This window comes from Pelagerythrobacter marensis (assembly GCF_036700095.1).
Lineage (GTDB): Bacteria > Pseudomonadota > Alphaproteobacteria > Sphingomonadales > Sphingomonadaceae > Pelagerythrobacter > Pelagerythrobacter marensis_A.
Map to the genome: position 1 here is coordinate 1,539,665 of NZ_CP144918.1, position 55,275 is coordinate 1,594,939.

The window sequence follows — 55,275 nt, forward strand, 5'->3', positions numbered from 1 at the left end:
GCGGGCTGCGCTGCGGGCCGTCGTAGACGACCAGCCGCACGGTGTTGGAGCCGATATCGATCACCGCGCGGCGATCGCCGTGCTGCGTGCGCAGGCCAAACGGGCGATAGGCTGTCATCCGGGATCGTCCTCCAGCCTCAGCTTGGGAACCGCACCCGCTTTAAGCGCGGCACCACGACCCGAAAGCGAGGGATTGCTCATGAAATAGTCGTGACAGTTGAAGCCTTCGCCCTCGGCCTCCGGCGCGACACGCATTCGCTCGTACTGTCCGTCGGGGCGCAGTTGCCAGCTTTGCTCGGTGTCGAGGATGTTCGCCAGCATGACCTGTTCGAGCACCTGGTCGTGCACGGTCTTGTTCACCATCGGCACCAGAACCTCGACCCGGCGGTCGAGATTGCGGCTCATCGCATCGGCGGAGGTGAGGAAGACCTCGGTGTGCTTGCTCGGCAGGCGATGCCCGTTGCCGAAAGCCCAGACCCGGCTGTGTTCGAGGAACCGGCCGATGATCGACTTGACCTGGATATTCTCGGACAGGCCCGGCACCCCGGCGCGCAGCGAACATATGCCGCGCACGACGAGCTGGATTTCGACCCCCGCAGCGCTGGCTTCGTAAAGCTTGTCGATCACTTCGCGGTGGGTGATCGAATTGAGCTTGGCCCAGACCCCCGCCGGCTGCCCGGCGCGTGCGTTGGCGATTTCGCGATCGATCAGTTCGAACAGCTTGGCCTTGAGGCCGATCGGCGAGATCGCGATCCGCTCGGTCTCGCGCGGTTCGACGTAGCCGGTGACGAAATTGAACAGCTTGGCCGCATCGCGCCCCAGCGCCGGATCGGCGGTGAAATAGCTGAGATCGGTGTAAATCCGCGCGTTTATCGGGTGATAGTTGCCGGTGCCGAAGTGGCAATAGGTGCGATAGCCTTCCTCCTCGCGGCGGACGACGAGGCTGACTTTGGCGTGGGTCTTCCACTCCATGAAGCCGTAGATCACCTGCACCCCGGCGCGTTCCAGCTCGGTCGCCCAGCGGATGTTGCGTTCTTCGTCGAAGCGCGCCTTCAGCTCGACCACCGCGGTCACCGCCTTGCCCGCTTGCGCCGCGTCGATCAGGGCGGCGATCACCGGCGACTGGTCGCCGGCGCGATAGAGCGTCTGCTTGATCGAGACGACCGCCGGGTCGGTTGCTGCCTGATGCAGGAAATCGACCACCACCTCGAAGCTTTCGTAAGGATGCTGGATCACGATATCCTTCTCGCGGATCGCGGAGAAGCAGTCGCCGTCGTGCGCCAGAATGCGTTCGGGGTAACGGGGGGAGAAGGGCGCGAACTTCAGGTCCGGGCGCGGCTCGGCGCAGATCGCGTCGAGATGGCGCAGGCCCAGCATCCCTTCGGACTTCACGACCATCGCCGGATCGACTTCGAACTGCTCGCGCAGAAGTGCCTCCGCCGCCGGGTCGCAATCGCGGTCGAGCTCGAGCAGGACGGCGCGCCCACGCCGCCGCCGCTGGATCGCGGTGCGGAAATAGCGGACCAGATCTTCCGCCTCTTCCTCCACTTCGATATCGCTGTCGCGCAGGACGCGGAACAGCCCGTCGCCCAGGATCTTGAAGCCGGGGAAAAGCTGCGCGGCATAGCGCCCGATCAGCTTCTCGATCGCGACATAGACCGCCCGTTTGCCCGGCAGGCGCACGAACCGCGGCGCGCCGCTGGGGATCAGGACCATCTCCACCAGGTCGGGCTGGCGGCGCCCGCGCTTGAGGCGGAACAGCACCCCCATGCCGAGGTTGGCGACGAAGGGGAACGGATGCGAGGGGTCGATCGCCTGCGGGGTGATGAGGGGCAGGATGTCGGTGGTGAAATACTCCTCCAGCCAGGCCTGCTGCCGTTCGTCGAGCTGGTCGATCTCGGCGATCAGGATGCCTTCTTCGGCCAGCAGCTCCCGCAGGGTGCCCAGCGCCCGCTGCTGGCGCGACTCGACCGCCAGCAGCAGCTCGCGGATCGCGGCGAGTTGCTGGCGCGGATCGAGCCCGTCGATCGCGGTCGTCTCGATCCCCCGGGTCGCCTGGCCTTCCAGGCCGGCAATGCGGATCATCGTGAATTCGTCGAGATTGCTGGCCGAGATCGAGAGGAAGCGCAGCCGTTCGAGCAGCGGGTAGCGTTCGTTTTCCGACTCGGCGAGCACGCGGCGGTTGAACGAGAGCCAGGAAAGTTCGCGGTTGACGTAGCGCTCGGCCGCTGCCGTTGCGGCACTGCCCCCCTCGGCCGGTTCGGCCGCACCTTGCGTGAATGCGTTCATCCGACGTGCCAAGCTCCGCCGCCCCCTTGCTGACCGCGTGTTACATATGTGTTACATTCGGCAAGATTGCGGCGCCAGCGGCTTGCCGCTATCCGCATCGGCACGATGAAGCGCACGCACCTGCCCCTGAACGCCCTGCGCGTCTACGACGCGGCCGCCCGCCACCTGAGCTTTACCCGCGCAGCCGACGAGCTGGCGGTGACGCCCGCCGCGGTCGGCCAGCAGATTCGCGCGCTCGAGGATCACCTCGGCACGGTCCTGTTCCGGCGCACGTCCAAGGGGCTGGAGCTGACCGAAGAGGGGATGGCGGGGCTCGATTCGCTGCGCGAAGGCTTTCTGAAGTTCGAGGAGTCGGTCCAGTCGATGCAGGCCGGGCAGGCGAGCGACCGCTACACGATCGCCGCCCCGCGCGAATTCTACGCCCAGTGGCTGGCCCCGCGCCTCGCCGCGTTTCGCAAGGCCAATCCCGGCATCCGCTTCCGTTTCGTCGCCGACGAGAACGCCGATTTTACCGAGACCAATCTCGATTTCGCCGTCCGCCTGGTCGACGGGCCGGGCGAGCTGGAAGGGGTCGAGCTGGCCCCCGCGCGCCGCGTGGTCGTGGCGGCGAAGGATGCGCCCGAGGAAGTGCTCGAGAGCTGGATCGACTGGCCCGGCGCGCCGCTGCCCGAAGGGGCAGAGGCGACGGTCGAAGTCGGCAATGCCGGACAGGCGCTGTCGAGCGCGATCGCCGGGCTGGGCAAGGCGATCCTGCCCTACCTGCTGGTGGAAGACGCCCTGGCCGACGGCCGGCTGATGACGCTGGAGGGGCCGGACGAGGGGCGCCGCGCCTACTGGCTGGTCGCGCCGACGCCGCAGTGGCGGCAGAAGAAGGTCAAGGCGCTGGTCGCTTTCCTCACCGCCGACTGACGGCGCACCCGGCGCGGCCCCGACCCCGGCCCACGCGCTCAGCCGAACAGCCGCAGGGCGATCGCCAGAACGGCGAAGGCGACCAGCCCGGCGATGAAGATCGTGCGGTTGCGCCGCTTGCGCAGGATCACCTCGGCCCCGCGCGCGTCCCGCGCATCGATGTGGACAGCCTCGTCCTGTTCGGGTTCGTTCATCGCTCGTCTCCTTGCAGAGCCAACGCCCGACCCCGCGGGCCGGGTCCCGTTCCGCCGGACGGGCGGAAAGCCGCGGGCGGGGAGGGGTGTTGACACGGATGACACGGTTCACCGGCCAAGTGTCACCTTGCGTGTCATGTGTAACCTTGCGCCCCTGCCGAGCCCCCTCCCGCCCCGGCGCGCGGCGCAGCCCGCCCGGCGCCCCGACGACGCGCCGCGCGGCCAACCCCGCGCGCAAAGCGCGCCCGCGCCCATGGCAGCGAACCGGTCCGCGACCAGCGAACCGCAAGGCCGGAGTCGAAGCCGAAGGCGGCGACGGCCGAAGGCCACCCGCACCGCCGCCCGGAGCGCTCCGCGCGCAGCGGGCCGGAGCCGAAGGCGGCGACGGCGCGAAGCGCCAGCCCGGGCAGCGCGAACGCACTCCGCCCGGCGTTCGAGGGCGCAAACACCCAAACCCGGACACGCGCCGCCCCGGCAGGCCCGCCCCTGCCACGGCGCAGCCTGCGGCTCCATCGGCGCTGATTGGGTTTGCGCAAAGGCGCGAAGACAGGAAGGGGCATGCGACTCGGTCGACCATAGCCCGCAAGCAGATTGCAAATTTCCGGCGTGTAGGAAAATGGTTATTTGACGAGCGCGCCTTGGCCGCGCCGGCAAAGCAGCGTTCGGATCAAGGCAATCGCTGCAATACCGATCGCAATCAGCTCCAGTGCCGGCACGATCAACGGCATGATTATCAGGGCGGCAGCGAGTACCGGCAGAATCCACACCGTTCGCCGGGGGAGCAAGAACCTGTCGCGCACCCACCATAACCCGAGCACGTAGATCGCCAGCGGGATAGCGACTGCCAGATCGCCGGTGCGCACGTCGACGTGCGCCTTGCCGGCGAGGATATCGACCAGCACCGCGAAACCGGCACCGACCGCTGCGCCCGAAGCGAAGATGAAGACGTGGCCGTAACCCCATTGCAACGCGCGCCCGAGATCCTGTGTGGGCAGGTGATCTTCATCCGAAAAATAGAGCCACCACATCGAGAATGTGATCGCCAGAGCCGAGATGGCGATGTGAATTTGGCGAACGTCGAACGTCCCTTCGGTGGCAGTGCGGATCGCGATGACGGCGGCCAGCAGTATTTCGCCCAGGACGATGATATTGAGCAGGCCGTAGCGTTCGACGATATGGTGCCGATGCCACGGGGTCTCGCTCGATCGTTCGGCGAAAACGGGTACGGCAAGTTCCAGCAGTATCCCTGCGATCAGCATGGGCGCCAGATAAGACGCAGATCCGCTCGCGATCACGGAAACGATGATCCAGTACGTCTGCGCGACGAGAATCCCGACACAGTATCGCAGGTTGGTTCGGCGGCGCGCAGGGTCGGATCGTGCGGCGCGAAGCCACAGCACCGCCATCGGAACCCGCATTATCACGTAGCCGGCGACGGTGAGGCGAATGTCCAGCGTGGCGAACAGCGGTTCGACCCCCGCTGCCAGAACGAGTGCGCCCCCCATTATCGTCATCGTCAGAAGACGGAAGAGCGTGTCGTTGTTGTCGTAGGCCGAAGCAAACCAGGTATAGTTCATCCAGGCCCACCAGATCGCGAAGAAAGCTGCACCGAAGCGCAGAACGCCGTCGATCGGGTGATTTCCCGCGATCGCGTGATGGAGGCCGGCCGCCGCCGCCGCGATCGCGATCACCGACACGAGATCGAACAGAAGTTCGAGAGGAGTGGCCGCGCGCCCGGGTTCGCCGGGATCGCGCGGGACCATCGGCCGGGCGGCCACCGTCGGACGTCCGATTTCCGCCATGCCTGCCTCCTGATCTACTTGGTCGTATAGCCGCCGTTGACGAGTATCGTCTGGCCGGTCATCCACCAGCCATCGGACACGAGGAACCTGATCCAGGGCGCAATGTCCTCGATGTCGGTGAGACCCGTTTTCGAGTGTGGCGAAAGGGCGGCCGCGGTCTTGTGATAGGCGACAGCGTCGTCGTCTTCGGCCGGATAGAAGAACCCCGTGTCCATCGGGCCGGGGCCGATTGCGGTTACCGATATTCCGCGATCGCCGAGTTCCTTCGACGCCGCGCGAGTATAGTGTTCGACCGGGGCCTTGGTCCCTGCATACGAGGAATAGAACGGCGTGAATGCGCCGAGCAACGAGGTGACCAGGGTGCATATCTTGCCGTGATCCTGGAGCGTGCGTCCGGCTTCCTTGATGAAAAAGAATGCGGCCTTGGAATTTACCGCCGACATCTCGTCGAACTCCGCCTCGGAAATTTCGGCCATCGGTTTCTTGAGGACTTTGCCGACGGTGTTGATCGCGATGTCTATGCCGCCCATCGCCGCGATGGCCTGGTCGAAGAGCTGCCGCATGGCATCGGCGGTCGTCAGGTCGCCATACAATATATGGGCTTCCGACCCTGCGTCGCGGATTGCCTGCAGCGCCTTCTCGCAATCGCCGCTGGCGCTATGCGCATGGATGGTCACGGCCTTCGCCCCCTGTGCGGCGAGGTCGCGCGCCACGAGCGCTCCCAGATTTTTCGCTCCGCCTGCAATGAGGACGTTTTTTCCCTTGATGGTGTTGTCGGGCATGTTGTCTCCTGATCCTGTCTTGGATTCAGACATCTAGCAGGGCGCTTGGCGGCAAACTTTCGCGATTGCGCCAAAATGTCGTATCGTATTCACGCCGCAAGCGGAGGATACGAATGGGCCGGATACTGAAGGAGAGGACATTCTCCGCGCTCGGCTTGGGTATCAGGATGGCGGAAGAGCGGATCGACAGCCCCACCGATTGGGGATTTTACGAGGACCATCCGATATTCATAGTTCATCGTCGGGGAAGGATGACATCGCTCGAATCCGAGTTTTCGCCCGGATATTCGACTTTGCAGCGCCCCCGGAAAGGGGATGTCTGGACCGTGCCTGCGGAGTGCCGCTATGCGGCCCGTGCGGTCGGATCGCGCGTTGAATATTGCGAGATCCACCTGCCCCCCGGAAAGAGCCCGGCTGGATTGGCGCCTCGCGCCGGTATCAACGATCCGTTCCTGGCCCAGGCGGTCGAGCGTCTGAATGAGCTGCTGGGGCGCAGCGACGATTTGTCCGGCCTTCTGCGCGAGAGTATCGTGGAGACGATCGGCCTGCATCTGCAGGATCGGGCAGGTTCGATGCGCGACCTTCCGCGCGATCACGACAGCGCGATGTTCGCGCGACTTGCAGAATATCTTCGCGACACTGTGGAAGCGCGGCATACGGTGAAAGAGATGGCGCAGTTCACCGGCCTTGCGCCGAGCACTTTTCTGCGCCGTTTCAAACTTTACTTTGGCACCACGCCTTACCGCTGGCTGCTCGACGAACGGCTTGCAAGGGCTCGTCAGTTGCTGGCGTCCAGCCAGTTGCCCGTAACTGCGATAGCGCTCGACACCGGCTTTTCCTCGTCGAGCCATTTCACCGAGCGTTTCTCGAGCGAAATCGGCCTGACACCTACCGCCTTCCGGCGGCGGGAGCGGGGCGCCCGGCTGGCCGAGCCTCCCCTTGACCCCACCCCCGAATCCCCCTAAGGGCGCGCTCATCCGAAACGGGGTGCGCTCCGCGTCGGTCAGATAGAGCTGAACATTGCCGGTCATGTCCCGGGGGCCTTGGCGCGCTGGAGAAATCTGGAGCGCTGGAGGCTCTTTTCTATTGAGGGTCCGCCTGCGGCCCGAGGTCCCGGCCTTCGCCGGGACTCGCGCATGGGGATCGTTGGGGCAGCCGTCAAAGTAACCCGGTGTCCGTGGCCCGGGTGGAGTGTTTCAGGCTCGCTACCGAGCTTCCGCGCAGGCGGGAGCCTCAGGCCGCAGGCGCTTCGCCGGCGGCGCGAGGTCCCCGCCTTCGCGGGGACTCAGGGCAGCCCGATCTCTTCACCCTGGCCTCAGTGGCACCTCCATACGGTGAAGAGAGAAAGTCTTAATGCCGACGATCAACCAGCTGGTCCGCAAGGGCCGCGTTCCGCAGAAGGCCAAGAGCAAGGTCCCTGCGATGGAGCAGAACCCGCAGAAGCGCGGCGTCTGCACGCGCGTCTATACGACGACCCCGAAGAAGCCGAACTCGGCGCTGCGCAAGGTGGCCAAGGTTCGCCTGACCAACCAGCGCGAGGTCATCTCCTACATCCCCGGCGAAGGGCATAACCTGCAGGAGCACTCCGTGGTGCTGATCCGCGGCGGCCGTGTGCGCGACCTTCCCGGCGTGCGTTATCACGTCCTGCGCGGCGTGCTCGACACGCAGGGTGTGAAGGACCGCAAGCAGTCGCGCTCCAAGTATGGGGCCAAGCGGCCGAAGTGACGTTCACGGGGTGAACGTCATCCTCGAAAAATCGCCATAGGCGATTTTATCGGGGATCTCGTGCCACCCGGTCGAACGCTGGTGTTTTGCCCTGCTGCCTGAGGTCCCTGCCTTCGCAGGGACTCGTGCGGGGCGGTAAAAAAAGGAATTCGTGCAATGTCACGTCGTCGTCGTCCCGAGAAGCGGGAAATCCTGCCCGATCCCAAGTTCGGGGATCAGGTGCTGTCGAAGTTCATGAACAACCTCATGCTCGACGGCAAGAAGTCGGTTGCCGAGCGGATCGTCTATGGCGCGCTCGACACGGTCGAGGCCAAGGCCAAGGCCGATCCGATCGCGCTGTTCCACGATGCGCTGAACAACATCAAGCCGCAGGTCGAGGTCCGTTCGCGGCGCGTCGGCGGCGCCACCTACCAGGTGCCGGTCGAAGTGCGCCCCGAGCGCGCCCAGGCGCTGGCGATCCGCTGGCTCATCACCGCCGCGCGCGGCCGGGCCGAAACCACGATGGCGGCGCGCCTGTCGGGCGAGCTGCTGGACGCGGCCAACAATCGCGGCAACGCGGTCAAGAAGCGCGAAGACACGCACCGCATGGCGGACGCCAACCGGGCCTTCTCGCACTACCGCTGGTAAGGGCGCGGCCGGTCTTCAACCGGTCACAAAAACAACCATATGGGGGCTGGCCCTTGAACGGGCGCCCCCACACGATCCGAGGAATTCATCATGGCCCGCGACTATCCGCTGGAGCGCTATCGCAATATCGGCATCATGGCCCACATCGATGCCGGCAAGACCACCACGACCGAGCGCATCCTTTACTACACCGGCAAGTCCTACAAGATCGGCGAAGTCCATGACGGCGCCGCGACGATGGACTGGATGGAGCAGGAGCAGGAGCGCGGGATCACCATCACCTCCGCCGCGACGACCACGTTCTGGTCGGCCGAGGACGGCGAAGGGCCCAAGCACCGCATCAACATCATCGACACCCCCGGGCACGTCGACTTCACCATCGAAGTCGAGCGCTCGCTGCGCGTGCTCGACGGCGCGGTCGCGGTGTTCGACGGCGTGGCCGGTGTCGAACCGCAGTCCGAAACCGTGTGGCGCCAGGCGGACAAGTACAAGGTTCCGCGGATGTGCTTCATCAACAAGCTCGACCGCACCGGGGCCGACTTCTATTACTGCGTCCAGTCGATCGTCGACCGCCTGGGTGCGACCCCGCTGGTGCTCTATCTCCCGATCGGCGCGGAAAGCGACCTCAAGGGCGTCGTCGACCTGGTGAACAACCGCGGCATCGTCTGGGAAGACGAGAGCCTGGGCGCGAAGTTCAACTATGTCGACATCCCCGAGGACCTGGCCGACAAGGCTGCCGAGTATCGCGAGAAGCTGATCGAAACGGCCGTCGAGCAGGACGACGAGGTGATGGAAGCTTACCTCGAAGGCAACGAGCCCGATGCGGCGACGCTCAAGCGCCTGATCCGCCAGGGCACGCTGAACCAGTCGTTCGTGCCCGTGCTGTGCGGCTCGGCGTTCAAGAACAAGGGCGTGCAGCCGCTGCTCGACGCGGTCGTGGACTATATGCCCTCGCCGGTGGACGTGCCCGCGATCAAGGGCGTGAAGCCCGACAGCGAGGAAGAGGATACCCGCCCGTCGAGCGACGACGCGCCGTTCGCCGCGCTGGCCTTCAAGATCATGAACGACCCGTTCGTCGGGACGCTCACCTTCACCCGCATCTATTCGGGCAAGCTGTCCAAGGGGCAGGTCCTGAACTCGGTGAAGGACAAGAAGGAAAAGATCGGCCGCATGTTGCTGATGCACTCGAACAACCGCGAGGACATCGAGGAAGCGTTCGCGGGCGACATCGTCGCGATCGCCGGCCTGAAGGAAACCACCACCGGCGACACGCTGTGCGCGCCGAACGCGCCGATCATTCTGGAGCGGATGGAATTTCCCGAGCCGGTCATCGAACTGTCGGTGGAGCCGAAGACCAAGGCCGACCAGGAAAAGATGGGCGTCGCGCTCAACCGCCTGGCCGCCGAGGATCCGAGCTTCCGCGTGTCGACCGACCACGAATCGGGCCAGACGATCATCAAGGGCATGGGCGAGCTGCACCTCGACATCCTCGTCGATCGTATGAAGCGCGAGTTCAAGGTCGAGGCGAACGTCGGCGCGCCGCAGGTCGCCTATCGCGAGGCGCTGGCGAAGGAAGTCGAGGTCACCTACACCCACAAGAAGCAGTCGGGCGGCTCGGGCCAGTTCGGCGAAGCCAAGGTCCGCGTGATCCCCGGCGAACGCGGCCAGGGCATCATCTTCGACGACCAGATCAAGGGCGGCAATATTCCCCGCGAATATATCCCTTCGGTCGAGAAGGGCATGCGCGAGCAGGCGGAAAGCGGCTATCTGGTCGGCTTCCCGATCATCGACTTCACCATCGAGCTGATCGACGGCAAGTACCACGACGTCGACTCGAGCACGGTGGCGTTCGAGATCACCGGGCGCGGCGCGATGCGCGAAGCGGCCGCCAAGGCCGGCATCAAGCTCCTCGAGCCGGTGATGAAGGTCGAGGTCGTGACGCCGGAGGATTACCTCGGCGACGTTATCGGCGACCTCAACAGCCGCCGCGGCCAGATCCAGGGCACCGACACGCGCGGCAATGCCCAGGCCGTGGAGGCATTCGTGCCGCTCGCCAACATGTTCGGCTACGTCAACGAACTGCGTTCGTTCACTCAGGGCCGTGCGCAGTACTCGATGCAGTTCTCGCACTACGACGAAGTGCCGGCGAACGTCGCTCAGGAGGTCAAGGAGAAGCTTGCCTAAGACCGGGCAAGCGTCTAGGGGCGGCGCCTGATTCACCTCGGTGCCGTCCGCGACTTGGTGAAATTCAATCTGACAGACAGAGGTTACAAGCAAATGGCCAAGGAAAAATTCGAGCGGAACAAGCCGCACTGCAACATCGGCACCATCGGTCACGTCGACCACGGCAAGACGACGCTGACCGCTGCCATCACCAAAGTGCAGGGTTCGGCTGTCGATTTCGCGAACATCGACAAGGCGCCGGAAGAGCGCGAGCGCGGCATCACGATTTCGACCGCGCACGTCGAATATGAAACCGACGCGCGCCACTACGCGCACGTCGACTGCCCGGGCCACGCCGACTACGTCAAGAACATGATCACCGGTGCCGCCCAGATGGACGGCGCGATCCTGGTCGTGAACGCCGCCGACGGCCCGATGCCGCAGACCCGCGAGCACATCCTGCTCGCCCGTCAGGTCGGCGTGCCGGCGCTGGTCGTGTACATGAACAAGGTCGACCAGGTCGACGACGAGGAAATCCTCGAGCTGGTCGAGCTGGAAGTGCGCGAGCTGCTTTCGAGCTACGACTTCGACGGCGACAACATTCCGATCATCAAGGGCTCGGCCCTGGCCGCGCTCGAAGGGCGCGACCCGGAAATCGGCGAGAACTCCATCAAGGAACTGATGAAGGCCGTCGACGAGCACATCCCGCAGCCCGACCGTCCGGTCGACAAGGACTTCCTGATGCCGATCGAGGACGTCTTCTCGATCTCGGGCCGTGGCACCGTCGTCACCGGCCGTGTCGAGACCGGCAAGGTCAATGTCGGCGACGAAGTCGAAATCGTCGGTATCCGCGACACGCAGAAGACCACCGTCACCGGGGTCGAGATGTTCCGCAAGCTGCTCGATTCGGGCGAAGCCGGCGACAACATCGGTGCGCTGCTGCGCGGCACCGCGCGTGACGACGTGGAGCGCGGCCAGGTTCTGGCCAAGCCGGGCTCGGTCACGCCGCACACCGAGTTCAGCGCGGAAGTCTACGTGCTGTCGAAGGACGAAGGCGGCCGTCACACGCCGTTCTTCGCCAACTATCGCCCGCAGTTCTACTTCCGCACGACCGACGTGACCGGCGAAGTGATCCTCCCCGAGGGCACCGAGATGGTCATGCCGGGCGACAACGTGACGATCGGCGTCAAGCTGATCGCGCCGATCGCGATGGACGAAGGTCTGCGCTTCGCCATCCGCGAAGGCGGCCGCACCGTCGGTTCGGGGGTTGTCAGCAAGATCACGAAGTAATATAGGCGCGCGACCGGCGGGGGATTCGTTCCCCGCCGGTCGAATTTTCGAAGGGGGCCGCCCCTGACCGGTTTTCCGGGAGGCGGGGCAGGCCTTTCTTTTTTGTTGGGAGCGATGCCGGGCGACGGCAAAGCTCCTCGGCTCTTTCGCATCGGTACAGGTAATGGAAGCTCAGAACATCCGCATCCGCCTCAAGGCGTTCGACCACCGCGTTCTCGACCAGGCGACTGGCGAAATCGCAGACACCGCGCGTCGTACGGGTGCTCTTATTCGCGGCCCCATTCCCATGCCGACGCGTATCGAGAAGTTCACCGTGAACCGCGGCCCGCACATCGACAAGAAGTCGCGCGAGCAGTTCGAGGTGCGCACCTACAAGCGGCTGCTGGACATCGTGCAGCCGAACGCCCAGACGGTCGACGCGCTGATGAAGCTCGATCTGGCCGCGGGCGTGAATGTCGAGATCAAGCTCGCATAAACCGAAGGTTTCTGCGAGCGCAGCCCCCGCGAAAGCGGGGGTCTTACGTCCGCCTGGTCGGACGTTAAAATGACCGGGCGAGTTTGCAGGTCGCTCCAGGCGGCCTGAGGTCCCTGCCTTCGCAGGGACTCTCGACGACATAGGGATACCTCCGGTTCTTACCGGGCAAGCGTCCCCCGTCTCGCCTCCTTCGGGAGGCATTCAGCCCGGGCGGGGCGACGCATCACAATCAGGGCTGGCAAGCACCCGGAATGGGTCCGGGTGCCTCTGTTTTAGGAGTCTTAACGATGCGCACCGGCGTTATCGCAAAGAAAGTCGGGATGACCCGCCTGTTCCAGGAGGATGGACGTCACGTTCCCGTGACCGTCCTCGCGCTGGAAGACTGCCAGGTCGTTTCGCACCGCACCGCCGACCGCGATGGCTATTTCGCGGTCCAGCTCGGCGCGGGCGAGGCCAAGCAGAAGAACGTGAACAAGCCGCAGCGCGAAGCTTTCGCCAAGGCGGAAGTTCCGCTGAAGATGAAAGTCGCCGAATTCCGCGTCGAGAACGAGGAAGGCCTGGTGCCGGTCGGCGCGACGATCAGCGCCGAGCACTTCGTTGCCGGGCAGAAGGTCGACATCACCGGCCACACGCAGGGCAAGGGCTTTGCCGGCGCGATGAAGCGCTGGGGCTTCGGCGGTCTGCGCGCGACGCACGGCGTCTCGCTCAGCCACCGTTCGCACGGTTCGACCGGTAACCGCCAGGATCCGGGCCGCGTCTTCAAGAACAAGAAGATGGCCGGCCACATGGGCGACCGCCAGCGGACGCAGCAGAACCTCGAGATCGTGCGCACCGACGCGACCCGCGGCCTGCTGTTCGTCAAGGGCTCGGTCCCCGGCTCGAAGAACGGCTGGCTGCTGGTGCGCGACGCGGTGAAGCTGCCGCTTCCCGAAGGCGCACCGTTCCCCGGCGCGATCCTCGAGAAGAAGACGACCGCGCCCGAACACGACGAGGCCGATGCCGGCCTGGTCGAGAGCGCGGCCGAGCACGAGGTGAACGAGCAGGTCGATGCCGAGCAGCAGAAGAAGCTGCTCGCCGAACAGGAAGCCGGCGCCGAGAGCGAAGCAACCGAGAACAGCACCGACGGCCAGGCCGCCGGTGAGAGCAAGGAGTCCTGATCGTGAAGGTCAAGGTCCAGAAACTCGACGGCAAGGCGGCCGGCGACGTGGAACTGAACGATGCCGTGTTCGGCGTCGAACCGCGTGCCGACATCCTGCATCGCGTCGTCACCTGGCAGCTCGAGAACCGGCGCGGCACGGCCCGCCCGACTCGCGAGCGTTCGGACGTGGCGCGCACGGGCAAGAAGTTCGGCCGGCAGAAGGGTTCGGGCGGCGCTCGCCACGGCGATCGCGGCGCTCCGATCTTCATCGGCGGCGGCAAGGCGCACGGCGCGCGCAAGCGCGACTTCGACCCCTCGCTGAACAAGAAGATCCGCGCGCTCGGCCTGCGCATGGCGCTTTCGAGCAAGGCGAAGGACGGCTTGGTCGTCGTCGACAGCCTCGATCTGAAAGACGCCAAGACGAAGGCCGTTGCCGAAGCGTTCGGCAAGAACGGCTGGAACGGCAAGGTCCTGGTGATCGACGGCGATGCGGTGAACGAAGGTTTCCGCAAGGCAGCCGGCAATCTCAAGGGCGTCAACGTCCTGCCGGCGGTGGGCGCCAACGTCTACGACATCCTGAAGCACGACACGCTGGTCCTGACCAGGGACGCGGTCGAAAAGCTGGAGGCGCGCTTCAATGGCTAAGAAGCAGGAAATCGATGCGCGTCATTACGACGTGATCCTCGCCCCCCACATCACCGAGAAGTCGACTCTGCTGTCCGAGCAGAACGGCGTCGTCTTCAAGGTGGCGAACGATGCGACCAAGCCGCAGATCAAGGAAGCGGTCGAGGCGCTGTTCGATGTCAAGGTGACGGGCGTGAATACATTGGTCGTCAAAGGCAAGTCGAAGCGCTGGCGGGGCAAGCCCTACAAGCGCAGCGACCTGAAGAAGGCGGTCGTGACGCTCGCGGAAGGTGACTCGATCGACGTCACCGGCGGAATCTGAGGCTAGGGATATGGCACTCAAGAACTACAAACCGACGAGCCCCGCGCGCCGCGGCCTCATTCTTGTCGACAAGTCCGGCCTGTACAAGGGCAAGCCGGTCAAGTCGCTGACCGAAGGCAAGCGCAAGACGGGCGGCCGCAACAACAAGGGTCATGTCACCTCGCGCGGCATGGGCGGCGGCCACAAGCAGAAGTATCGCTACGTCGACTTCAAGCGTCGCAAGTGGAACGTGGCGGGCACGGTCGAGCGGATCGAGTACGATCCCAACCGCACCGCGTTCATCGCGCTGGTCAAGTACGACGATGGCGAGCTGGCCTATATCCTGGCGCCGCAGCGGCTTGCCGTGGGCGACAAGGTGGTGGCGGGCGAGAAGACCGACACCAAGCCGGGCAACGCGATGCTGCTGGGCCAGATGCCGGTCGGCACGATCTGCCACAACGTGGAGATGAAGCCGGGCAAGGGCGGGCAGATCGCCCGTTCCGCCGGCGCCTACGTCCAGCTGGTGGGCCGCGATCGCGGCATGGTGATCGTGCGCCTCAACTCGGGCGAGCAGCGTTACCTGCGGGCCGATTGCATGGGTACGGTCGGCGCGGTGTCGAACCCCGACAACCAGAACCAGAACCTGGGCAAGGCCGGCCGCCGCCGCTGGATGGGCGTCAAGCCGCTCACCCGCGGCGTGGCCAAGAACCCGGTCGATCACCCGCACGGCGGCGGCGAAGGCCGCACCTCGGGCGGCCGCCACCCGGTTACCCCGTGGGGCAAGCCGACCAAGGGCGCCCGGACCCGCAAGAACAAGGCGACGGACAAGATGATTATCCGTTCACGCCACGCGAAGAAGAAGAGGTAATCGTCACATGGCTCGTTCCGTCTGGAAAGGTCCGTTCGTCGAACTCAGCCTTCTGAAGAAGGCCGAGGACGCACAGGAAGCGGGTGGCCGTGCGCCGATCAAGACCTGGTCGCGTCGCAGCACGATCCTTCCGCAATTCGTCGGCCTGACGTTCAACGTCTACAATGGCCACAAGTTCATCCCGGTCTCGGTCTCCGAAGACATGGTCGGTCACAAGCTCGGTGAATTCGCGCCCACGCGCACGTTCCCCGGCCACGCCGCCGACAAGAAGGGCAAGCGCTAATGGGCAAGCAGAAAGCTCCCCGCCGCGTGGGCGAAAACGAGGCTCTGGCCGTCGGCACCACGATCCGTGGTTCGGCGCAGAAGCTGAATCTCGTCGCCGAACTGATCCGCGGCAAGAAGGCCGAGGACGCGCTGAACATTCTCGCGTTCTCGAAGAAGGCGATGGCGAAGGACGCATCGAAAGTGCTCGCCTCGGCGATCGCCAATGCCGAGAACAACCACGACCTGGATGTCGACGCGCTGGTGGTGGCGGAAGCTTCCGTCGGCAAGTCGATTACCATGAAGCGCTTCCACACGCGCGGACGGGGCAAGAGCACCCGCATCCTCAAGCCGTTCAGCCGGCTGCGCATCGTGGTTCGCGAGCAGGAAGAGGCGTAAGATGGGCCAGAAGAGCAATCCGATCGGTCTGCGCCTGCAGATCAACCGCACCTGGGACAGCCGCTGGTACGCCGAAGGGCGCGACTATGCCAAGCTGCTCAAGGAAGACATCGAGATCCGCAAGCACATCATCGAGAGCCTGCCGCAGGCGGCGATCTCGAAGGTCGTGATCGAGCGTCCGGCCAAGCTGTGCCGCATTTCGATCTATGCCGCGCGTCCCGGCGTCATCATCGGCAAGAAGGGCGCGGATATCGAGAAGCTGCGCACCAAGCTTTCGTCGATGACCGAGAGCGAGGTGAAGCTGAACATCGTCGAGATCCGCAAGCCGGAAGTCGATGCCAAGCTCGTCGCGCAGGGCATTGCCGACCAGCTCGTGCGCCGCGTGGCCTTCCGCCGCGCGATGAAGCGCGCGATGCAGTCGGCCATGCGTCTGGGTGCCGAAGGCATCAAGATCGTCTGCGGCGGCCGTCTCGGCGGGGCGGAAATCGCCCGTGTCGAACAGTACCGCGAAGGCCGCGTGCCGCTGCACACGCTGCGCGCCAACATCGACTATGCCGAAGCCGAGGCGCTGACCGCCTATGGCATCATCGGGATCAAGGTGTGGGTCTTCAAAGGCGAGATCCTGGGCCACGATCCGACGGCGCAGGACCGTCTGATGATGGAATCGCAGACCTCCGGCGTCCGTCCGGCGCGCTGAGCATCGAACTTGAGTAGATAACATGCTGCAACCGAAGAAAACCAAGTTCCGCAAGGCCTTCAAGGGCCGGATCAAGGGCGACGCCAAGGGCGGCACGACGCTGAATTTCGGCTCGTACGGCCTCAAGGCGCTCGAACCGGAACGCATCACCGCCCGCCAGATCGAGGCCGCGCGCCGTGCGATCACGCGCCACATCAAGCGCCAGGGCCGCCTGTGGATCCGCATTTTCCCCGACGTGCCGGTGTCGAAGAAGCCGGCCGAGGTCCGCCAGGGCAAGGGCAAGGGTTCGGTCGAATACTGGGCCGCCCGCGTGAAGCCGGGCCGGATCCTGTTCGAGCTGGACGGCGTTGCCGGCCCGCTCGCGGCCGAGGCGTTCGAGCGCGCCGCGATGAAGCTTCCCGTCAAGACCAAGGTTGTTGCCCGTCTCGGCGACAACTCGCACCTGGAGGGTTGATCGTGAGCAAGATGGAAGACCTCCGCACCAAGACCGACGACCAGCTCGACGCCCAGCTCACCGAGCTGAAGCGCGAGCAGTTCAACCTCCGCTTCCAGGCGGCGACCAACCAGTTGGAAGCCCCGGCGCGGATTCGCCAGGTCCGCCGCGAAATCGCGCAGATCAAGACTCTGCAGAACGAGCGCGCGGCCGCGGCCGAAGCCAAGGCTTGAGGAGCTAGACAATGCCGAAGCGTATCCTGATCGGGACTGTCACCTCCGACAAGACCGACAAGACCGTCACCGTGCTGGTCGAGCGCAAGGTGAAACACCCGCTTTACGGGAAGATCATCCGCCGTTCGAAGAAGTACCACGCGCACGACGAAGCGAACGAATACAAGCTGGGCGACACCGTCCGGATCGAAGAGACCAGACCGATCTCCAAGACCAAGACCTGGCGCGTGATCGACACGGTCAAGGCCGGCGGGGTCCAGGCGGTCGAGGCCGATCTCGACGTCGAAGCCACCGGCAATTGAGCGATTTGAAGGAACTGCCGGACACGTTCCGGCAAGCCATTGAGAAGGAACCGCATCGATGATTCAGATGCAATCGAACCTAGACGTCGCGGACAACAGCGGCGCGAAGCGCGTCCAGTGCATCAAGGTGCTGGGCGGGTCGAAGCGCCGCACCGCGAGCGTCGGCGACGTGATCGTCGTCTCCGTCAAGGAGGCGCAGCCGCGCGCCCGCGTCAAGAAGGGCGACGTTCACCGCGCGGTGATCGTGCGCACGAAGAAGGACGTGCGCCGTCCCGATGGCAGCGCGATCCGTTTCGATTCGAACGCCGCCGTCCTCGTCAACAAGAACGAGGAACCGATCGGCACGCGTATCTTCGGCCCGGTGGTGCGCGAACTGCGCGGCCGCGGGTTCATGAAGATCATCTCGCTCGCTCCGGAGGTGCTGTAATGGCCGCCGCGAAGATCAAGAAGGGCGACAGCGTCGTCGTGCTCTCGGGCAAGGACAAGGGCCGCACCGGCACTGTCCAGAAGGTCATGCCGAAGGAAGGCAAGATCGTGGTCGAGGGCATCAACGTCGCCGCCCGTCACCGCAAGCCGAGCCAGGCCAACCCGCAAGGTGGCATCGACCGCTTCGAAGCGCCGATGCCGATCTCCAAGGTGGCCGTGGCCGATCCCAAGGACGGCAAGCCGACCCGCGTCCGTTTCGAAGAGAAGGACGGGAAGAAGGTCCGCATTGCCGTCAAGTCCGGGGAGACTATCGATGGCTGACAAGTACGTTCCGCGCATGCGCGCCCGCTATGACGAGCAGATCGTCAAGGCGATGACCGAGAAGTTCGGTTACAAGAACCGGCTCGAGGTTCCGCGCCTGGAGAAGATCACGCTCAACATGGGCGTGGGCGAGGCGAGCCAGGATAAGAAGAAGGTCCAGGTGGCGGCCGAGGAAATGGCTCTGATCGCCGGCCAGAAGCCGGTTATCACGAAGGCCAAAAAATCGATCGCGCAATTCAAGCTGCGCGAGGGTATGCCGATCGGCTGCAAGGTCACCCTGCGCCGCGAACGCATGTATGAGTTCCTCGACCGCCTGGTGACTATCGCGATGCCGCGCATCCGCGACTTCCGCGGATTGAACCCGAAGAGTTTCGACGGGCGCGGCAACTATGCGATGGGTCTGAAGGAACAGATCATCTTCCCCGAGATCAGCTACGACAAGATCGAGAAGGTCCGGGGCATGGATATCATCGTGACCACGACGGCGAAGACCGACGAGGAAGCCCGCGAACTGTTGCGCCTGTTCGGTTTCCCGTTCCCTGCGGAGCAGGCCGCCGAAAAGAAGGAGGCCGCGTGAGCAGCCCCTTGAACGCAAGGAAAGCAAAGAGAGCTTAAGTCCAATGGCGAAACTGAGTTCCATCAACAAGAACGAGCGTCGTAAGAAGCTCGTCAAGAAGTACGCGGGCAAGTACGCCCGACTGAAGGCGATTGCCAATGACGAGTCGCTCGACGAAAGCGAGCGGCTGATCGCGCGCCTGAAGATGGCGGAAATCCCGCGTAACGGAAATCCGACCCGTGTGCGCAACCGTTGCACCACCACCGGCCGCCCGCGCGGCTATTACCGCAAGTTCGGCCTCAACCGCATCGAACTGCGCGACCTCGGCAACAAGGGCCTGATTCCCGGCCTGACCAAGTCGAGCTGGTGAGGACTGACAAATGGCTATGACCGATCCCCTGGGTGATATGCTCACCCGTATCCGCAACGGCCAGCAGGCGAAGAAGGATTCCGTCCTTTCGCCCGCTTCCAAGCTGCGTGCGAACGTGCTCGAGGTTCTTCAGCGCGAAGGCTACATCCGTGGCTACAGCGAAGATTCGACCGGCAAGCACCCCGCGCTGCGGATCGAACTGAAGTATTTCGAGGGTGAGCCTGCGATCAAGCATGTCGCCCGTGTCTCCAAGCCGGGTCGCCGGATCTATTCGGGTTCGAAGGAACTTCCGACCGTCCGCAACGGCCTCGGCATCACTATCGTCTCGACGCCCAAGGGCGTGCTCTCGGACAACGAGGCGCGCACTCAGAACGTCGGCGGTGAAGTGCTGGCGGAGGTGTTCTGATGAGCCGCATCGGCAAGAAGCCGGTAGCGATCCCGAGCGGGGTCACTGCCACGATCGATAACGGAACGCTGACCGTGAAAGGGCCGAAAGGCACCCTTTCGATGGGGCTTGTGGACGAAGTGGTCTACAAGCTCGAGAACGACGAGATTTCGGTGCAGCCGGCCAACGACAGCCGCCGTTCGCGCGATTTCTGGGGGATGCAGCGCACGCTCGTTTCCAATCTCGTGGAAGGCGTGACCGAAGGCTACACCAAAGTGCTCGAGATTTCGGGCGTCGGTTTCCGCGCGCAGGCTCAGGGGCGTAAGCTCAAGCTGCAGCTCGGCTTCAGTCACGACGTCGATCTCGACGTGCCCGAGGGTATCGAGGTGAAGACCCCCGACCAGACCACGGTCGAGATCAGCGGGATCGACAAACAGTCCGTCGGGCAGTTCGCCGCAGAGATCCGCCGTTGGCGCAAGCCCGAGCCGTACAAGGGCAAGGGCATCAAGTATCGCGGTGAGTACATCTTCCGCAAGGAAGGGAAGAAGAAGTAAGATGGCCAAGCTTTCCCTTTTCGAACGCCGCCGTCGCCGTGTTCGCACGGCTTTGCGCAGTCGTGCCGGCGATCGCCCGCGCCTGTCGGTTCATCGCACCGGCAAGCATATCTATGCCCAGATTATCGACGATACGCAGGGCAGGACCCTGGCTGCTGCGTCGACCCTGGGCGGCAAGGCCTCGGGCGCCAATGTCGATGCTGCAAAGCAGGTCGGCAAGGATATCGCCGCGGCTGCCAAGAAGGCGGGCGTGACCGCTGTCGTGTTCGATCGCGGCGGGTTCCTGTTTCACGGCCGCGTCAAGGCGCTGGCCGACGCCGCCCGCGAAGGCGGGCTGGAGTTTTGATGATGGCTGAAGAAAACAAGACCGAAAACACCGAGACGCCCAAGGTCGAAGAGACCAAGGCGGAAGAAACCAAGGTCGAAACGGTCGAGGCCAAGGCCGAGACCGAACACGCCGTGACCGAAGAGCCGAAGATCGACAATGCGGGCTCCACCCCGATTTCGACCACGGCTCCGACCGAAGCGGGCGAGAACCAGTCCGCTGCCGGCGGCGATCCTTCCCAGCCGCGCGGACGCGGCCGGGGCGGGCGCGACGGCGGCGGCGACCGCGGTGGCGGTCGTGGCCGCGGGCGCGGTCGCGACGATCGCCGCGGCGGCCGCCGCGAGGAAGAAGACGACGGCATCATCGAGAAGCTCGTCCACATCAACCGCGTTTCGAAGACGGTGAAGGGCGGCAAGCGCTTCGGCTTTGCGGCGCTGGTCGTGGTCGGCGACGGTTCGGGCCGGGTCGGTTTCGGCCACGGCAAGGCGCGCGAAGTGCCCGAAGCGATTTCGAAGGCGACCGCTTCGGCGCGCAAGAAGATGATCCGCGTTCCGCTGAAGGAAGGCCGCACGCTGCACCACGACGGCAACGGCCGTTTCGGTGCCGGCAAGGTGACCTTGCGCACCGCGCCTCCGGGCACCGGCATCATTGCCGGCGGTCCGATGCGCGCCGTGTTCGAGAGCCTGGGCGTGGCCGACGTGGTGACCAAGTCGGTCGGCACGTCCAACCCCTACAACATGATCCGCGCCACTTTCGATGCGCTGCAGGAACAGACTTCGCCGAAGTCGGTTGCGCAGCGTCGCGGCAAGAAGGTCGCCGACCTGCTCGGCCGCGGTGGCGCCAGCGAGGCGGAGGCCGAGGCCGACGCCGCGGCTATTGCGGAGTAAGATCGATGGCTGACAAGAAGAAGACCATCAGGATCAAGCAGATCGGTTCGCCGATCCGCCGGCCGGAAAGCCAGCGCAAGATCCTCGTCGGGCTCGGCCTCGACAAGATGCACAAGATCGTCGAGCGCCAGGACACCCCCGAGGTGCGCGGCGCGATCGCCAAGGTGCAGCACCTGGTTGCGATCGTCGATTGACTTGGTACCGCCTCCTCATCCTTGGGAATGACTTTCCCCTGGAGGAGGATGGGGTGCCGGTACTGATGGGCTGGTACACGACCCGATGGGTCGAGGCAGCCGATCCAGAGGAGGCGAGGGCTGTTGCGCTGGAAGCGCTCCGATCCGAGCCACTGCTGGCTGATGTTTCCGCCGGGTGCGGTGCGACGATTAGCTGGGAAGAAGTTGAGCGAGTGGAAGAAAGCGATGTGCCCGATCGTCAGGGCGGGTTCTCATTCTTCCGCATGGAACATCAAGCGCGAACAAAAGCGAAAGCGAGTGCAAGACCATGAAACTGACAGACATCCGTGACAACCCCGGTGCCCGCAAGGGCCGCATCCGCGTCGGGCGCGGCATCGGCTCGGGCAAGGGCAAGACCGGCGGCCGCGGCCAGAAGGGGCAGAAGAGCCGTTCGGGCGTTGCCATCAAGGGCTTCGAAGGCGGCCAGATGCCGCTTCACATGCGCCTGCCGAAGCGCGGCTTCAACAATCCGTTCGGCAAGGACTATGCCGAAGTGAACCTGGGCATGGTCCAGAAGTTCATCGACGCGGGCAAGCTCGATGCCAAGAAGGTCGTCGACCACGAGGCGCTCAAGGCCGCGGGCCTGGCGCGCGGCGGCAAGGACGGCGTGCGCCTGCTGGGCAAGGGCGAGCTGAAGGCGAAAGTCCAGTTCAAGGTCACCGGCGCCAGCAAGGGTGCGATCCAGGCGGTCGAGAAGGCCGGCGGTTCGGTGGAAGTCGCCGAAGCGAAGCCGTCGGAAGACGAGAAGAAGACCGCTCGGCGCGAGGCCAACAAGGCCGCCAAGGCCGAGTAAGCGGCAAAAATAGGGGCGGGGGGTTCGACAACGTGCCCCCCGCACCCTATCTAGCCTTTCCGAGCCGGGAGGGTCCGGCGCCGAGTTAGGGCACAAGCATTTCTCATGGCATCACGCGCGGACAATATCGCGAGCAATCTCAGCCTCGCCAACTTCTCGAAGGCGACCGAGCTCAAGAACCGGATATGGTTCACTATCGGTGCGCTGGTCGTGTTCCGGTTTCTCAGCTTCGTTCCGCTGCCGGGTGTGAACCCGCTGGTGCTGCAGGACCTGTACGATACCGCGCGGGGCGGCATCCTCGATCTCTTCAACACGTTCTCGGGCGGTTCGCTGGAACGGATGAGCCTGATCGCGCTGGGCGTGATGCCGTACATCACCGCCTCGATCGTGGTGCAGCTCGCCGCCGCGCTCCATCCCTCGCTCGCTGCGCTCAAGAAAGAGGGCGCGACCGGGCGGCAGAAGCTCAACCAGTATACCCGATATGGCACGGTGTTCCTGTGCGCGATCCAGGGCTGGTTCCTCGCCTCCGGGCTTGAAGCCTATGCCGCGCAGAGCGGCCTGCAGGCGGTGGTCCAGCCGGGCATGATGTTCCGCGTGGGCGCCGTGGTCAGCCTGGTCGGCGGGACGATGTTCCTGCTGTGGCTGGGCGAGCAGATCACCAGCCGCGGGATCGGCAACGGCGTGTCGCTGATCATCATGGCCGGCATTGTCGCGCAGTTCCCGGGCTTTGCCGCGAACATGTTCGAAGGCGGCCGCAGCGGCTCGATCTCGCCGGTCATCATCGTCGGTTTCGTCGCGATGGTCGTGATCCTGATCCTGTTCATCTGCTTCATGGAGCGCGCGCAGCGGCGTCTGCTGATCCAGTATCCCAAGCGCGCGACCCAGCGCGGCGGAATGCAGGCCGATCGCAGCCACTTGCCGCTCAAGCTGAACACCGCCGGCGTGATCCCGCCGATTTTCGCCAGTTCCCTGCTGCTGCTGCCGCTGACGATCAGCCAGTTCGCGGGCAATCAGGTGGACACCGAAAGCACGTTCGGCAGCGTGATCGTCTGGCTCAACCAGTATCTGGCGCACGGGCAGCCGATCTACATGCTGCTCTATGCGATCGGGATCATCTTCTTCTGCTTTTTCTACACCGCCGTGGTCTTCAACCCGGAAGAGACGAGCGAGAACCTGAAGAAGAACGGCGGCTTCATTCCCGGCATTCGCCCGGGCAAGCGAACGGCCGATTACCTCGACTACGTTCTGACCCGCATTACCGTGATCGGCGCGATCTACCTGACCCTGGTCTGCGTGATCCCCGAATACATGATCGCGCAGACCGGCATTCCGCTGTTCCTTGGCGGCACCAGCCTGCTGATCGTGGTCAACGTCACGGTCGACACGATCAGCCAGATCCAGTCGCACCTGCTGGCACACCAGTACGGCGACCTGATCAAGAAAGCGAAGCTGAAAGGTCGCATGCGCTGATCGAAACCGCGAAGAAAATAGGGGAAGCGGCTTGGATATTATCCTTCTCGGGCCTCCGGGGGCAGGCAAGGGCACGCAGGCACAACGCCTGGAGCAGCGCCGCGGCATGCGGCAACTTTCGACCGGCGACATGCTGCGCGGTGCCGTCAGGGCGGGCACGCCGATCGGGATGAAGGCCAAGGCGGTGATGGACCGCGGCGAGCTGGTTTCCGACGAGATCGTCTCCGAACTGATCGATGCCGAGCTGACCGCGATGGGCGCCGAAGTGGGCGCGATCTTCGACGGCTATCCGCGCACCGCCGCGCAGGCCCGGTCGCTCGACGAGATCCTCGCCCGCCACGACCGGTCGCTCGACCATGTGATCGAGCTGGTGGTGGACGAAGATGCCCTGGTCGAACGGATCACCGGCCGTTTCACCTGCGCCAACTGCGGGGCGGGATACCACGATACGTTCAAGCAGCCGGCCAAGCCCGGCGTTTGCGACGAATGCGGCGGGACCGAGTTCAAGCGGCGCCCGGACGACAACGAGGAAACGGTCCGCACGCGAATGGTCGAATATCGCGCCAAGACCGCCCCGATCCTGCCGATCTACGACGAACGCGGAATCGTGAACCGCATCGACGGCATGGCGAGCATCGACGAGGTTACCGAAGCGATCGACGCCGTTCTCGGCTGACCGGACCGCCGTCGCGTCCGCCGCTGCGGTCGTGCGCCGGGGCTTTGCCTTCCCCGGCGGCTGTGAGATAGCGGCAGGGTGGAGGGAGAACATGCCGATGCCCAGATACTCGTTGCCCGCCATCCGGTGGCCCCGTCCGTCCGGCTGTCTCGCCGCGGTCTTCGGCGGCGTTCTCGCCTGTTCGGCGCCGGCTTCTGCCGAAGTGGTCGAGCGTGGCGACGATTCGTTCGTGGTCCGTGTCACCCGGACGGTCGAGGCCGGCCCGCGCGAGGCGTGGATGGCGCTGATCTCTCCGGCCAAGTGGTGGAGCGACGACCACACCTGGTCGGGCGATGCGGCCAATATGACTCTGACGCCGCAGGCGGGCGGCTGTTTCTGCGAACGGATCCCCGAAGTGGAGACGGCCGAGACCGTCGGTCTCGCCGGCAGCGTTCAGCACATGGAAGTGATCTATGCCGCGCCGGACAGCGCGCTTCGCCTGCGCGGCGCCCTGGGGCCGTTGCAGAGCGAGGCGGCGACCGGCGTTCTCACGATCGCTTTCGACAAAGCCGGGGAAGGCACCGCGATCACTTTCGAATATGTCGTCGGCGGTTATATGCGGTATGATACGGAAACGATCGCCAAGGCCGTCGACGGCGTGATGGCGCAGCAGATCGAGGGGCTGGCCGACCTGCTCGGCCCGCGCGACGGGCCGGCGGCGGACAAGGCCCAGGCAGATAAGGCCGAGACTGGCGAGGCGGATAGGGCAGATACGGCAGAGGAATCGGAAAGCGCCGCCGACACCCCGGGGCGGAAAAGCGTCGAAGACGCGTTCGGCGACATCTCCGGCGATTAGAGCCGTTTTCATTGAGACGGCAGCGGTCCGCCGCGATCCCGGTAAATTCCCGTTAGTCTTTTGACGCGGCCCAAAAGCTGATATACGCTGCGCTTGCATTATGGCCCCCCACCGCCCATATCGGGCGGCGTGTTCGTATGCGCGCGCATAGCGGTTGACGCGCGCGGCGAATCGCCCTAAGCGCGCTCTTCATTCGGCATTTGCGGGGTAGTTCGAGAGGCGGCAGCATGGAAAGCGCGCCATTCGGACTTTTTGCCATTTCCGGCATTCGTCTTTCGCCGATGAACGATAGCGATGAGATAGGGAAGGCCGCACGTTCGCCTGGCGAACCGGCAGGTCCGCCCCTGTGGAGCATGGAGAAGTAAGTGGCTCGTATTGCCGGGGTAAATATCCCCACCAACAAGCGCGTGATCATCGCGCTGACCTACATTCACGGTATCGGCCGCACCACGGCCGTGCAGATTGCCGACAAGCTCGGCATCGATCATTCCCGCCGCGTTCAGGACCTGAGCGATGCGGAGATCCTGCAGATCCGCGAAACGATCGACTCCGATTACCAAGTCGAAGGCGATCTTCGCCGCACCACCGCGATGAACATCAAGCGCCTGATGGACCTGCGTTCGTATCGCGGCCTGCGCCACCGCGCCGGCCTGCCCGTCCGCGGACAGCGCACGCACACCAATGCCCGCACCCGCAAGGGCAAGGCGAAGCCCATCGCGGGCAAGAAGAAGTAAGCGGAGGCTTTTCGCAAAGCTTCGCTTCCAGTCACTTCTTTTCAAGAACAGGATACCGAACCAATGGCACGCGAACCCGGCCGGATCAGGCGGCGCGACAAGAAGAACATTTCGAGCGGCGTCGCGCATATCAACGCCAGCTTCAACAACACCATGATCACCATCACCGACGCGCAGGGCAATGCGATCAGCTGGTCCAGCGCCGGCATGATGGGTTTCAAGGGCAGCCGCAAGTCGACGCCCTATGCCGCCCAGGTCGCTGCCGACGACGCGGGTAAGAAAGCCGCCGAGCACGGCGTGCGCACGCTGGAAGTCGAAGTGAAGGGCCCCGGATCGGGCCGCGAGAGCGCGCTGCGCGGTCTCGCCGCGGTCGGCTTCACGATCACTTCGATCCGCGACGTCACCCCGATCCCGCACAACGGGGTGAGGCCGTCGAAGCGTCGCCGCGTCTGATCCGTACCTGCCCGGCGGCCTGGCGCACGACGCGAGGCCGCCGACCCTGACGGACCGGACGCGCCCACCAGCGCAGCCGGTCCCGCCCGTATTCGAACCCTAGGGGAAATCCATGGCCGTCAACACCAAGAACTGGCAGGAACTCAAGAAGCCCAACAGCCTCGAAATCAAGGCCGTCGGCGACAAATCGCGCAAGGCCACTTTCGTCGCGGAACCCCTGGAGCGCGGCTTCGGCCTGACGCTCGGCAACGCGCTGCGCCGCGTGCTTCTCTCCAGCCTCCAGGGCGCGGCGATCACCTCGATCAAGATCGAGAACGTGCTGCACGAGTTCTCCTCGCTCGCCGGCGTGCGCGAGGACGTGACCGACATCGTGCTCAACGTCAAGCAGATCGCGCTCAAGATGGAAGGCGAAGGCCCCAAGCGGCTGCAGCTGAGCAAGACCGGCCCGGGCGAAGTCACCGCCGGCGATATCGCCGTGTCGGGCGATATCGAGGTGATGAACAAGGATCTGGTGATCTGCCATCTCGACGAAGGCGCGACGCTGAGCATGGAGCTGACCGCCGACACCGGCAAGGGCTATGTCCCCGCGGTGCAGAACCGTCCGGCCGATGCGCCGATCGGCCTGATCCCGGTCGACTCGCTCTATTCGCCGGTTCGCCAGGTCAGCTACAAGGTCGAGGCCGCCCGTGTCGGGCAGGAGCTCGACTTCGACAAGCTGAACCTCACGGTCGAAACCGACGGCACCGTCACCCCGGAAGATGCCGTGGCCTATGCCGCGCGCATCCTGCAGGACCAGCTGACGCTGTTCGTCCACTTCGAGGAAGGCATTCCGCAGCCGAGCTCGACCATGATCGGGCAGGCGGCGCAGCCGGAAGAAAGCGACGCCAACCAGCTCAACCGTTACCTGCTCAAGAAGGTCGACGAGCTCGAGCTGTCGGTGCGTTCGGCCAATTGCCTCAAGAACGACAACATCATCTATATCGGCGACCTGGTCCAGAAGACCGAGGCCGAGATGCTCCGCACGCCGAACTTCGGCCGCAAGTCGCTGAACGAGATCAAGGAAGTGCTCTCGTCGATGGGTCTGCGCCTCGGCATGGACATCCCCGGCTGGCCGCCGGAGAACATCGAGGAAATGGCCAAGAAGCTCGAACAGGAACTGCTTGGCTGATGAATAGCGTGAGCCCCGGCGAAGGCCGGGGCCTCGGGCCACTGGCGCTTCGCCTGCTGCCTGAGGTCCCCGCCTTCGCGGGGACACGCGACCCGAGGGCAAACGGCCGACCCGCAATTCGGCCAGGACCGGGCTACCTCATACGGGCCCCTTACGAACGGAGTAACGAGAAATGCGTCACAAGATTTCCGGCCGCAAGCTGCAGCGCAAGACCGGGCACCGCAAGGCCCTGTTCCGCAACATGGCGGCGGCGCTGATCAAGCACGAGCAGATCCTGACCACGGCCCCCAAGGCCAAGGAACTGCGCCCCTATGTCGAAAAGCTGATCACGCTGGCCAAGCGCGGCGGCCTCAGCAATCGCCGCCTGGCGATGAGCCGCCTGGGCGACGAGACGCAGCTCAGGAAGCTGTTCGACGTTCTCGCCGAACGCTATGCCGACCGCGAGGGCGGCTATACCCGCGTGATCAAGGCCGGCTATCGCGAAAGCGACGCGGCGCAGATGGCGGTGATCGAACTGGTCGACCGCGATGTCGAGGCGAAGGGCCAGGATTCGGGCCCCGTCACGAGCGACGAGGACGATCTCGAAGACGCCTGAGGCAAAAGGTGAGTCCCCGCGAAGGCGGGGACCTCGTGCAACAAGCGCTTCTCGAATTGCCTGAGGTCCCCGCCTGCGCGGGGACTCGCGCGAAGGGCCGCGGGGGAAACTCTGCGGCCCTTTCGTTTGACTGCGCGCAAACGCGTGGCACAAGACGGCGCATGATCCGCCATATCCTCGCCGCAGCCGCGCTTCTCGCCCCCATACCCGCACTCGCGCAGAGCCAGCAGGAGGCGCTCGACGCCCGCTACGACCGCGCGCTGGCCGCCGGGTACAAGGCGCTGTTCCTGTGCAGCGCCATCGCCAATGCGGAGCGCGCGGGGGCGGAGCGGACGCCCGAAAGCGTGACGGAATGGGAACTGGCGGGCATTCAGGCCCCGCTCGATACGATCGTGCCCGATCTGCCATTCGAAGTCGTTCGGGGCCAGGGGGACGGGCAGGTCAGCCACGTCAGGGTCGCGTGGGCCGACGACATGCCCCCGCGCATCGCCGATCACGATTCGCAGCGAGGCTGCCACCTGCTGCCGATCGGGGGCGGGCTACCGCCGATCGACACCGTGCGAACGGCCGAGCCGGCCCCGTCCGCGCCGCTCGTCGCGCCGCCAGGCACGGCTCTGGCGCGGGCGATGCGGGCAGGCTTTTCGCCGCAGTACGGCGAAGGAACGCGCACGACGGCGGTGCTGGTGCGCCGCGACGGCGAAACCCTGGGCGAAATCTATGCCGACGGATTCGGTCCCGACGTGCCGCAGCGCACCTGGTCGGTGGCGAAAAGCATCGCGGCGACTCTCGTCGGTGCCGCCGTCCAGCGCGGAGATGTGGACACGGCGCAACCGGCCGGGCTGGGCCAGGGGCCGGCCGACGCGCGTTCGCGGATCACGATCGATCACCTGCTGCGCATGGCCTCGGGCCGCTATTCCGACACCGCGGGCAATCGCACCGATCCGGTCTATTTCGGCGGCGCGAGCGTCGACGAGCGCGCCGCAACCTGGCCGCTGATCCATCCCCCCGGCACCGTCTATCGCTATGCCAACAACGACACGCTGATGGCGATCAAGGCGATCGAGGGCACGTTCGAACAGAACCCGCCCGAAGCGTTCTTCGCCCGTCTCGGCATGACGGACACGGTGGCGGAGCGCGACTGGCAGGGGAATTACATCCTTTCCAGCCAGGTCTGGTCGACCGCGCGCGATCTCGCCACGCTCGGGCAGCTCTATCTGGACGACGGGATGTGGAACGGCGAGCGCGTGCTGCCCGAAGGCTGGGCGCGCTATGTCTCCAGCCCGAGCGGCCCGCAGCCCGATGGGCCGTTCGGCTATGGCGCCGGCTTCTGGCTGTTCAACGACAGCGACGGCGTGCCGCCCGACACTTACGCCGCGATGGGCAACCGAGGGCAGTTCGTGGTCATCGTGCCCAGTCGGGACGTGGTGATCGTCCGCCGCGGGGAGGATCCGGCGGGGACGCGCTTCGACATCGCGGCGTTCACCCGCGACGTGCTCGCGGCGACGGCGGATTAGCCGGTCCGTTTCGATTGCAAACGGGCGCGTGACGGTTACATCGGCAACCATCGAACAGGCTCTTCGGGAGATCACAATGCGCCTCCGTTCCGCCGCGCTTGCGGCATCTGCACTCACGCTTGCCATCGCCGCCCCGCTTTCCGCTCAAGAGGTTCCCTTGCCCGAATACCCCGAGACCCGCACCGGCGAGGTGGTCGAAACGCTGTTCGGCGAAGAGATCGCCGATCCTTATCGCTGGCTGGAGGCGGACGTGCGCAACGATGCGCAAGTCGCCGCCTGGGTAAAGACGCAGAGCGAATTTACCGACGCCTATCTCAAGGCCCTGCCTGCGAACGAGTGGTTCAAACAGCGGATCGGCGCGCTGCTGGATTACGAGCGCTTTGGCATCCCGCAGAAGGCGGGCGAATACTATTTCTACACCCGTAACAGCGGCTTGCAGAACCAGAGCCCGCTTTACGTTCGCCACGGCCTCGATGCCGAGCCGCGCCTGCTGATCGATCCCAATACCTGGGCGGACGACGGCGCGACCGCGCTCGCCGGGTGGGAGCCTTCCGAAGACGGCACGCGGCTGGCCTATGCCGTGCAGGACGGCGGGACCGACTGGCGCATCATCCGCGTGCTCGACGTCGAGACGGGCGAGCCGCTGGAGGACGAGATCCGCTGGGCCAAGTTCACCGGCATTTCATGGCTGGGCAACAAGGGCTTCTTCTATTCGCGCTTCCCGGAGCCGGAGGAAGGGCAGGATTTCCAGGCGCTCAATTACAACCAGGCGGTCTGGTATCACGAGCTGGGCACGCCGCAGTCGCAGGATCGCATGGTCTTCGCGACGCCCGACCACCCCGAGCGCGGCCACGGCCTCGGCGTGTCCGACGACGGGCGTTGGGGCTTCGTCATCAGCTCGCTGGGCACCGATGCCAAGTACGAAGTCCATGTGATCGACTTTGCCGATGAAAGCGGCGCGTGGCAGGCGCGCCCGCTGGTGACCGGGTTCGAGAACGCGTGGAACCCGATCGACACGATCGGCACGCGGGCATTCTTCGTCACCAACAAGGATGCGCCGCGCTATCGCATCGTCACGACCGACCTTTCCGCCGCCACGCCGGAGTGGACGACCGTGGTGCCCGAAAGCGAGCAGCCGATCGACAGCGCGTCGATCGTCGGCGACAAGCTGATCGTCACCTATCTGAAAGACGCGACGACACGCGCCGCGGTGTTCGACCTGCAGGGCAATCCGCTCGACGATATCGCGCTGGGCGAACTGGGAACGGCCGGCGGGTTCGGCGGCAAGTCGGGCGACCCGGAAACGTTCTATACGTTTACCAGCTTCAACCGGCCCGGCACGATCTATCGGCTGAACGTCGACACCGGCGAGACGAGCACCTTTGCCGCGCCGGAACTGACGTTCGATCCCGACCGCTTCGTTACCGAGCAGAAGTTCTACACCTCGAAGGATGGCACCCGGGTGCCGATGTTCATCGTCCGCCGCAAGGACGTGACCGGTCCGGCGCCGACGCTGCTTTACGGCTATGGCGGGTTCGACGTTTCGCTGACGCCCGGGTTCTCCGCCTCGCGCATGGCCTGGCTTCAGGCCGGGGGCGTGTTCGCGCTCGCCAATATTCGCGGCGGCGGCGAATATGGCAAGGCTTGGCACGATGCCGGCCGCCTGGCGAACAAGCAGAACGTGTTCGACGATTTCATCGCCGCCGGCGAATATCTGAAGGCGAACGGCTATACGAGCGATGGCGGGCTGGCGATCCAGGGCGGGTCCAACGGCGGCCTGCTGGTCGGCGCGGTGGTCAACCAGCGGCCCGACCTGTTCGATGCGGCCAATGCCGCCGTGGGCGTGATGGACATGCTGCGTTTCAATCGCTGGACGGCCGGACGGTACTGGGTGGACGATTACGGCGACCCTTCGAAAGAGGCCGATTTCCGCATCCTGCGCGCCTATTCCCCCTATCACAACATCCGGTCGGGCGTGGACTATCCGGCGATCCTGGTCACCACGGCGGATACCGACGACCGCGTGGTGCCGGGGCACAGCTTCAAATATGCCGCCGCGCTCCAGGCCGCCGATCTGGGCAGCAAGCCGCGGCTGATCCGCATCGAGACGCGGGCGGGCCACGGCAGCGGCAAGCCGACCGACAAGGCGATCGAGGAAGGGGCCGACGTGCTCGGCTTCCTCGCCCACTGGACCGGCCTCGAAACGCCCGCCGCGGAAACGAGCGAAGCCGGCGCCGAATAGGCTGCAGGACAGCGGCGTTCAGGTTAAGCCCCCTTTTCCTGAACTCCCGCTGTCTTGCCAGTTCAGCCTCGTCTCACGGCCCGTGTTCTACAACGGCACGCGTGATCCGGAGCAATCCCGTTCCGGCCAGCGAGGAAAGAGCCATGAAGACCATTACCAAAGCCCTGGTCGGGACCGTCGCGGCAGGCGCGATGGCGATGACTTCGGCCGCCCCCGCAATGGCGCGGGACCATGACGACGGAATCGACGCCGGCGACGTGATCGCCGGGGCCGTGATTATCGGCGGCATTGCCGCCCTTGCCGGTGCGTTCGACGGCGACGACCGGCGCGATCGTTACCGCGACCGCCGCGGATATCGCTACGGCGCGCGGGGTGCGGTCCAGCGCTGCGTCGCCGCGGTGGAGAACGATGCGCGCCGCTATGGCTATCGTTCCGCGAATGTGACCGAAATTCGCGATGTGGACGGCCGCCGGGGGAACTTGCGCGTGCGGGGCCGGCTCGTGGTCGATGGCCGCTACGGCCGCTATGACCGTTACGATCGCTACGACAGGTATGACCGCTATGACCGCTATGACCGCCGCGGTTATGGCCGCTACGACCGCAACCGGGGTTACGACCGTGGCAAGTTCACCTGCCGCATCAGCCGCGGGCGGGTTTACGACATCGACTACAGTGGTATCCGCGGTCTTCGCTAAGGATATCCGGGGGAAGCGCCGGCGTTCCGGGTGGCGACATGCCGGATCGCCCGGCCCGCGCCCGAACGCCGGCCCGGTCCGCATTTTTGTATGTAACAGGTTCACGCCCATGATTCGTCACCGCAAACCGACCTTCGCCTTTGCCGGGCTTGCCGCGCTGTCGATGGCCGCCGCGCCCGTTGCCGCGCCCGTTGCTGCGGCGGAGCTTCCCGCGCCGGGCCCGGTCGGTGCCGCGCAGGCCGATCCGGCATGGGGCGACGCCGGCGTGATTGCGGAGCGATCGCGCTGGCATCACCGGCGCGACCGCCACCGGCATCGTCATCATCGCCACCGCGACAGGGGAATCGACGCCGGCGACGTGATTGCCGGGGCCCTGATCCTGGGCGGCATCGCCGCGGTGGCGAGTTCGATCGACAACGACCGATACGAGCCGCGACGCGACTATCGCTCGCCCGACCGGGGGTATCGCGGCGACGGTCTCGACCGTGCGGCCGACATGTGCGTCGCGGAAATCGAGCGCGATGCGCGGGTGGCCTCGGTCGACGGGGTCGATCGCACATCCCGGGGCTGGCAGGTTCGCGGAACGCTCTACGACGGGCAAGCCTTCACCTGCCGCATCGGAAACGACGGGCGGATCGAGGATATCGATTACGGCCGGCGCGGCGTGACCTATCGGACGCAGGCGCGCAATGGACAACATAGCGACGAGGTCTATTCGGCCGCCTGGAACAATGCGGACGGGCCGCCTGCTTCCGCCGCCCGTCCGGCCTATCCCGGCGGTCCGCTGCCGGGCGAACCGGGTTACGACGATTACTGATCGCGCGCCGGGTCGCGCGCGGGTTCAGCTTTCCCCGTCCCCGTCCCTGCGTTTGCGCTCACGCTCGCGATAGCCGGGCAGGGCGAGCTGCCACTGGATCGCCGCGCCGCGCAGGGCGAAGCCGGCGACCCAGGCGATGCCCCAGATCCACGCCGGCCCGAATCCGGCGACGCTGCCGGCGACCGTCAGCCCGGCGGATAGCGCCGCTGCCGTGACGTAGAGTTCGGGCCGCATGATGATCGAGGGGACCCCTGCGATCACATCGCGCACGACGCCGCCCGCGCATCCCGTCACCACGCCCAGAACCGCAGCGGGCAGGGGATCGACTCCGAACGCCAGGGCCTTGGCGGCGCCGAGCACGGCAAAGGCCGCAAGCCCCGCGGCGTCGGCCCATTCCAGCAAGCTCCCCTCCCACCAGCGGCGCGGGGTGAACCAGGCGGCCAGTGCCGTTCCGAACACCACCAGCGCCACCCACGGATCGCGCAGCCAGAAGGCCGGCGCGCCGATCAGCATGTCGCGCAACGAGCCGCCCCCCACGCCGGTCACCAGCGCGAAGAATGCCATCGTGACGAATGTCTGCCGCAAGCGCGCGGCGAGCAGCGCGCCGGTCAGCGCGAAGATCGCGGTGCCCGCAAGGTCGAGGATCGGGGGCAGGGCGGGGGTCGCAGTGAACATGGCGCAAGGCCTTAGGCGCCTTTGTCCGGCGAGGGAACGGCGGAGCGGCACGGGAGATTCTTGCGGTTCGGGCCATAAACCTGAAGTCAGGTTTATATAAAACCGCGGCGAACGCCTCGCTCGTCGCCCGGACGCGGCCGGACCCTGCGCGGCGGAGGGTCAGCCGTGGAGCACTTCGCCGATCGCCTTGGCTGCGGCGATGCAGCCGAGATCGTGCCAACGCGGGCCGATCACCTGCATCCCGCACGGCAGCCCCTCGCTCTCGCCCACCGGCAGCACGGTCGACGGCAGGTTGGGGAACGTCGCGATGCCGGCCCAGGCCAATGCCGCGCCGGCGCTTTCCTCGCGCCCGTTGATCGTCAGCGTGCCGTCGAACACGCGCGTTTCGCTGTGCGGCAGGGCCAGCACGGGGGCCGGCGGGGCGATCACGAAATCGTATCGGTCGAACAGCGCGCGCCACGCGCTTTCGTTTTGCGCCTGGGCATCGAGCAGGTCGAACCAGTCGGTCGCGCTCGCGCGCTTGCCGTCGGGCGCGGGCATGCCGCGGGCGAGCGCGATGTTGAGCATCTTCATATAGCTGCGCTGTTGCGCGGCGAGGTCGGGCAGCAGATCGCTCGCGCGGTCGATGTGGACGCCCGCCGCTTCCAGCGCAGCCGCGGCCGCCTCGATCGGGCGAAGAACGGCATTGTCCACCGGGCTGCCGGGATAGTCGGTCACCAGCAGCATCCTGCACCCCGCCAGCGGGCGGATCTGTTCGGGCAGCGCGATAGTGGCGGTGAGGCGCAGGAGCAGGCTCAGATCGTCGGCATTGCGGGCGATCGGGCCTGCCACGCCGAGCGCGACTTCGGCCCGCTCGTCCTGGCCCAGCATGGGATGGGCATGGCCGCGCATCGGCACCAGGCCCCAGCTCGTCTTGTGGCCCCATACGCCGCAGAAATGCGCCGGCACGCGCACCGACCCGCCGATATCGGAGCCGTAGTCGCACGGGACCATGCCGCTCGCCACCGCCGCCGCCGCGCCTCCGGACGAGCCGCCGGGGCTGCGCGCGGTGTCGTGCGGATTGCGTGTGCGCCCGTAAACCGGATTACGCGATTGCCAGTCCGCAAGATCGGGCGGAACGTTGGTCTTGCCGACGAAAATCGCGCCCGCTGCCTTGAGCCGCTCGACCACGAAGGAATCGCGCTGCGCGATATTGTCGGCAAAACGTTCGTGGCCCCAGCAGGTGGGAAGCCCGGCAATGTCGAAGCTTTCCTTGATCGTCATCGGCACGCCGAACAGCGGCTGGTCGTCGCCCGGAACCTGGCCGTCGAGCGCCTCGGCGGCAGTGCGCGCGCGTTCGAAATCGCACACGACGACCGCGTCGATCTGCATGTCGCGATCCTCGATCCGGGCGATCGCGGCATCGACCGCTTCGCGCGGCGACAGTTCGCCCGCGCGAATCTGCGCCGCCAGCGCAATGGCGCCGGGCTGATCGGTCAGTGTCGGTATCATTCGAAGCTGTCTCCCGTTTGCCGCCGCAGCATGGGCAAACGGGCTCGATTTGCAAGCGCGGCGATCAACGCGGTGCGAGGGTGATCGATGCCGTCCCGGTTCCGCGGACCGGCAGGTAGAGCCCTTGCCCGGCAGCGGTGAGCCGGCCGGTCTGCACGTCTTCGATCGTTGCGCGGATCAGCAGGTCGCCTTCGCGCTTGTTATCGATCGCACGCTCGATCTTGGCGAGGAGTTCGTCGTAGTCGTCCTCGAAATTCTGCGCGAGCGCCCGCGCGATCGTCTGCGAAAAGCCCGGCGAGTTGGCGAGGTCGAGCAACAGATCCGCACCCGCGCGGTCGGTATCGCCGGTGATTTCGAGATCGCGGAACGAAACTTTGCGCGAATTCCTTGCGTTGACGGGGCGCGCCGTCAACCAGACCGTGCCGCTGGCCGAGCCGATCGTGCGATCGCGCGGCGTTGCGGCGAACGTGACGCCCACCGCCAGACGACCGCCGGGCGCGCCATAGGCCTCGACTTTGCCGAAACGCGCGTCTACCGCGCCGATCCCGGGGAGAGTGAAGGGCCGCTGCGCGCGCTTCGCCAGGGCCTCGGCAATTACCGGTTCGAGCTGGGCATAGTCCGCGATGACCGGAATGAAGAACACCAGCTTGCCCGGCTCCCCGTCAAGTTCCTCGAGCGGGGGCAGCGGCGTGGCAGGCGGATCGGCGGGCCGGTCGCCGACGAAAGTTTCGGTGCGGGCTTTCAGGCCGAGTTGCAGCTCGATCCGTTTGCCGGAGAGAGTGAAGCCGCCGTATTGCAGCTCCTGCGGGGCGATGCGCATCCACACCGGCGGGTTCGATTCGTTGAGCTGGAGCGAGGTGAAAGCCTTTTTCCAGAGCCGCTCGACCTCGCCGCGAAGCTGCACTTTTGCGATTTCGCGTGGCAGTGAGCGTTCCAGCCGCGCCACCACATCCTTGAGCCTGGCGTCCGCTTCGCTGGTGAATTCGATGCGCTGGCCCAGAAAGTCTATGTGCGGCGGATCGGTCCAGTCGTACCGGATGTCGACTGTGCCGCGCGGGCTCCAGTCCCGGTTGAGCGCGATGTCGACCACGGCGCGCACCTGTGCATCGGCGGTTGCGGTTTCCTGCTTCAGCACGCCGCCAATATCCTGGGCGCGCACTTCGGCGTGGATCGGCATCGTAACCACGATCTGTTGTCCGCGCCCTTCGAATGTCAGCCGCCCTCGTGTCACACGGCCGACGATGTCGCACTCGATCCGCGGCGTCTTCAGCTTGACGAAAGCGACCTTGACCCGTTCGGAGGCGATGCAGGTTTCGTCCTTGCGGTTGATCGTCCACAACGTGCGCGGCCCTTCGCGCTCGAGAGCGGTGCCGAGCGCGGACAGATCGGCGGTGACCGGCACGGCAATCACGGACGATTGCGGCGGGATCTCGATGGTGCTCTGCGCCCGCGGGGGAGGGCCGGCGGGCGCATCCTTCTTGCAGCCCGCCAGGGCAAACGCGGCCACGAGCACCGCCCAGGCGGCATTTCGACCAGACGCCATCGATATCTGCATCCTGCTACTCTGGAGGCAGATATACCTTTTTATTCAGGCGCTTCCAGTGCGAAACATCGGCCTTGCCCTCAATGCGGCAAACAGCTCCGGTTGCCCACTGCTGTCCCGGCGCCAGATCGTCAGATGTGGATCGGCTTGCTGGTCACCGCCATCGCGGCTTCCTTGATCGCCTCCGAATGCGTCGGGTGGGCGTGGCAGGTGTAGGCGATGTCCTCGCTCGTCGCGCCGAACTCCATCGCCTGGGCGGCCTGGGCAATCATCGTGCCCGCGACGCTGGCGATGCACCATACGCCGAGCACGCGGTCGGTCTCCGCATCGGCGATGACTTTCACGAAACCGTCGGGTTCGTGGTTGGTCTTGGCGCGGCTGTTGGCGAGCATCGGGAACTTGCCGACCTTGACCTTGCCCTTCCCTTTCGCCTGCTCCTCGGTCAGGCCGACGCCGGCGATTTCGGGCCAGGTGTAGACGACGCTGGGGATCACGTCGTGGTTCACGATCCCCGTCTGGCCGGCGATATTCTCCGCCACGGCAATCCCTTCGTCTTCGGCCTTGTGCGCCAGCATGGGGCCGGGGATCACGTCGCCGATCGCCCAGACGCCGTCGACCGCGGTGCGGAATTCGTGATCGGTCTCGATCTGCCCGCGTTCGTTGGTCTCCAGCCCGATCGCGTCGAGGCCCAGGCCCTCGGTATTGGGCTTGCGGCCGATCGACACCAGCACGCAGTCGGCCTCGATCGTCTCGGCCTCGCCGCCTTGCGACGGCTCGACCGTCAGCGTGGCTTTCTTGCCCTTCACGGTGCAGCCGGTGACCTTGTGCGAGAGCTTCAGCTCCATGCCCTGCTTCTTGAAGATCTTGCCCGCTTCCTTGCGCACGTCGCCGTCCATTCCGGGCAGGAGCTGGTCGAGAAACTCGACCACGGTGACCTCCGCCCCCAGCCGGCGCCAGACGGAACCAAGCTCCAGCCCGATCACCCCGCCGCCGATGACGACCATCTTCTTCGGCACTTTGGGCAGCTCCAGCGCGCCGGTGCTGTCGACCACGACGCCCTTGGCATTGTCGACCTCGACATTGGGCAGCGGGGTGACCGAAGACCCGGTGGCGATGACCACGTTCTTCGCGGTCACCGTCTCGTCGCCGACCTTGACCGTGTGCGCATCCTGGAACGTGGCGTGGCCGCTCTTCCAGTCGATCTTGTTCTTCTTGAACAGGAAGGCGACGCCCTTGGTCAGCCCCTCGACCGCGTCGCGGCGCTGCGCGTGCATGGTGTCGAGATTGAGCTTGGGCGACACTTCGATACCCATGGCCTTCATCGCGCCGCCGCTCGCCGCCTCGAAATACTCGGAGGCGTGGAGCATCGCCTTCGACGGGATGCAGCCGACGTTGAGGCACGTGCCGCCCAGCGTCTCGCGGCTTTCGGCGCAGGCCGTCTTCAGCCCGAGCTGCGCCGCGCGGATCGCGGCGACGTAGCCGCCGGGGCCGGCACCGATGACGAGGACGTCGTAGTCGTAGTTCTGGTCAGCCATTTCGGCTTCTTCCTTCCGTTGCCATTCCCGCGAGGCCGGGAACCCATGGAGTGACGCCGGACCCTGGATCCCCGCTTTGCGGAGAAGACACAAGGGTGGGTCGGAACTTACAAATCGATCAGCATCCGGGTCGGATCCTCGATCGCTTCCTTGATGATCTTGAGCGCGGTGACGGCTTCGCGCCCGTCGATCAGGCGGTGGTCGTAGCTGAGCGCGATATACATCATCGGGCGGATTTCGACTTTGCCGTCGATCGCGACCGGCCGATCCTCGATCCGGTGCAGACCGAGCACCGCGCTTTGCGGCGGGTTGATGATCGGGGTGCTCATCAGCGATCCGAACACACCGCCGTTGGAGATCGTGAAAGTGCCGCCCTTCATGTCGTCCATCGTCAGCGTGCCGTCGCGCGCACGCTTGCCGAAGTCGGCAATGTCCTTCTCGATCTGCGCGAAGCCCTTGGCCTGCGCATCGCGGATCACCGGCACGACCAGCCCGTTGGGTGCGCTGACCGCAACCGAGATGTCGACGTAGTCGTGATAGACGATCTCGTCGCCTTCGATATAGGCGTTGACCGAGGGCACGTCCTTCAGCGCAAGGCAGGCGGCCTTGGCGAAAAAGCCCATGAAGCCGAGCTTGATGTCGTGCTTCTTGGCGAACAGGTCCTTGTACTTCTCGCGCGCCTCGATCACCGCGCTCATGTCGCAGTCGTTGAAGGTGGTGAGCAGCGCCGCATTCTCCTGCGCGCCTTTCAGCCGCCGGGCGATGGTCTGGCGCATGCGCGTCATCTTGACGCGCTCCTCGCGCCGCTCGCCAGTGGCGGCGGGCGCGGGGCTGGCCGCTTTCGCCTGGTCGGGCGCGGCATCCTCGACCGTGCCGCCGTCCGATTTCTTCGCCTCTGCGGCGGCGAGGACATCTTCCTTGGTCAGGCGGCCGTCCTTGCCGGTGCCCTTGATCGTGCTGGGGTCCACCCCGTGTTCCAGCACCGCGCGGCGCACGGCGGGGGACAGGGTCTGGGTGTCGCCCGGCGCGGCCTCCTTGGCTGCCGCCGGGGGAGGGGAGGAAGCCTTGGTCTCGGCCTGCGCGGCATCCTGTTCGCGCGGGGCGACTTTGGTGCTTTCGCCCGCGGCAACGTCGTCCTCGACCGTCGCGATCACCGCGCCGACTTCGACCGTGTCGCCGACTTCCGCCTTGAGCTCGCCGATCACGCCGGCGACCGGGGAGGGAACCTCGACCGCGACTTTGTCGGTTTCGAGGCTGGCGATCGGTTCGTCGACTTTCACCGGGTCGCCGGGTTTCTTCAGCCACTCGCCGATCGTGCCTTCGGTAACCGATTCGCCCAGGGTGGGGACTTTGACTTCGCTGGCCATTTTCGCGTTCCTCAAGCCTTTTTCTTGCTGGCAGTCTTGCCGTTGCGCGCGGCCTCGCCGCCGTCGTTGAGGCCCAATGCCATCGAGACGAGGCAACGCTGCTGCTCCTCGTGCCGTTTGGCAAGGCCGGTTGCGGGGGAGGCGGCGACTTCGCGGCCCGCGTAGCGCGGGCGCATGCCGTCATGCCCGGCGGCGGAGAGCGCTTCCTCGATCTGGCTTTCGACGAAGAACCACGCGCCGTTGTTCTTCGGCTCTTCCTGGCACCAGATAACCTCTTCCAGATTGGTCATCCGGCCCAGGCGCACCGCCAGCGGTTCGCCGGGGAAGGGGTAGAGTTGCTCGATCCGCACGATCGAAACGTCGTCCAGCCCGGCCTCGTCGCGCTTCTCGATCAGGTCGTAGGCGACCTTGCCGCTGCACAGCACGAGGCGGCGGATCTTCTCGTCCTCGATCTCCGTCGTATCGCTGACGATGCGGCGGAAATGGCTTTCGCCGCGGAATTCCTCCGCCGCGCTCTTGGCCATCGGGTGGCGCAGGAGCGACTTGGGCGTCATGATGATCAGCGGCTTGCGGAACGAACGCTTCATCTGCCGGCGCAGGACGTGGAAATAGTTCGCCGGCACGGTGATGTTGCACACGCAGATATTGTCGTTCGCGCACAGTTGCAGGAACCGCTCCAGCCGGGCGGAGGAGTGTTCCGGCCCCTGGCCTTCGTAACCGTGCGGCAGCAGCATCACCAGCCCGTTGGCGCGCAGCCACTTGACCTCGCCGCTGGCGATATACTGGTCGATCATGATCTGCGCGCCGTTGGCGAAATCGCCGAACTGCGCTTCCCACAGGACCAGCGTTTTCGGGTCGGCCATCGCGAAGCCGTATTCGAAGCCGAGCACGCCATATTCCGAAAGCGGACTGTCGTAGACTTCGAACTTGCCGTGCGGCAGCTGCGTGAGCGGGATGTACTTGTGCTCGTCGGTCTGGTCGATCCACACAGCATGCCGCTGGCTGAAAGTGCCGCGGCCCGAATCCTGGCCCGACAGGCGCACGCCGTAGCCTTCGGTCACCAGGCTGCCGAAAGCGAGCGCTTCGGCGGTCGCCCAGTCGAACCCTTCGCCGGTGTCGAACATCTTGCGCTTGGCCTCGAGCACGCGGCCCAGCGTGCGGTGGATCGTCAGATCCTCCGGCACTTCGGTCAGCGTGCGGCCGAGGCTGTCGAACAGCTTGTCCGAAATCGCGGTTTCGACATTGCGGCGCGCGGTTTCCGGGTCCGCCGGCTTGTTGAGCCCGGCCCAGCGCCCGCCGAACCAGTCCGCCTCGTTCGGTTTGTAGCTCTTGGCCGCTTCGAACTCTTCTTCCAGCTCCTTGACGAATTCGGCGCAGAGCCGATCGCGCTCGCCTTCGTCGATCACGCCCTGTTCCACCAGGCGCGCGGCGTAGATCTCGCTCACCTTGGGGTGGTTCTTGATCGCGTCGTACATCAGCGGCTGGGTGAACTTGGGTTCGTCGCCCTCGTTGTGGCCGAACCGGCGATAGCACCACATGTCGATCACGATGTCGCGGCCGAAGCGCTGGCGATATTCGACCGCCAGCTTGCAGGCGAAGGTCACCGCTTCCGGATCGTCGCCGTTGACGTGCAGGATCGGCGCCTGGACGCCCTTCGCCACGTCGGACGGGTAGGGCGAGGAGCGCGCGAACTTGGGGCTCGTGGTGAACCCGATCTGGTTGTTGATGACGAAGTGGATGCAGCCGCCGGTGTTGTACCCGGCCACGCCGGAGAAGCCGAAGCATTCCCACACGATGCCCTGGCCGGCAAAGGCCGCGTCGCCGTGGATCAGCACGGGCAGGACCTGCTCGTGCTTCTTCAGGTCGTCGCGGATCGCCTGCTGGGCGCGCGTCTTGCCGAGCACGACAGGATCGACCGCCTCGAGATGCGAGGGATTGGGCACGAGGCTCATGTGCACATCGATGCCGTCGAACTCGCGATCCGTGCTGGTGCCGAGGTGGTATTTCACGTCGCCCGATCCGCCCACGTCCTCCGGGTTGGCGCTGCCGCCGGAAAATTCGTGGAAGATCACCTTGTAGGGTTTGCCCATAACGTTCGCGAGCACGTTCAGCCGCCCGCGGTGGGCCATGCCGTAGATGATCTCGCGCACGCCCGACTGGCCGCCATACTTGATCACCGCCTCGAGCGCGGGGATCATCGATTCGCCGCCGTCGAGGCCGAAGCGCTTGGTGCCGACGTATTTCTTGGCGAGGAACGCTTCGTATTGTTCGCCGCGGACCACGGCGGCCAGGATCGCGCGCTTGCCCTCCGGCGTGAACTGGATGACGTCTTCGGGCCCTTCGAACTTTTCCTGCAGGAAACGCCGTTCCTCGACATCGGCGATGTGCATGTATTCGAGGCCGACCTTGCCGCAGTAATTCGCGCGCAGCAGCTCGGCCAGCTCGCCGACCTTGACCCACTCGCGCCCGAGCAGGCCGCCGACGTAGACTTCCTTGTCCTCCTGCCCGTCGAACCCGTGCCATTCGAGGCGGAGGTCTTCGGGCAATTCGCGATTGCCCAGGCCCAGCGGATCGAGATCGGCCGCCATGTGCCCGCGCACGCGGTAGAGCCGGATCAGCAGCATGGCGCGGATCGAATCCGATGCCGCTTCCTCGACCGCCTTGGGATCGGCGGCCTTGCCCGCTTTTTCCGCCGCGGCCTTGACCGCGACTTTCATCGCCGTGGGATCGAGCGCCTGGGTCAGGTCGCTTTCGGAATCGATCCCGGTCAGCGGCCAGCGCGGGTTGCCCCAGCTCGGCCCCGGCTGCGGCCCGTCCTGACCGGCCAGTTCGGGGAGGAAATCGTGGTTTTCGTTACTCATTCGATCACTCAATCACTCGATGAGCCCCTGCGAAGGCAGGGGCCTCCCTCCGCCTGCGGAGCGCCGGTGGCATGAGGTCCCAGCCTGCGCTGGGACTCGCTTCTAGGCGAGAAGGTGCGATAAATCCTCCCATCCGGGATTCACCTCCTCGACCCGCTTGATCTTCCACTCGCGCTTCCATGCCTTCATCCGTTGTTCGACTTCGCGGGCGTCGTGAATATTCTCGAACTGCTCGAACCATACGAGGCGGTGACACTGATACCGGTGGGTAAAACCCTTCACAGCACCGGACCGGTGCTGCTCGATGCGTTCTGCCAGATCGTTCGTCACCCCGATGTAGAGCACTCCGTCCTTTCGGTTCGTCAGAATATAGACGAAGCCTTCGCTCAACCGTTCCGCCTCATGCATGAGCCCCAGCGCAGGCTGGGGCCTCCGTCCATCCGGCAGAGCGCCAGTTGCACGAGGTCCCAGCCTGCGCTGGGACACACGCTATTCAGATCGGATGTCACGCAAGTTCCTTCAGCATCGCGTCGAGCGTCGTGCCGAGTTCGCTGGGCGAGGGCGAGACGCGGATGCCGGCTTTCTCCATCGCGGCGATCTTGTCGTCGGCACCGCCCTGGCCGCCGCTGACGATCGCGCCGGCATGGCCCATGCGGCGGCCCGGAGGGGCCGTGCGGCCGGCAATGAAGCCGACCATCGGCTTTTTACGACCCTTTTTCGCCTGGTCGGCGATGAACTCGGCCGCTTCTTCCTCGGCCGAGCCGCCGATTTCGCCGATCATGATGATCGACTTGGTCGCGTCGTCGGAGAGGAACATGTCGAGCACGTCGATGAAGTTGGTGCCGTTGACCGGGTCGCCGCCGATGCCGACAGCGGTGGTCTGGCCCAGGCCGACCTGCGTGGTCTGGTGCACGGCCTCGTAAGTCAGCGTGCCCGAGCGGCTGACGACGCCGACGCTGCCCTTCTTGAAGATCGAGCCGGGCATGATGCCAATCTTGCACTCGCCGGGCGTCAGCACGCCGGGGCAGTTCGGGCCGATCAGGCGCGACTTCGAACCGTCGAGCGCGCGCTTGACCTTGACCATGTCGAGCACCGGAATGCCCTCGGTGATGGCCACGATCAGTTCCATCTCCGCGTCGATCGCCTCGAGGATCGAGTCCGCGGCGAAGGGCGGCGGGACGTAGATGCAGCTCGCGGTCGCGCCGGTCGCGGCCTTCGCCTCGGCAACGGTGTTGTAGACCGGCAGCCCGATATGCTCGGTGCCGCCTTTGCCGGGCGTCACGCCCGCCACCATCTGCGTCCCGTAATCGAGCGCCTGCTGGGTGTGGAATGTGCCGGTGTCACCCGTCATGCCCTGGGTGATGACCTTGGTGTTCTTGTCGACGAGGATGGACATTTCTATTCGCTCTCCGAAGGTGTTGCGACGATAAGACGGACAGAAGGCTCTTCACGCGAACCCGTCAGGGCCATTTGGACCATGCGTCCTTCGGCCATGAACCAAATCTCGCCTTCGTCGTTGGGCTGGGGCAGCGCGTCGCCCCAGGCGGATTTGAATTTCTTGAACTGCTCAATATCCTTGAGTCTTGCAGTAACGACGCACACGCCCTTCCCCTCGGCCCCGCTGAATAAGATGACCGGGGCTCTTTCGGCATGTCCGTAGATTATCGGGCCATCGGCGATTGGTTCGCCATTTCCGCTTTGCATCGTCGCACGCTTCCATCCCAGGCTTTCGAGCGCTGCTAGATCGATTCCCTCTTCCGTCGCCGAGAAGCAATCGTTGTAGCTTTCATAAACATCGGGAAGCGAGGCGATCCGCAGCTGGGCCTGCGCGGAAGAGCCCAGCAAAAGGCCGGCAACGAGGGCGTAGCGCAGCATTCTACTTCAGGCTCTCGTCGATGCTCTTGCACGCCTCGAGCAGCTCCTTGACCGCGTCGACACTGACCTGGAAGTTGGCTTTGGCCTTTTCGTCGAGGTCGATTTCCACGATCCGTTCCACGCCGTTCGCGCCGATCACGATCGGCACGCCGACGTAGAGGCCGTCGACGCCGTACTGGCCGGTCAGGTGCGCGGCGCAGGGGAGAACGCGCTTTTTGTCCTTCAGATAAGCTTCGGCCATCTGGATCGCACTCGTCGCCGGCGCGTAGTAGGCCGAGCCGTTGCCGAGGAGCTGGACGATCTCGCCGCCGCCTTTGCGCGTGCGGTCGACGATCGCGTCCATCTTCTCCTGCGTCGACCAGCCCATCTTGATCAGGTCGGGCACCGGGATGCCCGCGACGGTCGAGTATTCGAGGATCGGCACCATGGTGTCGCCGTGACCGCCGAGGACGAAGGCCGTGACGTCCTCCATCGAAACGTCGAACTCCTCGGCCAGGAAGTGGCGGAAGCGCGCGCTGTCGAGCACGCCGGCCATGCCGACGACTTTGTTGTGCGGCAGGCCGGAGAATTCGCGCAACGCCCAGACCATTGCGTCGAGCGGGTTGGTGATGCAGATCACGAAAGCGTCGGGGCAGTTGGCCTTGATGCCTTCGCCCACGGCCTTCATCACCTTGAGGTTGATTTCGAGCAGGTCGTCGCGGCTCATGCCCGGCTTGCGCGGAACGCCTGCGGTCACGATCACCACGTCCGCGCCGGCGATGTCCTTATAATCGCTCGTGCCCTTGAGCTGCGCATCAAAGCCTTCGACCGGGCCGGCCTGGCTGAGGTCGAGCGCCTTGCCCGCGGGCATCCCTTCGGCGATGTCGAACAGGACGACGTCGCCCATTTCCTTCATCGCTGCGAGGTGGGCGAGAGTGCCGCCGATCATGCCGGCGCCGACGAGGGCGATCTTTTTGCGGGCCATGGTTGTGCTGTGTGTCCTTCACGATGCGCGGGACAGCCGATGCCTGGCCGTTGAGCGCGCAGCCCCCTGTCCCGCGGGAAGGCCGCGCCCGGCCAACGGCAAGCGACCTAGGCCGCGGAAAAAGCGATTGCAACCCGTGACGATGCAAGTATGGCAACTATCTTTGCAAATGGTTTGCAATTGCAATAGCAAGCGCCATTTGCGGCTGCAGGGCTCGCTGTCCTGCGCCGGGCATTCATCGTCGCACTGGCCCCCACCAACGCGGGCGAACCACGCCCGGTTCCCACGCCGCACGCTGGATGCGGGCCGGTGCCGTCTCAAGGAAAACGTCTCTAGATCGCGATCCGGCGCGGGGGTTCCTCGTCGCGTTCCTGCGCCAGCAGCATCGCCGCCAGATAGTCGGGCACGGCGCGGCTGAAGTAATAGCCCTGGCCCAGCGTGCAGCCGGCGTCGCGCACGGCCGTCACCTGCTCGATCGTCTCCAGCCCCTCGGCGACGATTTCCATGTCGAGCTGGGCCCCCATTTCCGCCACCGCGCGAATGATCGCCTCGGTCCGGTTCGACACGTCGGGGCCGGAGACGAAGCTGCGATCGACCTTGATCTTGCTGAACGGGTATTTGTTGACATAGGCGAGCGAGGAATAGCCGGTTCCGAAATCGTCGAGCGCAAAGCGCACGCCGCGCGACGACAGCTCGCTGATGAAGGCGTCGGTCGCTTCGCTGTCGTCGAGAAACAGGCTTTCGGTCACCTCCAGCTCCAGCCGGGTCGGGTCGAGCTTGGCTTCGCGAAGGGCGTTCACGATCCCCAGCGCCGCGCCCGGCGCCTTGATCTGCAGCGACGACAGGTTGACCGCGATGGTCACGTCGTCGGGCCATTGCGCCGCCGCCTTGGCCGCCTGCGCGGTGATCCAGTTGCCCAGCGTCACGATAACACCGGTTTCCTCGGCGACCGGAATGAATTCGTCGGGCCGCATTTCGCCCTTCTGCGGGTGGAACCAGCGCACGAGCGCTTCGAACGTGCGGATCCGGCCGGTCGCAAGGTCCACGATCGGCTGGAAGAAGATCGACAGCTCGTTCTTCTGGATCGCGTGGCGCAGCTCCGCCTCGATCTCGCGCCGGCGCGCCAGGTCGCGGCTCATCGAACTGTCGAAGAAACAGGTCTGGCGCCGGCCGTTGACCTTGGCGTGATAGAGCGCGAGATCGGCGGCCTGCATCACGCTGTCGGCGTCCGGCCCGTCTTCGGGCAGCACGGCCACGCCCAGCGAGGCGCCGATTTCCAGCCGCTCCCCGTCGACCCGCACCGGGCGCATGATTTCGGCATGGACTTCGCTCGCCAGCCGCATGCAGTCGGCCCGGCTATCGATTTCGCAGAACACGATGAACTCGTCGCCGCCGAAGCGGGCGACCGTCGTGCCCGGCGGGGTGATTTCCTGGAGCCGCCGCGCCACCGTTTGCAGCACGCGGTCGCCGACCGGATGGCCCAGCAGGTCGTTCACTTCCTTGAACCGGTCGAGGTCGATCCAGATCATGCCCATCATCTGGTCGGGCTCGATCTCCATCAGCTTTTCGACGATCTCGTGATTCAGGCCCGCGCGGTTGGCGAGGCCGGTCACCGTATCGGTGCGGGCGAGCTGCTGCATCTTGGCCGCCAGGCGCGCGCTGGTTTCGGCGGCGGCGATATTGTCACGCAGCAGGTGAAACACGTTCATCGTGATCGACGCCATCGCCGGCACCATCAGCAGGATGGTGACCGCGAAGACCGCGAGCGGGAGCGACCCGAGATAGATGCAGGCCAGGCTGATCGGCACGCAGACCAGAACGAGCTGGCCGATCGCGATCACCGGGCGGCCGGCATTCCGGGCGCAGATCGCAACGCCGTAACCGATCGCATTGGCGGCCATCATCACTTCGGCGGCGGGATCGACTTTCATCACCAGCGTCGCGGCGGTCGCGGTGCCCAGAAGCAGGGCATAGGTAAATGCGCCGATCTCGTAGATCTTTTCGAGCGTGCTGGTGCTCGCGTCGCTGTCGGGCGAAATCGCGAACGCCAGCATGATGCGGATGGCGGCCACGACACACAGCGCGGCGGTGAGCCCGTACATGACCAGCGAGGCGCTCAGGTAAGCGACGACCAGCGCGCAGACGATGCCGCTGGCCGCGCCGGCGGCGAGACTGCTGGGCTGCGTATAGAGGGTGCGGACCAGCATCCGGCGCACGCGATCCGACAGCGCATCGCCTTTCTGGAAATAGGACAAGGCCCTGGTGACCTTCCCCCGGGGATCGCAGTTCGCCATGCTCCGGGCGATAGCCCAAAGTGGTCACCGCATAGTTAAGAAACCGATGATGGCCCGGTGCCGCGCTCGGCGGCCGGACCGGGGGGCGGTTCAGGGCACCGGTACGGCCGAAGGCGCGCCGCGATCGTCTGCCGGCCGCAGCCCGGTGCGCGTGGTGCGTTCGAGGCCGCGGGCAAGGCGCGCGTCCAGCGTGCGGCAGATCCCGTGCCACCAGTCGTACGATTGGCGGTCGCCGGCGAAGAACGCGCGTTCGGCCTGCCGGCGCGCTTCCCGCGCCGCGCCGAGGCCATGACGGGCGAAGTGCTGCAAGGCGGCATGGAGCATCCGGTCGTCGGGCCGCGCCAGGCAATTGTCGTTTGCCGCGCGCGCGGGCTTGCGCCGGCGAAACGCCTGCGCGAGCAGGGACTGTGCAGCGGATTGCGATGGTGCGAAATGGACCGTCATGACGAATTGGGCCTTCCGGTATGGCTCTTCGTGGCTGGAGGACGAAGGCCGGTTGCGACTTGCCCACAAGGTCTAGCGCCGCTCTCCTAAATTATGGTTCTTTGCCAGGGTTTCCAAGAGCTTAACCGCCTCGTGCCGGCCGGCGTTCGCCCTATCGCGGATCGGCGATCCAGCGGCCGCTGTTGGCATATTCGGGCCGCACCGTTCCGGCCGAAGGCAGGCGGTCGGCAGGGCGCGCGGTGTCGCCGGTTTCCGCTGCGCCGGCGGCGGACTGTGCGGGAACGGATGCGCGGGCAGGGCTGCGGCCGGCGGTTGCGCGCGCGCTTTCGGCGGCGGGGCTGGCGAATGCCGCCGCCGGCGGGGCGGGTCGGGCGAACCTTTCCGCCACGGCCCGGGCGCTCGGCGCGGCCGCCGGTTCGCGGCCGCTATAGGCCGCGGTGAAAGCGCCCGGCTGCCCGGCCCTGCCGCGCCAGCGATAGAACCGGTGCGCGCCGATCGTGCCCACCGTGTCGAGGCTCGCCGCCCAATAAGGATCGATCCAGATCGTGTGGTAGTGCGTGGCGAGCCCGACGGGGGTATAGACCTCGCCCGCCAGCGCCGCCTGCGCAATGCCCAGCGCACGGTCCCACGCCGCCTTCATCGGCTTGCGCGCCAGCGACCCGTCGCAGGTGAAGGTGAACTGGCACCCGGTGCTGCGGTCCGAACCCTGGAAAACCACGCCGCACACGCTGTTGGGATATGTCGGATGGGCCACGCGGTTGAGCACGACTTGCGCCACGGCCTTCTGGCCGCCCGGCGTCTCGCTCGCCGCCTCGTAATAGACCGCACTGGCGAGGCAGTGCAGCGCGCGGGCGCGGTCGACGCCCGTGCCGCCGCCGGCGAAGCTGCGCGCCGCGGGGCCGGCGGTGCGTGCGGCGGCCAGTTCCGCCGCGGTTCCGTCGCCGGTGCCGGTGGGATCGAACACCGCGGCCAGATCGTCGCGCGCGGCGGGCACCACGCGCGGACTGTCTTCGAGGAAGTAGAAGGCAGAGCCGGGGAAACTGTGGCCGGCGCGCTCGAACGGCATCGGCTTGACCGTTTCGGCCGGGGCAGTCTGAGGCACCGGCCGGCCGAAAGCGTGCCAGTCGCCCGGTGCGGCCATCGCCGGCACGCCCAGCGCCGCCACGAGCGCGAGGATGCGCCGTCCGCGATGCCTGCCCGGTCCGCCCCCGCCGATCGGGCGCGACCGCAGGCTCGCCGGCGTGCGGCGTGCGCGGGTCGTTCCGGCGGGGCCGTTGCTCAAGCTGCGTCCTTTCCGATCCGATGGCTGCCTGTCGGCTCGCGGCCCCGGCGCGTAGCAGCGCGAAAGCTGAAACTCGAGCGCGCCCTTGCCCCCGTCCCTTGGCGGCACAAGTCGCAAGCGGCGGTTAAGCGACATGCTTGTCGCAAGGTTAACGGCATGCGTCTTGCCGGGGTGGGGCGAGGCGGCTAAGGGCCGCCGCACGTCACGGGTTGTCCACCCGTTCCTGCCGGAACGACGGACCGAAGAGGGAAGGGGGTAGGGAGCATTTCTCCCGAGGCCCCCGCTGCCCCCGCAACTGTGACCGGGGAGCGCCCGTTCGACACGTCACTGGGGAACCGGGAAGACGAAACGCGGCGCGACGATCCGGGAGCCAGGAGACCTGCCCGATGACGGTCGTTCGTGCTGCCGGGCGGGGTGCACCGGAAGCAAGCGGAAAAGGCGTATGCCTTGTTCCGTCATGAGCGGCAGTTCGTTCATGACAGGAGTATTCCATGCGTAACCACCTGATTTTCGGCACCAGTATTCTCGCGCTATCCGCGCCGCTCGCGGCTCAGGACAGCGCCACCGACCCCTATGGCCAGTTCCGCCCGGCCGAGACCGAGATAACGGTCACCGCCACCGGCACCCGGATCGAGGTCGAAGACACCGGCCAGCCGGTCACCGTGATCGGGCAGGACGAGATCGAGAGTGTCCAGGGCGCCGATCTGACGCGCGTTCTCGAACGCGTGCCCGGCCTTTCCTTCAGCCGCAACGGCGGCCCCGGCGCGGTCACCAACGTGCGCGTGCGCGGGGCGGAGGGCGAGCAGCTGCTCGTCATCCTCGACGGCGTGCGCGTGTCGGACCCGGCCGCGCCCGGCGGCGGGTTCGATTTCGGCAACCTGCTCGCCAGCAATCTCGGCAAAGTCGAGGTCCTGCGCGGGTCGAACAGCACGGTCTGGGGGGCCGACGCGATCGGCGGCGTGCTGGTCGCCAGCACGCGCAGCGAAAGCGGCCTGCAGGCGAGCGCCGAATACGGTTCGCGCGATACGCTGACCGGCGCGGTCTCGGGCGGCGTGGGCGGCGATGCCGGGTTCCTGGGCGGTTCGGCCAGCTATTACCGCACCGACGGCTTCTCGCAGGCGGCGAGCGGGACGGAGGCGGACGGGTTCGAGCAGTGGGCCGTCAACGGCCATGGCCGGCTCTACCTCACGCCCGGTTTCGAAGTCTTCGCCCGCGGCCGCTGGGCCGAAGGCGACCTCGACCTCGACGGCTTCCCGGCGCCCGACTATGTCCTTGCCGACACCGGCGACACGCAGCACACGCGCCAGTATTCGGCCTCGACAGGTGCGGTCTACGACGCCGGGCCGCTGTTCGTCAGCGCCGCCTATTCCTTCGCCGATACCGAGCGGGTCAACCGCAGCGCGGACAGTGCCGACCCGACTTTCTCCAGCGACGGCCATTCCGACCGCGTCGAACTGCGCGGCGAATGGCGCCCGATCGGCCCGCTGCTGGTCAATTTCGGGGCGGAGAACGAGTGGAGCGACTATCGCACCCTTTCCGACGATGCGCGGCACAGCACGCGGATCTTCGGCGCCTATGCCCAGCTCGGGATCGAGATGGGGCCGCTCTCGGCCCACGCCGGCGCCCGGCTGGACGATCACGCCCGCTTCGGCAGCGAAACGAGCTTCGGCGGCGACATCAGCTATGTCCTTGCCGGCGACCTGCGCCTGCGCGCCAGTGTGGGCGAGGGGTTCAAGGCGCCGACGCTCTACCAGCTCTATTCCGACTACGGGAACCCGGAGCTTCAGCCCGAACGCAGCACCAGCTACGACATCGGGCTGGTCCACGGCGACCGCTCGCTCGCGAAATCGCGCTTCTACGGCGCGCTGACCGCGTTCCGCCGCGATGCGCGCAACCAGATCGAGTTCGCAAGCTGCTGGCAGAACCCGGCCCCGATCTGCGAGGAGCGTCCTTTCGGCTACTACGACAACATCGGCCGCGTGCGGGCCGAGGGGATCGAGGTCGAGCTGGGCGCGCGCCCGTCGGATCGCTGGGTGACCCGCGCGGTCTATGCCTGGGTCGACACCGAAAACCGCACCGCCGGTTCGGTGAACGAAGGCAACGTCCTTGCGCGCCGTCCGCGCCATACGCTGACGCTGTCTGCCGACTGGGTCAGCCCGCTGGCCGACTTCACGCTGGGCGGCGACGTGCGGCTGGTGGGCGATTCGTTCGATAATGCCAGCAACCTGACGCCGCTCGACGGCTATGCCCTGGCCGATCTGCGCGCGTCCTTGCCGTTCGGCGAGCGGTTCGAGCTGTTCGGCAGGGTCGAAAACCTGTTCGACGCCGATTACCAGACCGCCGCCGGCTATGCGACCGCCGGTCGCAGCGCCTACGTCGGCGCGCGCGCGCGGTTCTGATCCGCCGCAAAGTCTGAAGCACGAAAAAGCGCCCGGCCTCGTGGTGAGGTCGGGCGCTTTTCTTTTCTGTCCTCTTTCCCGTCATGCTGAACTCGTTTCAGCATCCATCGCGCCTTCATGGGCCGAGTCCCGACGGGGCGGAATGGACCTGAAACGAGTTCAGGGTGACGGGGGTGGCGCAATCCGCCCCACCCCCAAAAGGCCTTCAGTCCTCGGTCGTTTCCGGCGGTAGCGGGCCGTCCGAGGTGGCCGGTTCCGCCTCCGCCTCGCCGCCCAGCAACCCGCGCGCGTCGAGCATCGGGGTCACGTCGGGCTGGCGTCCGGCGAAGTTCTCGAACATTTCGAAATAGTCCATCGTCCCGCCGCGGCTGAGCACGGTCTTGCGATAGTGATCGCCGTTCGCGCGGGTCAGGCCGCCGTTGTCGAGGAACCACTTGCGGCTGTCGCGGTCGAGCATCTCGGTCCACAGATACGAATAGTATCCCGCGCTGTAGCCGGCCGGGCTTGAGAAGATGTGGTTGAAATAGATCGAGCGGTAACGCGGCGGCACCAGATCGACTTCCAGCCCCAGCTCCTCCAGCGCCTTGCGTTCGAAGGCGTCGACTTCTTCCGGGGTGTCGATCGCCGCCGCTTCGGCCGGGCTCAGCGCGTGCCACTTCATGTCGAGCAGCGCGGCCTCGACCACTTCGCCGAAATCGTAACCCTGGTTGAACTTCGCTGCGGCCTCGATCTTCTCGACCAGTTCGGCCGGGATCGTCTCGCCGGTCCGATAGTGTTTGGCATAGTTGCGCAGCACCTCGGGATAAGTCGCCCACAGCTCGTTCACCTGGCTCGGGTATTCGACGAAGTCGCGCGCGGTCGCGGTGCCCGAAAGGCTGGCGTATTTCTGATCGGCGAAAAACCCGTGCAGCGCGTGGCCGAATTCGTGGAACATCGTGTTGACGTTGTCGAAGCTCACGAGCTGCGGCTCGCCCTCCGCCGCCTTGGGGATGTTGAGCACGTTGTAGATCACCGGCTTGGTGCCGTAGAGATGGCTTTGATCGACGAAGTTGCTCATCCACGCGCCGCCGCGCTTGCTCGGCCGCTGATAGGGGTCGAAATAGAAGATCCCCAGCTCGCTGCCGTCGGCATCGAACACGGTATAAGTCGTCACGTCGGGGTGATAGACCGGAAGATCGGTACGCTTCTCGAACGTAAGGCCGTAGAGCTTGTTGGCGGCATAGAACACACCGTCTTCGAGCACGTTGGTGATTTCGAAATAGGGCTTCACCGCGTTTTCGTCGATGTCGTACTTCGCCTTACGGACTTTCTCGGCATAGCGATACCAGTCCCACGGGCGGACTTCGAAATCGCCGCCTTCGGCCCTGATCTGCTCGTTCAGCATGGCCGCCTCGCGCCGCTGGGTCGCGGCGAGGGCGGGAACCATCTGCTCCATGAAATCGAGCGCGGTCTTCGGGTTCTTCGCCATGCGATCGTACATGACGTAGCTGGCCCAGTCCGGCTCGCCGAACAGCGCCGCCTTCTGCGCGCGCAGGCTGGCGATTTCGGCAAGCAGGGCGCGCGTGTCGTTCTCGCCGCCCCGGTCGGCGCGGTGATAGCTGTTCATGAACAGCGCCTCGCGCGTGGCGCGATCTTCCAGCTCGGGAAGGAGCGGCTGCTGCGTCGTGTTCTGCAGCGCGATCACGTATTGGCCGTCCAGCCCACGCTCGGTCGCCAGCTTGGCCGCAGCCTCGATATCGGCGTCCGACAATCCGGCGAGCTTCGCCCGGTCGTCCACCACCAGCGCGCCGTCGACGGTTGCTTCGCGCAGTCTCTGCGAAAACTCGGTGGTCAGTTCGGACAGGCGCGAATTGATCGCTTTCACCTGTTCCTTCTGCGCCGGGTCGAGCAGCGCGCCGGCATGGACCATCTGGTCGTAGGTTTCCTCCAGCAGCTTGGCGTCTTCCGGCGTCATGCTCATCGCCGCGCGGTTGTCGTAGACCGCCTTCACCCGCTGGAACAGGACGGGGTCGAGCGTGATCGCGTCCGAATGTTGCGACAGGCGGGGGCCGATTTCGGCCTGGACCGCGTCCAGCGTGTCGTTGGTGTTGGCGCCGGTCAGCGCGAAGAACACCGTCGCCACCCGGCCCAGCATCCGGCCCGAGGTTTCGAGCGCGACGATCGTGTTGTCGAACGTCGGCGGGGCGGGATTGTTCTTGATCGCCGCGATCTCGGCATTGTGGATCGCCATCGCCTGTTCGAACGCGGGTTTGAAATCGCTGTCGTCGATCTGCGTGAAATCGGGCGCGTGGAAAGGCAGGTCGCTCGGCTGCGCGAAATAGCCGGTGGCCTCGGGAATGTCGGCAGCGGCGGCAGGGGCGGTATCGGCGGCGGAATTCACGGCACCCTCCTCGATGGTGGAACATCCGGCAAGCGCGAATGCAATGGCGGTCGTGGCCAGGATATGGGCCTTCATGGTCTCTCCAATCGTATCTCGGGCGGCGCGGCGCGCGCGCCCGCAAAGTCGGCGGAACGGGTTTGCTGGTGCCGCTTGAACCGGAGATCGAGCGCGAATGCAAGGACTTGCCGACGAGCGGGCATTGTCGCGTCAGTCGAGGGGAAAATCCTCCAGCCGCTCGTATTCGGAGCCATAGGGCGTCGGCCGGCTTTCGTAGAGCGCGAAGCGGTCGACCGGCCACGGCCCGGCGGCGAGCAGGGTATGGCTCGCCAGCCATGCGCCGATCGGGCCGCTGGAGGCGTTGAGGCGGGCGAGCGTGACGTGCGGCACGAACTTGCGCGTTTCGGGCGGCAGGCCGGCGGCGCGACAGGCGCGCTCCACCCGGCGTTGCAGAATCGCGAGTGGCTCGGTCGGCGGCACCGCGGCCCAGAGCGTATGGGGCCGCCGCTTGCGCGCGAAATGCCCGACCCCGCGGATATCCAGCACGAAGGGCTCGGCCCGGACCAGCGCCAGCGCCGCGACCAGATCTTCCGCGGCGCGCCGATCC

Annotated in this window: 60 protein-coding genes and 1 riboswitch (2 of these 61 only partly in view); of the genes, 40 read left to right on the top strand and 20 right to left on the bottom strand. The window is 65.8% G+C overall.

Translation table 11 applies throughout. The features are described 5' to 3' along the window. Both V5F89_RS07170 and V5F89_RS07175 read right to left on the bottom strand, forming a co-directional pair. Nucleotides 1-118, bottom strand: the start of a protein-coding gene (locus V5F89_RS07170) for a Ppx/GppA family phosphatase (RefSeq protein WP_338444983.1). It extends 1,373 nt beyond the left edge of the window; only the first 118 of its 1,491 coding nucleotides appear in the window; it begins with the start codon at nt 116-118; the stop codon falls past the left edge of the window. After that, nucleotides 115-2,289 (bottom strand): RNA degradosome polyphosphate kinase, encoded by a 2,175-nt coding sequence (locus V5F89_RS07175; RefSeq protein WP_338444984.1) that lies wholly within the window; start codon nt 2,287-2,289, stop codon nt 115-117. The genes V5F89_RS07170 and V5F89_RS07175 overlap by 4 nt, the downstream gene beginning before the upstream one ends. A gap of 105 nt (nt 2,290-2,394) precedes the next feature. Here V5F89_RS07175 and V5F89_RS07180 point away from each other — a divergent pair, with 105 nt between their 5' ends. After that, a complete protein-coding gene (locus V5F89_RS07180) occupies nt 2,395-3,198 on the top strand; it encodes a LysR substrate-binding domain-containing protein (RefSeq protein ID WP_338444985.1) in 804 nt (267 codons plus the stop codon). A 38-nt stretch (nt 3,199-3,236) separates the two neighbouring features. Here V5F89_RS07180 and V5F89_RS07185 read toward each other — a convergent pair whose 3' ends face one another. From V5F89_RS07185 to V5F89_RS07195, 3 genes are all read right to left on the bottom strand, one after another. Next, nucleotides 3,237-3,392 (bottom strand): peptide ABC transporter permease, encoded by a 156-nt coding sequence (locus tag V5F89_RS07185; RefSeq protein ID WP_338444986.1) that lies wholly within the window; start codon nt 3,390-3,392, stop codon nt 3,237-3,239. A 620-nt stretch (nt 3,393-4,012) separates the two neighbouring features. Further along, entirely contained in the window at nt 4,013-5,194 is a 1,182-nt protein-coding gene (locus V5F89_RS07190) for a low temperature requirement protein A (protein ID WP_338444987.1), read from the bottom strand. Between the two features lie 14 nt (nt 5,195-5,208). Then, nucleotides 5,209-5,976 carry an SDR family oxidoreductase gene (locus V5F89_RS07195; RefSeq protein ID WP_338444988.1) on the bottom strand — a complete coding sequence of 256 codons (768 nt, stop codon included), beginning with the start codon at nt 5,974-5,976 and terminating at the stop codon, nt 5,209-5,211. Between the two features lie 167 nt (nt 5,977-6,143). On the opposite strand from V5F89_RS07195, the gene V5F89_RS07200 reads away from it, so the two are divergent. The 38 genes from V5F89_RS07200 (at nt 6,144) to V5F89_RS07385 (ending at nt 33,561) form a co-directional block, all read left to right on the top strand. Then, a complete protein-coding gene (locus V5F89_RS07200; protein WP_338444989.1) occupies nt 6,144-6,941 on the top strand; it encodes an AraC family transcriptional regulator in 798 nt (265 codons plus the stop codon). Nucleotides 6,942-7,329: 388 nt separating this feature from the next. Continuing rightward, the gene (gene rpsL / locus V5F89_RS07205; protein WP_006831873.1) at nt 7,330-7,701 is read left to right on the top strand and encodes a 30S ribosomal protein S12; all 372 of its coding nucleotides are present in this window, start codon (nt 7,330-7,332) and stop codon (nt 7,699-7,701) included. A gap of 156 nt (nt 7,702-7,857) precedes the next feature. After that, nucleotides 7,858-8,328, top strand: a complete 471-nt coding sequence (gene rpsG, locus V5F89_RS07210; RefSeq protein WP_338444990.1) for a 30S ribosomal protein S7 — start codon at nt 7,858-7,860, stop codon at nt 8,326-8,328. A 90-nt stretch (nt 8,329-8,418) separates the two neighbouring features. Further along, entirely contained in the window at nt 8,419-10,512 is a 2,094-nt protein-coding gene (gene fusA / locus V5F89_RS07215; RefSeq protein WP_338444991.1) for an elongation factor G, read from the top strand. Nucleotides 10,513-10,605: 93 nt separating this feature from the next. Continuing rightward, on the top strand, nt 10,606-11,781 hold the full coding sequence (gene tuf / locus V5F89_RS07220; RefSeq protein ID WP_338444992.1) for an elongation factor Tu: 1,176 nt from the start codon (nt 10,606-10,608) through the stop codon (nt 11,779-11,781). A 163-nt stretch (nt 11,782-11,944) separates the two neighbouring features. Next, entirely contained in the window at nt 11,945-12,256 is a 312-nt protein-coding gene (gene rpsJ / locus V5F89_RS07225) for a 30S ribosomal protein S10 (protein WP_006831877.1), read from the top strand. Between the two features lie 287 nt (nt 12,257-12,543). Then, nucleotides 12,544-13,413 carry a 50S ribosomal protein L3 gene (gene rplC, locus V5F89_RS07230; protein WP_338444993.1) on the top strand — a complete coding sequence of 290 codons (870 nt, stop codon included), beginning with the start codon at nt 12,544-12,546 and terminating at the stop codon, nt 13,411-13,413. A gap of 2 nt (nt 13,414-13,415) precedes the next feature. Then, nucleotides 13,416-14,039 (top strand): 50S ribosomal protein L4, encoded by a 624-nt coding sequence (gene rplD / locus V5F89_RS07235; protein WP_338444994.1) that lies wholly within the window; start codon nt 13,416-13,418, stop codon nt 14,037-14,039. Beyond that, entirely contained in the window at nt 14,032-14,340 is a 309-nt protein-coding gene (locus tag V5F89_RS07240) for a 50S ribosomal protein L23 (protein WP_338444995.1), read from the top strand. Before rplD ends, V5F89_RS07240 begins: the two co-directional genes overlap by 8 nt. Nucleotides 14,341-14,350: 10 nt before the next feature. Next, entirely contained in the window at nt 14,351-15,187 is an 837-nt protein-coding gene (gene rplB / locus V5F89_RS07245) for a 50S ribosomal protein L2 (protein WP_338444996.1), read from the top strand. Between the two features lie 7 nt (nt 15,188-15,194). Continuing rightward, nucleotides 15,195-15,470 (top strand): 30S ribosomal protein S19, encoded by a 276-nt coding sequence (gene rpsS / locus V5F89_RS07250; protein WP_047805737.1) that lies wholly within the window; start codon nt 15,195-15,197, stop codon nt 15,468-15,470. Then, nucleotides 15,470-15,847 carry a 50S ribosomal protein L22 gene (gene rplV / locus V5F89_RS07255; RefSeq protein ID WP_160732485.1) on the top strand — a complete coding sequence of 126 codons (378 nt, stop codon included), beginning with the start codon at nt 15,470-15,472 and terminating at the stop codon, nt 15,845-15,847. The genes rpsS and rplV overlap by 1 nt, the downstream gene beginning before the upstream one ends. Before the next feature lies 1 nt (nt 15,848). Then, nucleotides 15,849-16,544, top strand: coding sequence for a 30S ribosomal protein S3 (gene rpsC / locus V5F89_RS07260; RefSeq protein ID WP_338444997.1), 696 nt, complete (start codon nt 15,849-15,851; stop codon nt 16,542-16,544). A 22-nt stretch (nt 16,545-16,566) separates the two neighbouring features. Beyond that, nucleotides 16,567-16,998 carry a 50S ribosomal protein L16 gene (gene rplP / locus V5F89_RS07265; RefSeq protein WP_047805740.1) on the top strand — a complete coding sequence of 144 codons (432 nt, stop codon included), beginning with the start codon at nt 16,567-16,569 and terminating at the stop codon, nt 16,996-16,998. 2 nt (nt 16,999-17,000) lie between these two features. Then, nucleotides 17,001-17,210 (top strand): 50S ribosomal protein L29, encoded by a 210-nt coding sequence (rpmC, locus tag V5F89_RS07270; RefSeq protein WP_160732488.1) that lies wholly within the window; start codon nt 17,001-17,003, stop codon nt 17,208-17,210. 11 nt (nt 17,211-17,221) lie between these two features. Next, nucleotides 17,222-17,512 carry a 30S ribosomal protein S17 gene (gene rpsQ, locus V5F89_RS07275; RefSeq protein ID WP_338444998.1) on the top strand — a complete coding sequence of 97 codons (291 nt, stop codon included), beginning with the start codon at nt 17,222-17,224 and terminating at the stop codon, nt 17,510-17,512. A 58-nt stretch (nt 17,513-17,570) separates the two neighbouring features. Continuing rightward, complete coding sequence (gene rplN, locus V5F89_RS07280) at nt 17,571-17,939, top strand: 50S ribosomal protein L14 (RefSeq protein WP_047805743.1); 369 nt, start codon at nt 17,571-17,573, stop codon at nt 17,937-17,939. After that, complete coding sequence (gene rplX, locus V5F89_RS07285) at nt 17,939-18,259, top strand: 50S ribosomal protein L24 (RefSeq protein ID WP_338444999.1); 321 nt, start codon at nt 17,939-17,941, stop codon at nt 18,257-18,259. Before rplN ends, rplX begins: the two co-directional genes overlap by 1 nt. Beyond that, entirely contained in the window at nt 18,252-18,836 is a 585-nt protein-coding gene (gene rplE / locus V5F89_RS07290) for a 50S ribosomal protein L5 (protein ID WP_338445000.1), read from the top strand. Before rplX ends, rplE begins: the two co-directional genes overlap by 8 nt. 43 nt (nt 18,837-18,879) lie before the next feature. Continuing rightward, nucleotides 18,880-19,185 carry a 30S ribosomal protein S14 gene (gene rpsN / locus V5F89_RS07295; protein ID WP_338445001.1) on the top strand — a complete coding sequence of 102 codons (306 nt, stop codon included), beginning with the start codon at nt 18,880-18,882 and terminating at the stop codon, nt 19,183-19,185. 10 nt (nt 19,186-19,195) lie between these two features. Further along, nucleotides 19,196-19,591 (top strand): 30S ribosomal protein S8, encoded by a 396-nt coding sequence (gene rpsH / locus V5F89_RS07300; RefSeq protein ID WP_160732493.1) that lies wholly within the window; start codon nt 19,196-19,198, stop codon nt 19,589-19,591. Next, entirely contained in the window at nt 19,591-20,124 is a 534-nt protein-coding gene (rplF, locus tag V5F89_RS07305; RefSeq protein WP_338445002.1) for a 50S ribosomal protein L6, read from the top strand. Before rpsH ends, rplF begins: the two co-directional genes overlap by 1 nt. 1 nt (nt 20,125) lies before the next feature. Continuing rightward, entirely contained in the window at nt 20,126-20,470 is a 345-nt protein-coding gene (gene rplR / locus V5F89_RS07310; protein WP_338445003.1) for a 50S ribosomal protein L18, read from the top strand. Then, complete coding sequence (gene rpsE / locus V5F89_RS07315; RefSeq protein WP_338445004.1) at nt 20,470-21,336, top strand: 30S ribosomal protein S5; 867 nt, start codon at nt 20,470-20,472, stop codon at nt 21,334-21,336. The genes rplR and rpsE overlap by 1 nt, the downstream gene beginning before the upstream one ends. A gap of 5 nt (nt 21,337-21,341) precedes the next feature. Then, on the top strand, nt 21,342-21,530 hold the full coding sequence (gene rpmD / locus V5F89_RS07320) for a 50S ribosomal protein L30 (protein WP_338445005.1): 189 nt from the start codon (nt 21,342-21,344) through the stop codon (nt 21,528-21,530). Continuing rightward, a complete protein-coding gene (locus tag V5F89_RS07325) occupies nt 21,527-21,841 on the top strand; it encodes a hypothetical protein (RefSeq protein WP_338445006.1) in 315 nt (104 codons plus the stop codon). Before rpmD ends, V5F89_RS07325 begins: the two co-directional genes overlap by 4 nt. Continuing rightward, a complete protein-coding gene (rplO, locus tag V5F89_RS07330) occupies nt 21,838-22,362 on the top strand; it encodes a 50S ribosomal protein L15 (protein WP_338445007.1) in 525 nt (174 codons plus the stop codon). The genes V5F89_RS07325 and rplO overlap by 4 nt, the downstream gene beginning before the upstream one ends. A 105-nt stretch (nt 22,363-22,467) precedes the next feature. Then, a complete protein-coding gene (gene secY / locus V5F89_RS07335; protein WP_338445008.1) occupies nt 22,468-23,832 on the top strand; it encodes a preprotein translocase subunit SecY in 1,365 nt (454 codons plus the stop codon). 31 nt (nt 23,833-23,863) lie between these two features. Continuing rightward, nucleotides 23,864-24,508 carry an adenylate kinase gene (locus V5F89_RS07340; RefSeq protein WP_338445009.1) on the top strand — a complete coding sequence of 215 codons (645 nt, stop codon included), beginning with the start codon at nt 23,864-23,866 and terminating at the stop codon, nt 24,506-24,508. 97 nt (nt 24,509-24,605) lie between these two features. Then, nucleotides 24,606-25,343 (top strand): SRPBCC family protein, encoded by a 738-nt coding sequence (locus tag V5F89_RS07345; RefSeq protein ID WP_338445010.1) that lies wholly within the window; start codon nt 24,606-24,608, stop codon nt 25,341-25,343. Between the two features lie 365 nt (nt 25,344-25,708). Continuing rightward, on the top strand, nt 25,709-26,077 hold the full coding sequence (rpsM, locus tag V5F89_RS07350) for a 30S ribosomal protein S13 (RefSeq protein WP_338445011.1): 369 nt from the start codon (nt 25,709-25,711) through the stop codon (nt 26,075-26,077). Between the two features lie 63 nt (nt 26,078-26,140). Continuing rightward, nucleotides 26,141-26,530, top strand: a complete 390-nt coding sequence (gene rpsK / locus V5F89_RS07355; protein ID WP_047805755.1) for a 30S ribosomal protein S11 — start codon at nt 26,141-26,143, stop codon at nt 26,528-26,530. Between the two features lie 112 nt (nt 26,531-26,642). Then, complete coding sequence (locus V5F89_RS07360) at nt 26,643-27,698, top strand: DNA-directed RNA polymerase subunit alpha (RefSeq protein ID WP_338445012.1); 1,056 nt, start codon at nt 26,643-26,645, stop codon at nt 27,696-27,698. A 172-nt stretch (nt 27,699-27,870) separates the two neighbouring features. Continuing rightward, on the top strand, nt 27,871-28,293 hold the full coding sequence (gene rplQ / locus V5F89_RS07365) for a 50S ribosomal protein L17 (RefSeq protein ID WP_338445013.1): 423 nt from the start codon (nt 27,871-27,873) through the stop codon (nt 28,291-28,293). Between the two features lie 161 nt (nt 28,294-28,454). Next, nucleotides 28,455-29,807, top strand: a complete 1,353-nt coding sequence (locus tag V5F89_RS07370; RefSeq protein ID WP_338445014.1) for a serine hydrolase — start codon at nt 28,455-28,457, stop codon at nt 29,805-29,807. A 76-nt stretch (nt 29,808-29,883) separates the two neighbouring features. Then, the gene (locus tag V5F89_RS07375) at nt 29,884-32,049 is read left to right on the top strand and encodes a prolyl oligopeptidase family serine peptidase (RefSeq protein ID WP_338445015.1); all 2,166 of its coding nucleotides are present in this window, start codon (nt 29,884-29,886) and stop codon (nt 32,047-32,049) included. Nucleotides 32,050-32,192: 143 nt separating this feature from the next. Next, nucleotides 32,193-32,744, top strand: a complete 552-nt coding sequence (locus V5F89_RS07380; RefSeq protein WP_338445016.1) for a hypothetical protein — start codon at nt 32,193-32,195, stop codon at nt 32,742-32,744. Nucleotides 32,745-32,853: 109 nt separating this feature from the next. Beyond that, a complete protein-coding gene (locus tag V5F89_RS07385) occupies nt 32,854-33,561 on the top strand; it encodes a hypothetical protein (RefSeq protein ID WP_338445017.1) in 708 nt (235 codons plus the stop codon). 24 nt (nt 33,562-33,585) lie between these two features. Here the strand turns inward: V5F89_RS07385 and V5F89_RS07390 are convergent, their stop codons facing one another. The 13 genes from V5F89_RS07390 to V5F89_RS07450 form a co-directional block, all read right to left on the bottom strand. Next, nucleotides 33,586-34,236: a trimeric intracellular cation channel family protein gene (locus V5F89_RS07390; RefSeq protein ID WP_338445018.1), complete on the bottom strand. Its 651-nt coding sequence runs from the start codon at nt 34,234-34,236 to the stop codon at nt 33,586-33,588. Nucleotides 34,237-34,395: 159 nt separating this feature from the next. Further along, a complete protein-coding gene (locus V5F89_RS07395) occupies nt 34,396-35,727 on the bottom strand; it encodes an amidase family protein (protein ID WP_338445019.1) in 1,332 nt (443 codons plus the stop codon). A 64-nt stretch (nt 35,728-35,791) separates the two neighbouring features. Next, nucleotides 35,792-37,270 (bottom strand): DUF4403 family protein, encoded by a 1,479-nt coding sequence (locus tag V5F89_RS07400; protein WP_338445020.1) that lies wholly within the window; start codon nt 37,268-37,270, stop codon nt 35,792-35,794. Between the two features lie 131 nt (nt 37,271-37,401). Continuing rightward, nucleotides 37,402-38,805 carry a dihydrolipoyl dehydrogenase gene (lpdA, locus tag V5F89_RS07405; RefSeq protein ID WP_338445021.1) on the bottom strand — a complete coding sequence of 468 codons (1,404 nt, stop codon included), beginning with the start codon at nt 38,803-38,805 and terminating at the stop codon, nt 37,402-37,404. 107 nt (nt 38,806-38,912) lie between these two features. Continuing rightward, complete coding sequence (odhB, locus tag V5F89_RS07410) at nt 38,913-40,172, bottom strand: 2-oxoglutarate dehydrogenase complex dihydrolipoyllysine-residue succinyltransferase (protein WP_338445022.1); 1,260 nt, start codon at nt 40,170-40,172, stop codon at nt 38,913-38,915. Nucleotides 40,173-40,183: 11 nt separating this feature from the next. Further along, nucleotides 40,184-43,033, bottom strand: a complete 2,850-nt coding sequence (locus tag V5F89_RS07415) for a 2-oxoglutarate dehydrogenase E1 component (protein WP_338445023.1) — start codon at nt 43,031-43,033, stop codon at nt 40,184-40,186. Between the two features lie 102 nt (nt 43,034-43,135). Then, the gene (locus V5F89_RS07420; RefSeq protein ID WP_338445024.1) at nt 43,136-43,423 is read right to left on the bottom strand and encodes a GIY-YIG nuclease family protein; all 288 of its coding nucleotides are present in this window, start codon (nt 43,421-43,423) and stop codon (nt 43,136-43,138) included. A gap of 115 nt (nt 43,424-43,538) precedes the next feature. Beyond that, a complete protein-coding gene (sucD, locus tag V5F89_RS07425; protein ID WP_338445025.1) occupies nt 43,539-44,429 on the bottom strand; it encodes a succinate--CoA ligase subunit alpha in 891 nt (296 codons plus the stop codon). A 2-nt stretch (nt 44,430-44,431) separates the two neighbouring features. Beyond that, entirely contained in the window at nt 44,432-44,908 is a 477-nt protein-coding gene (locus V5F89_RS07430) for a hypothetical protein (RefSeq protein ID WP_338445026.1), read from the bottom strand. A 1-nt stretch (nt 44,909) separates the two neighbouring features. Further along, nucleotides 44,910-45,872 (bottom strand): malate dehydrogenase, encoded by a 963-nt coding sequence (gene mdh, locus V5F89_RS07435; protein WP_338445027.1) that lies wholly within the window; start codon nt 45,870-45,872, stop codon nt 44,910-44,912. A 332-nt stretch (nt 45,873-46,204) separates the two neighbouring features. Beyond that, nucleotides 46,205-48,166 carry a putative bifunctional diguanylate cyclase/phosphodiesterase gene (locus tag V5F89_RS07440; RefSeq protein WP_338445028.1) on the bottom strand — a complete coding sequence of 654 codons (1,962 nt, stop codon included), beginning with the start codon at nt 48,164-48,166 and terminating at the stop codon, nt 46,205-46,207. Nucleotides 48,167-48,256: 90 nt separating this feature from the next. After that, nucleotides 48,257-48,610 (bottom strand): hypothetical protein, encoded by a 354-nt coding sequence (locus V5F89_RS07445; RefSeq protein ID WP_338445029.1) that lies wholly within the window; start codon nt 48,608-48,610, stop codon nt 48,257-48,259. A gap of 151 nt (nt 48,611-48,761) precedes the next feature. After that, nucleotides 48,762-49,892, bottom strand: coding sequence for a cell wall hydrolase (locus V5F89_RS07450; RefSeq protein ID WP_338445030.1), 1,131 nt, complete (start codon nt 49,890-49,892; stop codon nt 48,762-48,764). A 189-nt stretch (nt 49,893-50,081) separates the two neighbouring features. After that, nucleotides 50,082-50,293, top strand: a riboswitch (cobalamin riboswitch). A 90-nt stretch (nt 50,294-50,383) separates the two neighbouring features. On the opposite strand from V5F89_RS07450, the gene V5F89_RS07455 reads away from it, so the two are divergent. Further along, nucleotides 50,384-52,291 (top strand): TonB-dependent receptor plug domain-containing protein, encoded by a 1,908-nt coding sequence (locus V5F89_RS07455; RefSeq protein ID WP_338445031.1) that lies wholly within the window; start codon nt 50,384-50,386, stop codon nt 52,289-52,291. Between the two features lie 205 nt (nt 52,292-52,496). Here the strand turns inward: V5F89_RS07455 and V5F89_RS07460 are convergent, their stop codons facing one another. Both V5F89_RS07460 and thpR read right to left on the bottom strand, forming a co-directional pair. Beyond that, on the bottom strand, nt 52,497-54,746 hold the full coding sequence (locus V5F89_RS07460; RefSeq protein WP_338445032.1) for a M3 family metallopeptidase: 2,250 nt from the start codon (nt 54,744-54,746) through the stop codon (nt 52,497-52,499). A gap of 132 nt (nt 54,747-54,878) precedes the next feature. After that, nucleotides 54,879-55,275, bottom strand: the 3' portion of a protein-coding gene (gene thpR, locus V5F89_RS07465; RefSeq protein ID WP_338445033.1) for an RNA 2',3'-cyclic phosphodiesterase. The gene runs 137 nt beyond the window's last position; the window shows 397 of its 534 coding nt (coding positions 138-534); the start codon falls outside the window, past its right edge — the gene reads right to left on this strand; it ends in the stop codon at nt 54,879-54,881.

Bases quoted from the DNA above. Each gene is read 5' to 3' on its own strand.
- V5F89_RS07175 (WP_338444984.1), bottom strand. From the start codon at position 2,289: ATGAACGCATTCACGCAAGGTGCGGCCGAACCGGCCGAGGGGGGCAGT.
- V5F89_RS07180 (WP_338444985.1), top strand. From the start codon at position 2,395: ATGAAGCGCACGCACCTGCCCCTGAACGCCCTGCGCGTCTACGACGCG.
- V5F89_RS07185 (WP_338444986.1), bottom strand. From the start codon at position 3,392: ATGAACGAACCCGAACAGGACGAGGCTGTCCACATCGATGCGCGGGAC.
- V5F89_RS07190 (WP_338444987.1), bottom strand. From the start codon at position 5,194: ATGGCGGAAATCGGACGTCCGACGGTGGCCGCCCGGCCGATGGTCCCG.
- V5F89_RS07195 (WP_338444988.1), bottom strand. From the start codon at position 5,976: ATGCCCGACAACACCATCAAGGGAAAAAACGTCCTCATTGCAGGCGGA.
- V5F89_RS07200 (WP_338444989.1), top strand. From the start codon at position 6,144: ATGGCGGAAGAGCGGATCGACAGCCCCACCGATTGGGGATTTTACGAG.
- rpsL (WP_006831873.1), top strand. From the start codon at position 7,330: ATGCCGACGATCAACCAGCTGGTCCGCAAGGGCCGCGTTCCGCAGAAG.
- rpsG (WP_338444990.1), top strand. From the start codon at position 7,858: ATGTCACGTCGTCGTCGTCCCGAGAAGCGGGAAATCCTGCCCGATCCC.
- fusA (WP_338444991.1), top strand. From the start codon at position 8,419: ATGGCCCGCGACTATCCGCTGGAGCGCTATCGCAATATCGGCATCATG.
- tuf (WP_338444992.1), top strand. From the start codon at position 10,606: ATGGCCAAGGAAAAATTCGAGCGGAACAAGCCGCACTGCAACATCGGC.
- rpsJ (WP_006831877.1), top strand. From the start codon at position 11,945: ATGGAAGCTCAGAACATCCGCATCCGCCTCAAGGCGTTCGACCACCGC.
- rplC (WP_338444993.1), top strand. From the start codon at position 12,544: ATGCGCACCGGCGTTATCGCAAAGAAAGTCGGGATGACCCGCCTGTTC.
- V5F89_RS07240 (WP_338444995.1), top strand. From the start codon at position 14,032: ATGGCTAAGAAGCAGGAAATCGATGCGCGTCATTACGACGTGATCCTC.
- rplB (WP_338444996.1), top strand. From the start codon at position 14,351: ATGGCACTCAAGAACTACAAACCGACGAGCCCCGCGCGCCGCGGCCTC.
- rpsS (WP_047805737.1), top strand. From the start codon at position 15,195: ATGGCTCGTTCCGTCTGGAAAGGTCCGTTCGTCGAACTCAGCCTTCTG.
- rplV (WP_160732485.1), top strand. From the start codon at position 15,470: ATGGGCAAGCAGAAAGCTCCCCGCCGCGTGGGCGAAAACGAGGCTCTG.
- rpsC (WP_338444997.1), top strand. From the start codon at position 15,849: ATGGGCCAGAAGAGCAATCCGATCGGTCTGCGCCTGCAGATCAACCGC.
- rplP (WP_047805740.1), top strand. From the start codon at position 16,567: ATGCTGCAACCGAAGAAAACCAAGTTCCGCAAGGCCTTCAAGGGCCGG.
- rpsQ (WP_338444998.1), top strand. From the start codon at position 17,222: ATGCCGAAGCGTATCCTGATCGGGACTGTCACCTCCGACAAGACCGAC.
- rplN (WP_047805743.1), top strand. From the start codon at position 17,571: ATGATTCAGATGCAATCGAACCTAGACGTCGCGGACAACAGCGGCGCG.
- rplX (WP_338444999.1), top strand. From the start codon at position 17,939: ATGGCCGCCGCGAAGATCAAGAAGGGCGACAGCGTCGTCGTGCTCTCG.
- rplE (WP_338445000.1), top strand. From the start codon at position 18,252: ATGGCTGACAAGTACGTTCCGCGCATGCGCGCCCGCTATGACGAGCAG.
- rpsN (WP_338445001.1), top strand. From the start codon at position 18,880: ATGGCGAAACTGAGTTCCATCAACAAGAACGAGCGTCGTAAGAAGCTC.
- rpsH (WP_160732493.1), top strand. From the start codon at position 19,196: ATGGCTATGACCGATCCCCTGGGTGATATGCTCACCCGTATCCGCAAC.
- rplF (WP_338445002.1), top strand. From the start codon at position 19,591: ATGAGCCGCATCGGCAAGAAGCCGGTAGCGATCCCGAGCGGGGTCACT.
- rplR (WP_338445003.1), top strand. From the start codon at position 20,126: ATGGCCAAGCTTTCCCTTTTCGAACGCCGCCGTCGCCGTGTTCGCACG.
- rpsE (WP_338445004.1), top strand. From the start codon at position 20,470: ATGATGGCTGAAGAAAACAAGACCGAAAACACCGAGACGCCCAAGGTC.
- rpmD (WP_338445005.1), top strand. From the start codon at position 21,342: ATGGCTGACAAGAAGAAGACCATCAGGATCAAGCAGATCGGTTCGCCG.
- rplO (WP_338445007.1), top strand. From the start codon at position 21,838: ATGAAACTGACAGACATCCGTGACAACCCCGGTGCCCGCAAGGGCCGC.
- secY (WP_338445008.1), top strand. From the start codon at position 22,468: ATGGCATCACGCGCGGACAATATCGCGAGCAATCTCAGCCTCGCCAAC.
- V5F89_RS07345 (WP_338445010.1), top strand. From the start codon at position 24,606: ATGCCCAGATACTCGTTGCCCGCCATCCGGTGGCCCCGTCCGTCCGGC.
- rpsK (WP_047805755.1), top strand. From the start codon at position 26,141: ATGGCACGCGAACCCGGCCGGATCAGGCGGCGCGACAAGAAGAACATT.
- V5F89_RS07360 (WP_338445012.1), top strand. From the start codon at position 26,643: ATGGCCGTCAACACCAAGAACTGGCAGGAACTCAAGAAGCCCAACAGC.
- rplQ (WP_338445013.1), top strand. From the start codon at position 27,871: ATGCGTCACAAGATTTCCGGCCGCAAGCTGCAGCGCAAGACCGGGCAC.
- V5F89_RS07370 (WP_338445014.1), top strand. From the start codon at position 28,455: ATGATCCGCCATATCCTCGCCGCAGCCGCGCTTCTCGCCCCCATACCC.
- V5F89_RS07375 (WP_338445015.1), top strand. From the start codon at position 29,884: ATGCGCCTCCGTTCCGCCGCGCTTGCGGCATCTGCACTCACGCTTGCC.
- V5F89_RS07380 (WP_338445016.1), top strand. From the start codon at position 32,193: ATGAAGACCATTACCAAAGCCCTGGTCGGGACCGTCGCGGCAGGCGCG.
- V5F89_RS07385 (WP_338445017.1), top strand. From the start codon at position 32,854: ATGATTCGTCACCGCAAACCGACCTTCGCCTTTGCCGGGCTTGCCGCG.
- V5F89_RS07390 (WP_338445018.1), bottom strand. From the start codon at position 34,236: ATGTTCACTGCGACCCCCGCCCTGCCCCCGATCCTCGACCTTGCGGGC.
- V5F89_RS07395 (WP_338445019.1), bottom strand. From the start codon at position 35,727: ATGATACCGACACTGACCGATCAGCCCGGCGCCATTGCGCTGGCGGCG.
- V5F89_RS07400 (WP_338445020.1), bottom strand. From the start codon at position 37,270: ATGGCGTCTGGTCGAAATGCCGCCTGGGCGGTGCTCGTGGCCGCGTTT.
- lpdA (WP_338445021.1), bottom strand. From the start codon at position 38,805: ATGGCTGACCAGAACTACGACTACGACGTCCTCGTCATCGGTGCCGGC.
- odhB (WP_338445022.1), bottom strand. From the start codon at position 40,172: ATGGCCAGCGAAGTCAAAGTCCCCACCCTGGGCGAATCGGTTACCGAA.
- V5F89_RS07415 (WP_338445023.1), bottom strand. From the start codon at position 43,033: ATGAGTAACGAAAACCACGATTTCCTCCCCGAACTGGCCGGTCAGGAC.
- sucD (WP_338445025.1), bottom strand. From the start codon at position 44,429: ATGTCCATCCTCGTCGACAAGAACACCAAGGTCATCACCCAGGGCATG.
- V5F89_RS07430 (WP_338445026.1), bottom strand. From the start codon at position 44,908: ATGCTGCGCTACGCCCTCGTTGCCGGCCTTTTGCTGGGCTCTTCCGCG.
- mdh (WP_338445027.1), bottom strand. From the start codon at position 45,872: ATGGCCCGCAAAAAGATCGCCCTCGTCGGCGCCGGCATGATCGGCGGC.
- V5F89_RS07440 (WP_338445028.1), bottom strand. From the start codon at position 48,166: ATGGCGAACTGCGATCCCCGGGGGAAGGTCACCAGGGCCTTGTCCTAT.
- V5F89_RS07445 (WP_338445029.1), bottom strand. From the start codon at position 48,610: ATGACGGTCCATTTCGCACCATCGCAATCCGCTGCACAGTCCCTGCTC.
- V5F89_RS07455 (WP_338445031.1), top strand. From the start codon at position 50,384: ATGCGTAACCACCTGATTTTCGGCACCAGTATTCTCGCGCTATCCGCG.
- V5F89_RS07460 (WP_338445032.1), bottom strand. From the start codon at position 54,746: ATGAAGGCCCATATCCTGGCCACGACCGCCATTGCATTCGCGCTTGCC.